This is a genomic window from Metabacillus lacus, from assembly GCF_009674805.1.
Lineage (GTDB): Bacteria > Bacillota > Bacilli > Bacillales > Bacillaceae > Metabacillus_C > Metabacillus_C lacus.
The window spans coordinates 115,343-173,013 of record NZ_WKKI01000003.1; the positions used below are offsets into that span (position 1 = coordinate 115,343).

45 protein-coding genes (1 of these 45 cut by a window edge) are annotated in these 57,671 nt (G+C 43.6%); 15 read left to right on the forward strand and 30 right to left on the reverse strand.

Going from position 1 to position 57,671, the window contains the following annotated elements; all coding sequences use genetic code 11:
- A protein-coding gene (qoxB, locus tag GJU40_RS03210) for a cytochrome aa3 quinol oxidase subunit I (protein WP_343031375.1) crosses the window boundary here: on the reverse strand, window positions 1-1,650 show its 5' portion. The gene continues 288 nt to the left of window position 1, outside the view; 1,650 of the gene's 1,938 nt are visible here — the first part of the coding sequence; the start codon lies at window positions 1,648-1,650; its stop codon lies off the left edge, out of view.
- A 35-nt stretch (window positions 1,651-1,685) separates the two neighbouring features.
- Window positions 1,686-2,675, reverse strand: coding sequence for a cytochrome aa3 quinol oxidase subunit II (gene qoxA, locus GJU40_RS03215; protein WP_343031365.1), 990 nt, complete (start codon window positions 2,673-2,675; stop codon window positions 1,686-1,688).
- A gap of 492 nt (window positions 2,676-3,167) precedes the next feature.
- On the opposite strand from qoxA, the gene GJU40_RS03220 reads away from it, so the two are divergent.
- The 3 genes from GJU40_RS03220 (at window position 3,168) to GJU40_RS03230 (ending at window position 7,159) form a co-directional block, all read left to right on the forward strand.
- On the forward strand, window positions 3,168-4,502 hold the full coding sequence (locus GJU40_RS03220; protein WP_154306307.1) for an FAD-dependent oxidoreductase: 1,335 nt from the start codon (window positions 3,168-3,170) through the stop codon (window positions 4,500-4,502).
- A gap of 227 nt (window positions 4,503-4,729) precedes the next feature.
- The gene (locus GJU40_RS03225; protein WP_154306308.1) at window positions 4,730-6,364 is read left to right on the forward strand and encodes a PTS transporter subunit IIBC; all 1,635 of its coding nucleotides are present in this window, start codon (window positions 4,730-4,732) and stop codon (window positions 6,362-6,364) included.
- A 3-nt stretch (window positions 6,365-6,367) separates the two neighbouring features.
- On the forward strand, window positions 6,368-7,159 hold the full coding sequence (locus tag GJU40_RS03230) for an endonuclease/exonuclease/phosphatase family protein (RefSeq protein WP_154306309.1): 792 nt from the start codon (window positions 6,368-6,370) through the stop codon (window positions 7,157-7,159).
- Between the two features lie 49 nt (window positions 7,160-7,208).
- Here the strand turns inward: GJU40_RS03230 and GJU40_RS03235 are convergent, their stop codons facing one another.
- The 6 genes from GJU40_RS03235 to GJU40_RS03260 form a co-directional block, all read right to left on the reverse strand.
- Window positions 7,209-8,315 carry a PRK06851 family protein gene (locus tag GJU40_RS03235; RefSeq protein ID WP_154306310.1) on the reverse strand — a complete coding sequence of 369 codons (1,107 nt, stop codon included), beginning with the start codon at window positions 8,313-8,315 and terminating at the stop codon, window positions 7,209-7,211.
- Window positions 8,316-8,474: 159 nt separating this feature from the next.
- Complete coding sequence (locus GJU40_RS03240) at window positions 8,475-9,107, reverse strand: response regulator transcription factor (RefSeq protein ID WP_154306311.1); 633 nt, start codon at window positions 9,105-9,107, stop codon at window positions 8,475-8,477.
- 13 nt (window positions 9,108-9,120) lie between these two features.
- A complete protein-coding gene (locus tag GJU40_RS03245) occupies window positions 9,121-10,143 on the reverse strand; it encodes a sensor histidine kinase (protein ID WP_154306312.1) in 1,023 nt (340 codons plus the stop codon).
- Window positions 10,140-10,874 (reverse strand): cell wall-active antibiotics response protein LiaF, encoded by a 735-nt coding sequence (gene liaF / locus GJU40_RS03250; RefSeq protein WP_154306313.1) that lies wholly within the window; start codon window positions 10,872-10,874, stop codon window positions 10,140-10,142. Before liaF ends, GJU40_RS03245 begins: the two co-directional genes overlap by 4 nt.
- A 513-nt stretch (window positions 10,875-11,387) precedes the next feature.
- Window positions 11,388-12,020: a PspA/IM30 family protein gene (locus GJU40_RS03255; RefSeq protein WP_154306314.1), complete on the reverse strand. Its 633-nt coding sequence runs from the start codon at window positions 12,018-12,020 to the stop codon at window positions 11,388-11,390.
- A 21-nt stretch (window positions 12,021-12,041) separates the two neighbouring features.
- A complete protein-coding gene (locus GJU40_RS03260; RefSeq protein ID WP_154306315.1) occupies window positions 12,042-12,389 on the reverse strand; it encodes a lmo0954 family membrane protein in 348 nt (115 codons plus the stop codon).
- A 638-nt stretch (window positions 12,390-13,027) separates the two neighbouring features.
- On the opposite strand from GJU40_RS03260, the gene GJU40_RS03265 reads away from it, so the two are divergent.
- A complete protein-coding gene (locus GJU40_RS03265; RefSeq protein ID WP_154306316.1) occupies window positions 13,028-13,258 on the forward strand; it encodes a hypothetical protein in 231 nt (76 codons plus the stop codon).
- Window positions 13,259-14,250: 992 nt separating this feature from the next.
- Here GJU40_RS03265 and GJU40_RS03275 read toward each other — a convergent pair.
- Entirely contained in the window at window positions 14,251-14,628 is a 378-nt protein-coding gene (locus GJU40_RS03275; RefSeq protein ID WP_154306318.1) for a PH domain-containing protein, read from the reverse strand.
- 16 nt (window positions 14,629-14,644) lie between these two features.
- Window positions 14,645-16,837: a DNA topoisomerase III gene (locus tag GJU40_RS03280; RefSeq protein ID WP_154306319.1), complete on the reverse strand. Its 2,193-nt coding sequence runs from the start codon at window positions 16,835-16,837 to the stop codon at window positions 14,645-14,647.
- Between the two features lie 270 nt (window positions 16,838-17,107).
- On the opposite strand from GJU40_RS03280, the gene GJU40_RS03285 reads away from it, so the two are divergent.
- Window positions 17,108-18,658 (forward strand): ABC-F family ATP-binding cassette domain-containing protein, encoded by a 1,551-nt coding sequence (locus tag GJU40_RS03285; protein WP_154306320.1) that lies wholly within the window; start codon window positions 17,108-17,110, stop codon window positions 18,656-18,658.
- 277 nt (window positions 18,659-18,935) lie between these two features.
- On the opposite strand, the gene GJU40_RS03295 is transcribed toward GJU40_RS03285, so the two are convergent.
- A complete protein-coding gene (locus GJU40_RS03295) occupies window positions 18,936-20,225 on the reverse strand; it encodes a DEAD/DEAH box helicase (RefSeq protein ID WP_343031367.1) in 1,290 nt (429 codons plus the stop codon).
- Window positions 20,226-20,343: 118 nt separating this feature from the next.
- Between GJU40_RS03295 and GJU40_RS03300 the strand changes: the two genes are divergently transcribed.
- Window positions 20,344-20,508, forward strand: coding sequence for a hypothetical protein (locus tag GJU40_RS03300; protein ID WP_154306322.1), 165 nt, complete (start codon window positions 20,344-20,346; stop codon window positions 20,506-20,508).
- An 84-nt stretch (window positions 20,509-20,592) separates the two neighbouring features.
- Here GJU40_RS03300 and GJU40_RS03305 read toward each other — a convergent pair whose 3' ends face one another.
- The 5 genes from GJU40_RS03305 to GJU40_RS03325 form a co-directional block, all read right to left on the reverse strand.
- Window positions 20,593-22,494: an ABC-F family ATP-binding cassette domain-containing protein gene (locus tag GJU40_RS03305; RefSeq protein WP_154306323.1), complete on the reverse strand. Its 1,902-nt coding sequence runs from the start codon at window positions 22,492-22,494 to the stop codon at window positions 20,593-20,595.
- Between the two features lie 190 nt (window positions 22,495-22,684).
- Window positions 22,685-22,945, reverse strand: a complete 261-nt coding sequence (locus GJU40_RS03310) for a DUF4190 domain-containing protein (protein WP_154306324.1) — start codon at window positions 22,943-22,945, stop codon at window positions 22,685-22,687.
- Between the two features lie 118 nt (window positions 22,946-23,063).
- Window positions 23,064-24,338, reverse strand: a complete 1,275-nt coding sequence (locus GJU40_RS03315) for an ATP-binding protein (protein WP_154306325.1) — start codon at window positions 24,336-24,338, stop codon at window positions 23,064-23,066.
- An 82-nt stretch (window positions 24,339-24,420) separates the two neighbouring features.
- Window positions 24,421-25,104 (reverse strand): pseudouridine synthase, encoded by a 684-nt coding sequence (locus GJU40_RS03320; protein WP_154306326.1) that lies wholly within the window; start codon window positions 25,102-25,104, stop codon window positions 24,421-24,423.
- Window positions 25,094-25,732: a class I SAM-dependent methyltransferase gene (locus tag GJU40_RS03325; protein WP_154306327.1), complete on the reverse strand. Its 639-nt coding sequence runs from the start codon at window positions 25,730-25,732 to the stop codon at window positions 25,094-25,096. Before GJU40_RS03325 ends, GJU40_RS03320 begins: the two co-directional genes overlap by 11 nt.
- A gap of 198 nt (window positions 25,733-25,930) precedes the next feature.
- Between GJU40_RS03325 and GJU40_RS03330 the strand changes: the two genes are divergently transcribed.
- Window positions 25,931-26,542 (forward strand): YczE/YyaS/YitT family protein, encoded by a 612-nt coding sequence (locus GJU40_RS03330; protein WP_154306328.1) that lies wholly within the window; start codon window positions 25,931-25,933, stop codon window positions 26,540-26,542.
- A 43-nt stretch (window positions 26,543-26,585) separates the two neighbouring features.
- On the opposite strand, the gene GJU40_RS03335 is transcribed toward GJU40_RS03330, so the two are convergent.
- On the reverse strand, window positions 26,586-28,793 hold the full coding sequence (locus tag GJU40_RS03335; protein WP_154306329.1) for a sensor histidine kinase: 2,208 nt from the start codon (window positions 28,791-28,793) through the stop codon (window positions 26,586-26,588).
- The gene (locus GJU40_RS03340) at window positions 28,771-29,463 is read right to left on the reverse strand and encodes a response regulator transcription factor (protein ID WP_154306330.1); all 693 of its coding nucleotides are present in this window, start codon (window positions 29,461-29,463) and stop codon (window positions 28,771-28,773) included. The genes GJU40_RS03335 and GJU40_RS03340 overlap by 23 nt, the downstream gene beginning before the upstream one ends.
- Before the next feature lie 167 nt (window positions 29,464-29,630).
- Here GJU40_RS03340 and GJU40_RS03345 point away from each other — a divergent pair, with 167 nt between their 5' ends.
- The 4 genes from GJU40_RS03345 to pepT all read left to right on the forward strand — a co-directional run bounded on the left by GJU40_RS03345 (window position 29,631) and on the right by pepT (window position 39,048).
- A complete protein-coding gene (locus GJU40_RS03345) occupies window positions 29,631-31,286 on the forward strand; it encodes a glycosyl hydrolase family 28-related protein (RefSeq protein ID WP_246188258.1) in 1,656 nt (551 codons plus the stop codon).
- 263 nt (window positions 31,287-31,549) lie between these two features.
- Window positions 31,550-34,606 (forward strand): efflux RND transporter permease subunit, encoded by a 3,057-nt coding sequence (locus tag GJU40_RS03350; protein ID WP_154306331.1) that lies wholly within the window; start codon window positions 31,550-31,552, stop codon window positions 34,604-34,606.
- Between the two features lie 1,478 nt (window positions 34,607-36,084).
- On the forward strand, window positions 36,085-37,734 hold the full coding sequence (locus tag GJU40_RS03355) for a M20/M25/M40 family metallo-hydrolase (RefSeq protein ID WP_154306332.1): 1,650 nt from the start codon (window positions 36,085-36,087) through the stop codon (window positions 37,732-37,734).
- A gap of 81 nt (window positions 37,735-37,815) precedes the next feature.
- Complete coding sequence (gene pepT / locus GJU40_RS03360; RefSeq protein WP_154306333.1) at window positions 37,816-39,048, forward strand: peptidase T; 1,233 nt, start codon at window positions 37,816-37,818, stop codon at window positions 39,046-39,048.
- A gap of 252 nt (window positions 39,049-39,300) precedes the next feature.
- On the opposite strand, the gene GJU40_RS03365 is transcribed toward pepT, so the two are convergent.
- The 12 genes from GJU40_RS03365 to GJU40_RS21470 form a co-directional block, all read right to left on the reverse strand.
- Window positions 39,301-41,343, reverse strand: a complete 2,043-nt coding sequence (locus GJU40_RS03365; RefSeq protein WP_154306334.1) for a catalase — start codon at window positions 41,341-41,343, stop codon at window positions 39,301-39,303.
- Between the two features lie 160 nt (window positions 41,344-41,503).
- Window positions 41,504-43,057 carry a BCCT family transporter gene (locus tag GJU40_RS03375; protein ID WP_154306336.1) on the reverse strand — a complete coding sequence of 518 codons (1,554 nt, stop codon included), beginning with the start codon at window positions 43,055-43,057 and terminating at the stop codon, window positions 41,504-41,506.
- 263 nt (window positions 43,058-43,320) lie between these two features.
- The gene (locus GJU40_RS03380; protein WP_154306337.1) at window positions 43,321-44,760 is read right to left on the reverse strand and encodes a glycoside hydrolase family 32 protein; all 1,440 of its coding nucleotides are present in this window, start codon (window positions 44,758-44,760) and stop codon (window positions 43,321-43,323) included.
- A gap of 2 nt (window positions 44,761-44,762) precedes the next feature.
- Complete coding sequence (locus tag GJU40_RS03385) at window positions 44,763-45,719, reverse strand: aminoimidazole riboside kinase (protein WP_154306338.1); 957 nt, start codon at window positions 45,717-45,719, stop codon at window positions 44,763-44,765.
- A 154-nt stretch (window positions 45,720-45,873) separates the two neighbouring features.
- On the reverse strand, window positions 45,874-47,244 hold the full coding sequence (locus GJU40_RS03390; protein ID WP_154306339.1) for a sucrose-specific PTS transporter subunit IIBC: 1,371 nt from the start codon (window positions 47,242-47,244) through the stop codon (window positions 45,874-45,876).
- A 257-nt stretch (window positions 47,245-47,501) separates the two neighbouring features.
- On the reverse strand, window positions 47,502-48,329 hold the full coding sequence (locus tag GJU40_RS03395) for a PRD domain-containing protein (protein ID WP_154306340.1): 828 nt from the start codon (window positions 48,327-48,329) through the stop codon (window positions 47,502-47,504).
- A 115-nt stretch (window positions 48,330-48,444) separates the two neighbouring features.
- Window positions 48,445-48,957, reverse strand: a complete 513-nt coding sequence (locus tag GJU40_RS03400; RefSeq protein WP_343031369.1) for a cupin domain-containing protein — start codon at window positions 48,955-48,957, stop codon at window positions 48,445-48,447.
- A gap of 46 nt (window positions 48,958-49,003) precedes the next feature.
- Window positions 49,004-49,843 carry a KPN_02809 family neutral zinc metallopeptidase gene (gene ypfJ / locus GJU40_RS03405; RefSeq protein ID WP_154306341.1) on the reverse strand — a complete coding sequence of 280 codons (840 nt, stop codon included), beginning with the start codon at window positions 49,841-49,843 and terminating at the stop codon, window positions 49,004-49,006.
- 106 nt (window positions 49,844-49,949) lie between these two features.
- The gene (locus GJU40_RS03410; RefSeq protein ID WP_154306342.1) at window positions 49,950-51,092 is read right to left on the reverse strand and encodes an NAD(P)/FAD-dependent oxidoreductase; all 1,143 of its coding nucleotides are present in this window, start codon (window positions 51,090-51,092) and stop codon (window positions 49,950-49,952) included.
- Window positions 51,093-51,205: 113 nt separating this feature from the next.
- Window positions 51,206-51,406, reverse strand: a complete 201-nt coding sequence (cspC, locus tag GJU40_RS03415) for a cold shock protein CspC (RefSeq protein WP_154306343.1) — start codon at window positions 51,404-51,406, stop codon at window positions 51,206-51,208.
- 584 nt (window positions 51,407-51,990) lie between these two features.
- A complete protein-coding gene (locus GJU40_RS03425; protein ID WP_154306345.1) occupies window positions 51,991-52,146 on the reverse strand; it encodes a hypothetical protein in 156 nt (51 codons plus the stop codon).
- 48 nt (window positions 52,147-52,194) lie between these two features.
- The gene (locus tag GJU40_RS21470; protein ID WP_425481191.1) at window positions 52,195-52,395 is read right to left on the reverse strand and encodes an IS3 family transposase; all 201 of its coding nucleotides are present in this window, start codon (window positions 52,393-52,395) and stop codon (window positions 52,195-52,197) included.
- A 743-nt stretch (window positions 52,396-53,138) separates the two neighbouring features.
- Here GJU40_RS21470 and GJU40_RS03435 point away from each other — a divergent pair.
- The 4 genes from GJU40_RS03435 to GJU40_RS03450 all read left to right on the forward strand — a co-directional run bounded on the left by GJU40_RS03435 (window position 53,139) and on the right by GJU40_RS03450 (window position 57,621).
- Complete coding sequence (locus tag GJU40_RS03435) at window positions 53,139-53,825, forward strand: winged helix-turn-helix domain-containing protein (protein ID WP_343031370.1); 687 nt, start codon at window positions 53,139-53,141, stop codon at window positions 53,823-53,825.
- 2 nt (window positions 53,826-53,827) lie between these two features.
- Window positions 53,828-54,832 (forward strand): sensor histidine kinase, encoded by a 1,005-nt coding sequence (locus GJU40_RS03440; RefSeq protein ID WP_154306347.1) that lies wholly within the window; start codon window positions 53,828-53,830, stop codon window positions 54,830-54,832.
- A 97-nt stretch (window positions 54,833-54,929) separates the two neighbouring features.
- Complete coding sequence (locus GJU40_RS03445; protein WP_154306348.1) at window positions 54,930-55,691, forward strand: ABC transporter ATP-binding protein; 762 nt, start codon at window positions 54,930-54,932, stop codon at window positions 55,689-55,691.
- A complete protein-coding gene (locus GJU40_RS03450; RefSeq protein ID WP_154306349.1) occupies window positions 55,681-57,621 on the forward strand; it encodes an ABC transporter permease in 1,941 nt (646 codons plus the stop codon). The genes GJU40_RS03445 and GJU40_RS03450 overlap by 11 nt, the downstream gene beginning before the upstream one ends.
- The last annotated feature ends 50 nt before the right edge of the window (window positions 57,622-57,671 follow it).

Genomic DNA, 57,671 nt, shown 5'->3' on the forward strand with positions numbered 1-57,671 from the left:
TACTTCCGGCGTTACTGCAAAGTTATAGTGCGGCGGAATAGCTGATGTTGTCGCCCACTCAAGTGTGCGCCCATCCCAAGGATCTCCTGTTTGGTCGCGCTCCGCATAACGTGCACTCCAGTAGATGTTGTAAACAAATACAACAAATCCTACTGCCATTCCAACTGCTCCGATAGAAATAATGATGTTCATTGTTGTCCAGCCGTCTGTCTCTGCATACGTATGAATACGGCGAGGCATACCAGCAAGACCAAGGAAATACATCGGGAAGAAGCAGACGTTAAATCCAATTGTAAACAGCCAGAAGCTGATTTTTCCAAGTCTTTCGTTCAGGCGGTGTCCGAACATTTTCGGATACCAGTAAATCAAACCTGCGAAACATGCAAATACTGTCCCTGCAATCAGCACATAGTGGAAGTGAGATACCAGGAAGTATGTGTTGTGATACTGATAATCTGCCGCAGCCATTGCAAGCATAACCCCTGTAACCCCGCCAATTACGAAGTTCGGAATAAATGCCAATGCCCATAGCATCGCAGTTGTAAATCGTATCCGGCCCTTATATAAGGTGAAGAGCCAGTTGAATATTTTAACACCCGTAGGAATGGCAATGGCCATGGTTGTGATCGAGAAGACTGAGTTAACAGCTGCTCCCTGACCCATCGTAAAGAAGTGATGGACCCATACAACGAAGCTCAGTGCTGAAATCGCTACGATAGAGATAACCATCGCTTTGTATCCGAACAGTGATTTTCTCGCAAAGGTTGCAATGATCTCTGAGAAGATACCAAAAGCAGGAAGAATAACAATATAAACTTCAGGATGTCCCCAAATCCAGAACAAGTTGACCCAGAGCATCGGCATACCGCCGTCTGCCAGGGTAAAGAAGTTGGCTCCAAACAATCGGTCAAAAGTCATAAGTGCTAATGCAACAGTTAATACAGGGAAAGCGAAAATAATAATCAAGCAAGTGATCAGCGTAGTCCATGTAAACATAGGCATACGCAGCATTGTCATACCCGGTGCTCTCATTTTCAAAATGGTTACAAGGAAGTTAATCCCTGTTAAAAGCGTACCAATACCTGAAAGCTGAAGTCCAAGCAGATAATAGTTTTGTCCCGGACCAGGGCTCAGTTCATTACCGGCAAGCGGCATATAGCTGGACCAGCCTGCTGAAGGCGATCCGCCGAATACGAATGAAATGTTGAACAGCATTGCCCCGAAAAAGAAAGTCCAGAAGCTCAGGGAGTTAATAAACGGATACGCTACGTCCCTCGCACCTATCTGCAGAGGAACAACAACGTTCATTAATCCAATCAGGAACGGCATCGCCATAAAGATAATCATGATGGTTCCGTGAGTGGTGAAAATTTCGTTGTAATGCTGGGAATTCAGAAACTCAGCTTCGGGCAATGTCAGCTGAACACGCATCAGCATGGCATCTACACCGCCGCGGAAAAGCATCAAAATCGCAGCAATAATGTACATGACACCTAGTTTTTTATGGTCAACAGTTGTGAGCCATTCTGTCCACAGCCATTTCCACTTTTTAAAATATGTGAGCACAAAGATAAGCCCGATGGTTGTCAGCGCAATAGAAACTTGCGCACCAAGGATAAGCGGGTCATCTAGGATGAGGTTATCTTTGATAAAATCAAATAATGCCACTGGGTTTCCCCCCTTTTTTAGTGAGAATGTTCATGATCTCCCTCTTCGGAGTTTTCATGTCTGTCATGTTCTTCTCTTGTTTTTATGTCGTCCATATCTGTGCGGTCCTCATCCTTGCCTTTTCCATGAGGATCCACATGAACACCATGCTTGTCACGCGCGTTCATTGCATATTCAGCATCATGCGCATGATCCACAAAGTCTAAGTGTGTGGAAGAGAATGTATGAAGTCCTGTCTCGCCCGGAAGCATAAACAGTTCATATTGATCTTCAGTCAGTTCAGGCGCAGTTGCCTGTGTTTCTTCTACCCATGCCTCGAATTCATCCTCAGGCTTTGCGGTTACTTCAAAGCGCTGACCGGAGAATCCCTGGCCGGTAAAGTTAGCATTTCGGCCCTGATAGACACCAGGCTCATCTGCTTGAAGATACAGCTGAGTTTCCATTCCTGACATGTTGTATTTTTGCCCGCCAAGCTGAGGAATCCATAAAGCAGCCATGGCATCAGCTGATGTTAAACGGAACAGAATTGGTCTTTCCGTCGGGATATTCAGGTAATTCACAGTTTCAATGTTTTCTTCAGGATAGCTGAAGACCCATTTCCAATCGACAGAAGTGGCATGGACTACTAACGGCTCTTTGTGGGCTGTCTCTTTAGGTGGTCCTTCCAAACTGTATATAACCTGTACAGTTGGTATTGATAAAGCGATAACAATGATAACAGGTATCACTGTCCAGACAATCTCAAGAATCTTGCTGCCTTCCATTTCAGGCGGCTCATATGCCATATTGTCGGGACGCTCGCGGTATTTGAAAACAATAAATGTAAAGAGAACAAAAACCACAATGACAATAAACAGCATAAAATAAATGGACAGCATAATTAAATCTTTCTGCTGTGCTGCAACTGGCCCCTTTGGATCAAGCACAGCCATGCTGCTGCATCCTCCAAGCAGAAATACTGAAAGCACCATGCTCAGCATGATAAATTTCCTATATAACTTATACACGAAGGTTCACCATCCTTCCCGGATTTTCTCCAAAAAAATTAAGTAGATTCATAGCAGTAAAAAATGTAAAAAAGACACAGTTAACCACTAAGAGCATTTACCCTCACTTTACCAAAATAAACATGAACATAGAATGCCGAAAAAGAGTTGTCAAAAGTATTTCATAGATTAGTCACCTTTCGGACAAAATTTGTTCATATTATTGTCAATAGATAGCATTACTGGAATATAAAGCGTTTAAGCTATCTCAAAATAATAAAGATGAAAATAAAAGCGATGCGGCTTTCTTACAAAAGTACTTGCAGAACCTTACTTATAATATACCGTAAACTCACGCACTTGTCATGTGAAATAATTCACAATTTAGTCATTGTTTTTTTACGCAGATTATCATATACTAAGTTTATCAACTAAATGTGAATTGTTTCACAAGTTTATGTGAAGTTCTTCACAAATTTAATTTACTATTAGAAAACAGGAGGTTTTATATAGATGAAAGTAGCAGTTGTAGGTTGTACGCACGCAGGAACAGCAGCCATTATGAATACGGTGAAATTGTATCCGCAAGCAGAGATTACAGTATATGAAAAGAATGACAATGTCTCATTCCTGTCTTGCGGAATTGCTTTGTATGTTGGCGGAGTCGTAAAAGATCCACACGGCCTCTTTTATTCTTCTCCTGAACAGTTAGAAAGTCTTGGGGTTAACATGAAAATGCAACATGAAGTTTCTTCTATTGATACTGATCAAAAAACACTTTCTGCGAAAAATCTTCAAACAGATGAAGAAACGACGGATACCTTCGATAAACTGATTGTGACAACAGGCTCATGGCCAATCATGCCGAGAATTGAAGGAAGCTCTTTGAACAACATTGTGCTTTGCAAAAATTATGCTCACTCCCTTCATATTATCGAACGCGCCAAATCAGCCCGCCATATTACGGTTGTCGGTGCAGGCTATATTGGAATTGAGCTGGTGGAAGCATTTGAAATGAGCGGCAAAAAAGTGACTCTGATAGACAGCTCAGAGAGAATTCTAAACAAATACCTTGATGAAGAATTTACAGCACAAATTGAGAAGGATTTTACTGATAAGGGTGTGCAGCTTGCCCTGGGCCAGACAGTTACAAGCTTCAGCGGGAATGATTCTGGTTCTGTGAAAACAGTTGTCACTACTGCCGGAACATACGAAACAGATTTAGTTATTCTCTGCATCGGCTTCCGCCCGAACACCGGGCTGCTGAAAGGCCAGGTTGATATGCTGCCGAACGGTGCGATTATCGTTGACGAATATATGCAGACCAGCAAAAAAGACGTATTTGCGGCCGGAGACAGCTGTGCTGTATTGTTTAATCCAACCGGCAAGCATGCCTACATTCCGCTTGCAACAAATGCAGTCAGAATGGGCACACTTACAGCAAGAAACCTTGTCGCTCCTACTACAAAGTATTTAGGAACGCAGGGAACGTCCGGTATTAAAATATTCGATTTTAACATTGCTTCTACAGGTCTGACCGAACTTGCTGCTGCTGATGCAGGTATAATTGCAGAGTCCGTTATGATTGAAGATTCTTATCGTCCGGACTTTATGCCTGATAATGAGGATGTAAAATTGAAGGTTGTGTTTGAAAAGGACAGCCGCAGGGTGATTGGTGCCCAGGTGATGTCAAAAGCAGATCTGACTCAATCTATCAACACATTGTCTGTGTGCATACAAAACAAAATGACTGTGGAAGATCTAGGATTTGTAGATTTCTTCTTTCAGCCGCATTATAACAAGCCATGGAATCTCCTCAATCAGGCAGGCTTGCATGCAATGCAATAACAATCACAACCAAAGCACCCGCTTCTTCGGGTGCTTTTTTGTATGCTGTGTATGCTGTATAACTGCTGCTCCACTTCTCTTCTGTTTATCTGTGAAAAATTTTTACTTGCATTATGAAAACCCTTTTATTAGAATATAGTAGATTCAAATATGCAAACGGTTGCACTTGCAGCCTCTTTTTTTACTAGTTTATGAAATCGATTCCATATAAAGAAAGGAACATATTTATGAAAAACTTACTCTCATTTGATTTTTGGCAAAAGTTTGGAAAAGCCCTGCTGGTGGTTGTCGCAGTGATGCCTGCTGCAGGTATTATGATCTCGCTTGGCAAATTGATTGGAATGTCAGGCGGAGATTTAGCACTTGTGCAAACGATTGCGCGAGTGATGGAAGATATCGGCTGGGGTATTATCACGAATCTGCACATTCTGTTTGCTGTTGCAATTGGCGGTTCGTGGGCGAAGGAACGTGCCGGCGGAGCATTTGCAGCTTTGATTGCATTTATATTAATTAACAGAATTACCGGCGCTATTTTCGGCGTTAATAATGATATGCTTGCAGATTCTTCTGCAACCGTACAATCTCTATTCGGCCAGGAACTTGCCGTACAGGACTACTTTACTTCTGTGCTTGGCGCTCCCGCTTTGAACATGGGTGTATTTGTCGGAATTATAGCAGGTTTTCTCGGTGCCAACTTATTCAATAAATTCTATAACTATGATAAGCTTCCAGACTCACTGTCGTTCTTTAACGGAAAGCGCTTTGTGCCTTTCGTTGTTATTGGAGGAGCTGTTGTAACAGCTGTTGTACTCGCTCTGGTCTGGCCTTTTATCCAGGGTCTGCTGAATGATTTTGGCCGCTGGATTGCTACTTCACGCAATACTGCACCTGTTATTGCACCGTTTATTTTTGGTGCATTGGAAAGGCTGCTTCTGCCTTTTGGACTTCATCACATGCTCACCGTGCCGATGAACTATACAAACCTTGGAGGAACCTACACAATTCTGACAGGTTCAGGTGCAGGGCAGACAGTTGCCGGACAGGATCCTTTATGGCTCGCATGGATAGCGGACTTGAACAACTTCCTGGCTGCCGGTGACCTTAACAGCTATAATCAGCTGTTAAATGATGTAACTCCTGCCCGTTTCAAGGTGGGACAGATGATTCTTTCTACGGCATCATTGCTGGGCCTTGCCTACGCAATGTATAGAAATGTAGACATTGATAAACGTAAAAAATACAAGTCTATGTTTTTCTCTGCAGGTCTTGCTGTATTTCTGACAGGTGTAACAGAGCCGATTGAATTTATGTTTATGTTTGCTGCCCCGGTTCTTTATGTGATTTATGCAGTCACTACCGGACTGGCATTCGCCATTGTGGATATTGTAGATATCCGCGTTCACTCTTTTGGCATCATAGAGCTGTTAACTAGAACACCAATGATTATAAAAGCAGGGTTGTGGCTAGATCTTCTGAACTTTGTTCTTGCTTGTCTCGTGTTTTTCGGATTGAACTTTGCCATTGCCAACTTTATGATTAAGAAATTCAATTTCCCGACTCCTGGGCGCAATGGAAATTATATTGAAGAAACTGAAGGCAATGGTAAAGCTGAGGTGAAAGCAGGCTCACAGGCTCCGGCTATTATTGAACTTCTGGGCGGCGCAGAAAACATTGTGGAAGTTGATGCGTGCATGACCCGACTGCGTGTCACTGTTAAAGATCCTGCCAATGTCGCTGGAGAAAAACAGTGGAAGGAAAACGGTGCACTCGGCCTTATTACGAAAGACAAAGGTGTTCAAGCAATCTACGGACCTAAGGCTGATGTTCTGAAATCAGATATACAGGATATTCTGGGGAATTAACAGATGAAGCTGTTAACTTTAAACTGTCACTCCTGGCAAGAGGACGATCAGCTCAGCAAAATCAAGATTCTTGCGGAAAGTATTAAGGATCATGATTATGATGTAATCGCCCTCCAGGAAGTCAGCCAGCATATTGAAGAGCCATTTTATGATAAACATATTCGAAAAAATAATTATGCTCTTGTCCTCCTAGAAGAGCTGCAGAACCTTGGCATTCATGACTATCAGCTCTCATGGGATGTTTCCCACATCGGATATGATGTGTATGAAGAAGGATCTGCTATTATTACAAAGCACCCCATCGTCCGGCAGGGTTCCTTCTTTGTTTCAAAAAACGAGAATATCTCTTACTGGAAAACACGCAAAGTCGTTTTTGCGGAAGTCGAGATTGAGAATCAGCTCATGATGTTTTATTCGTGCCACCTCGGCTGGTGGAAGGATGATGAGGAACCTTTCCGCTATCAGGCTGACAGCCTGTTAAGGATGACGGATACCGGGCAGCGCGCTTTTCTGATGGGCGACTTTAACAATAATGCATTTATCCGCGGTGAAGGGTACGATTATCTTATTCAAAAGGGCTTAACAGACACTTATACTGCCGCTGAAGACAAGGATGCAGGCATCACCGTAAAAGGCGAAATTGCAGGCTGGGATAGGAATAAGTCCAACCTGCGCCTGGATCTGATTCTTACGAATATGCCTGCAGCAGTCTCCTACTCAAAAGTCATCTTTAATGGCATCAACAGAGAAGTGGTCTCAGATCATTACGGCGTTGAAACAAACATCATCTTATAAATGCACGTGCAAAGCAGCCTCTTCCACATCCGGAAGAGGCTGCTTTCAATTAGTATATGATTTGTTCCGCTGCCAGTCTTTCAAACTCTGAAGATATCTCTTCAGCAGCTTCATTCACACTTAAAAAATTCATTGAAGAGGTATAAATAGCTTCCACCTGATCATGAAGAGCTTTTGCCTCTGCCAGATAAAAAGTTCCCTGTTTCATTCTTTCAGCATATCTGCTGGAGATTTCCTTCAGCTGTACTGCAAATTTTTCATCTGTTCCCGGCAGGATCGCGAGGGCATACATATCGAGAATTTCATCTCCCTCTCTTTCGGGGAAATACTCATGAGGAGCGGTACTGTCAAAAATGGCGATTCCCGCTTCCCTCAAGATCACCATGTCAAGGCTGTCAGGATCAAATCCGCAATGGTACACTTCCGTATCATAGCCTCTTTTTTCTGCCTCTGCTGCAATTTTCTTTAACATCGTAGACTTCCCGGATCCAGGGCGCCCTTTGATGAATATCCTTCTCTGCACATCTTCAGTCAGATTAGGCACATAATCCACCGCTCCTCTTGAAGTAGCCGCTCCTAAAAAGCGATGAATCACCTTCGCCTTCTTGTTCAAATTTTCTTCCTGAAAAAATTCTGATAGAAGCTTTTGTGTAAGAAGATTTGCCTTTTTAAAATTCATATTTTCTATAAAAATCTTTTCCCAATCATCATGTATTCTTAAAGCCTGTGAAAACTCATGATATGCACTTTGATATGAGGATTGAATATTTTCTCTCAGCGCAAGAAGCTCCTTCTTGTGCTTTCTCAATTCAGAAGAATTCCAGCCTGCTCCCAGATTGATATATTCCTCAATAGCTCCAGGAACTCTTGGCTCAATAATGTGAGGAGCTGTACCGTCTGCAACACCCGCCTGCAGCTGAGGAAGAAGAATGCCGTCAATAGATTCGTGATCAGATGAACAATGGATATATTCTACGTCAAAGCCTTTTTTACTCCAAGTTTCTCCCAGCTTTTTCATTAATGTAGACTTCCCAGTACCCGGACCTCCTTTTAAAATATACAGCCGCTGCAAAGGGTCCAAAGAAGAAGCATATAAACTGTGAAACCCCTTGGCTGTGTTACCGCTCGCAAAATAATGTCTGATTTTACCAGGCAATATAAGCACCCCTTCTGTTTTGTAAGATAATCTACAGTATGCAGCAGGGGGCGATGGGTGAATGCCCAAGATACCATAAGGAAGCCTGTATCTGGAAGTCTAGGAATTATTTCCTCATCCACTCTGTTTTGGCGCAAAATAAAAAGCCCCTGCGGAGCTCTATTCTACCAACGTATGTTTAAATGCATAAATAACTGCCTGAGTACGATCCTGTACCTGCAGCTTGCTGAGGATATTGCTGACATGCGTCTTGGCTGTTTTCAGCGCAATAAACAGTTCATCCGCAATTTCCTGATTTGTTTTTCCCTGTGCCATCAGCAGGAGTATTTCCATTTCCCTGCTTGTCAGCTGATCATGAAGGTGACTTTGCTCCTTTTGGCGCATTTTCAACATCATCTTGCCAGTCACTTCCGGTTCAAGGACTGTCTGGCCCTGATAGGTGGCACGAATTGCATCCGCAATCTCACTCGCCCTGGAGGTTTTCAGCATATAGCTTGATGCTCCTGCCTCCAAAGCCGGATACACCTTTTCGTCATCAATGAAGCTCGTCACAATAATCACTTTCGCTTCCGGCCATTCTTTCATAATGTTTCTTGTCGCTTCAACTCCATCCATTTTTTCCATGACGAGATCCATCAGAATAATATCAGGCCGAAGTTTCAGGGCAAGTTCCACCCCGCTCGCTCCGTTGTCAGCTTCCCCGATGACCTCTATATCAGGCTGAGCTGATAAGTAGGAAGAGACCCCGATTCGTACCATTTCATGATCATCAACAAAAAGAACCTTAATCATTGTTTTCACCTGCTTAAAGAATAATTGGCACCTTTACTTCAAGGCGTGTGCCTTTGTCTTTTAAACTGACAATCTTCGTTGTTCCGCCTATTTCTACCGCTCTTTCGTACATGTTTTGCAGACCGTATGAGCCTGCTTTTGTTTCTTCCACATTAAAGCCGATGCCGTTGTCAACCACTCTCATGATAATCAGTCCGTCCCTGTGAATCAGCAGTACCTCAAGCTTTGTGGCCTTTGCGTGCCTTAAAGTATTAGATACAGATTCCTGCAGAATCCGGAACAGATGGTCCTCGACTCCTTTATCAAGCTCCATATCCTCCACTTTCCATTCAATCTCTAAAGGAACCTTTTGAGTAAGTTCGATTAGCAGTTCCTTCATTCCTTCTTGCAGGGTTTTTCCTTTCAGCGGAACGGGCCGCAAATGCAGAAGAAGTGCCCTCATTTCAAGCTGAGATTGATGAATCATTGACTCCACCATTTTCAGCTGCCTGTCATCCTGCCTGCCTTCTGCCCTGCCCTCTGTGACAGCGGACATCATCATAGATGCTGCAAAAAGCTGCTGGCTGACTGAATCATGCAGCTCCCTGGCGAGTCTGTTTCTTTCCTGTTCTACAATTTCCTGAATTCTTACTTCCTGATTCGTTGCTTTTTCCGTAGCCATTTTTTGAAAAAGCTTCGCCTGTTCTGCCTGCTGCTTCTGAATTTTTAATAGAGAGCCTGCAATCATGTCTCTTTCAGGAAGTGAGGCTAGTTTTTCTTCCTGAACAGGTTTTCCCTGCTCAATATGAAAAAGCTCGCCGCTCAGGGATTGAAACTGATTTCTCCAATGCATGCCGGTAAAAATGCCTGTGAAAAATCCTGCAGCACTGCTCAAGCATCCGATAAAGACGATAAACGGCATGTCATAAACTTCTGCCTCCCATAGGGAAGAAAGCGTAACGGAAGGAAATACCCAAAGGAAGGCCGATGATAGCACAGCGGCTATACCGAGAGAGAGCAGCACATGCAGAAGCACCTGGCGCAGTATTGTCTTCATATGCGGCTCACCTCAATTTCTCCAGTGAACATAGAAGTGACAATTTTAATCTTCTGCTTTGCTGTGTCGTAATTCTCTGTCTGATAGGAAACAGAAGCATTCAGCAAATTTTGCTCCTGCTGCTGAAAAATAACGGTAGATCCGTACAAAACAGAATGCCTGACACTTACTTCAACCTCATAGGGAACAAGTACTTTCACATTTCCAATCAGGCTTCTAATCATGATAACAGCTTCTCCGTCCGGCAGAACCGTGTTGCTCAAGTCAATGATCGTGTCACTGATGCCGGCCTGGAACACTACATCGCTCCACTCGTAGGCCTGCTCCGGTGTCTGCTGCCTGCCTGCGAGCACATTTTTAAAAAGAGGCTCTTTTTTCAAAAGCGGCTCTGACAGCGGCTCTGCAGTAGAAGGTTGGATACTGGGGATTATGACTGCTGGCTTCTGCTTTGACTGGGTATACTGAACGAAAAAATAGATACAGCCTGCCAGCAGAAGAAAACGAAATGTCATCATATTTATGATGGTAAAAAAAGAGGTAACCACGCCGATCCAAAAAAGAATTTTCCCTGCAGATCCGGTCAGTTTTTTCTTTCCGATATAAATCATAGCAAGGGAAACGAGAAGGGAGAAAATCAGCCCGCTGTCAAAAAACAGCAGTTCAAGAAGCAGCAGAAAAAAAGCTGCGTATAGTATCCACTGTGCGGCATTTCTTTGCTTTGTCCTTTCCATGGCCTTTCATCCCCCTTCCTTCATCGTATGCAGCATGCGAGCTTCCATGTATTAAAAGATTCGGTGCTTTATCTATCTCTTAGGTATCGCCAAAAAATAATTATGTGCAAATTCAATATTTGCGTGATCATCATGAAAAAGCTGGGCTCTATCTGGTTTGATGAACCGGGGATTGAAAATAAACGGAGCTTTTCCGGTTAATTGCAAAAAACAGTTTTTTTCAGAGTAAATAAGAGGAGCTTTTCCGGTTATGCTGATAAAAAGCCCCCATTACAGGCTGTTTTAGGTCAATAGACGGAATGTCTCCGCTTATATGAGGCTTTTTGGATGCTATTTTATAAATAGTCGGAAATGTTCCGTCTATCTATCAGTTGAATGCTTATCTCGCAAAATCAATGGTGTATACAGTGGGCAATAAGTGCAAGCGAAACAACTGTCCGCTGTATCTCAAAGCCTTAGGAAAAAAGGCGCAGCATGTAAAAGTGTGCGCCCCTTTTAGAATAGCAGTTTGCCTTAAGAAAGAGAATTACTTTCTTTCTGTTCAAGCTCTTTTTTCAGCTCTTCAATTCTGGCATCCACTGATTGATGTTTCCAGTTCTTCGGCTCCTGCTTATCCAGGCAGGAACCCATTTGCTCAGATTTTGCTTCAGAAGCAGCGGAGTCTGCTTTCTCCAACTTATTCAAGTTGTACTGAGCTCTTGCCATGTTCTCTTTTCCCATGAGCTCCATTCGTTTCAGATACATATCCTTCAGCTTATGATTCATTTCTTCATATTTACTTTCCAGATTTCTTAGTTGCTGCGCAGCTTCCTCCATAGAGGATTGTATTCTTTTCGCGCGATTTTCATAGATTGACCGCTCGTGCACAACAAAGTCATACAGCTCCAGCTCACCCGCCCGGCTGGCCACTTCAGCCTGCTGTTTTCGTTTTTCAGCCATCGCGGCAGCCTCTTGGTACTCTTTGGAGAATTCGTCTTTTAGAATATGCTGCCTCTCAATGAGCTTTCTGACTTTCTCTGTTTCATATTCACTATCTCTCAGATATTTGTTGAGCATACTGATGGGGCTTTTTTGATCCTTTTCATCCAATAACTCATTCAAATCGGCTGTGATGGTATCTGTTAATCTTTGAAAAAAGTTCATCATCTCTGTTCTCTCCCCTGATCATTATTTTGTTTGTTTCAAATTACGCCATTCTTTTTCAAAAGACGTAAAAGGGTCGCCGCTCTCTTGTTTGCCATGGCCGTCCGAACGCCAGCTTTTCACGACAAGATACAGTACATACGCTGCCACAAGGCCCAGAAGTGCTGGAATGTTGGCGAGTGTGGCACTTGCAATGATGATGCCCGCAATCCCCCAGAGAACCTTCGCTGATGTCGACTTCGCTTTCATAAATTCTCGGAAAACGAAATACAGAAGCACCAGAGTGACAGCAAGTGCAAGCATAGAGCCGACGTTTGCCAGCAGAATCAGAGCTGCAATTCCACCTGCTGCAAATAAGCCAAATTTCTTCATCTTTGTTTCCTCCTTTCTTCATGTCTCTATCTTACCTGTCAGGCAAAAAGTTCATAACGAGCCTGCGCTTTATTTTCAGCTAGGTCCTGAGCCGTAGGGGAGAGTAAGTCCTTATGGAGTGCTGCCTTCCTGTTTCTGCAATGTGTGGCTGGCGCTTGCTTCTTATGAAGAGTGCTGAACTCCTTTTCAGCACTGGTGTTAAACACAAAAAAATCCGGCATCGGCCGGATTCAGATGGTAGACAAACTGGAGAATTCCCAGTTTGCCTGCGGTCTTTTTTAAATATAGATAGAGAATCAATGTGGTTAGATTTCCACTCCGGTTGGACGCTTTCCACGGGCGGGCTTCGTAATAGCGTTTACGTGCAGCCTTCCGCTTCATATATGGCACCATCATATTATAATCGTAATCGCATTCCATATCATATGGACCGCAATTCCGGTGTACACATTGTTGTCTTTTAATCTTACATACAAAAATCCAGCGGCCAGTATGCCGTAGCTACGTTCCCAAACCGACTGCAAAAATGATGCTACCACTTTTTAATAAATTTCAATAAACTAATTTCTAAAAATTTACAATATTAATTTGCGAGTTTTCTGACTTTTTTATATGATATTAAAATGGGGGTGTATATCATGCTAGAAGCGCAAAATAAAAAACAAAATCCACAAGGTATCATCATCGGACTTATGGTCTTTATACCATTAGTGCTCGCCGCTTTTATGCCGCATATCGCATGGGTATATTTTACAGGCGTTCTAATCTATGGCTATCACATCTATCTCACTAGAAAGTTGATTCTAAAAGATATAGGATCCTTTTTAGTATTTGTATTGTTCGTTTATCTTTTAGAGCGATTGCTGTAAATAGGATTAAACATATTGAGTCACACAGAAAAATAGGGGAGGAGCGGCTTACACCCTCACAAAAAGGGTCTGAGCTGTTCCTTTTTTTGCCCTTCCGGTGGCTACATGTTCCTTATACCCCTGAAAATTGTTCCTTTTTATGCGATGTCGCAGTCTACCTGACTCCCTCAAAGACACGGTCACGCCTTCTGATTTCAACAAACTCCTTTTCATGTTCCTTTTCTGTTCGAGATGTCCCTGCGATGTCCCTCTCTTTTCCCGCAAAAAGGAGCGGTTGAATCCTTTACTACCAAGGGCTCAAAGAATCGTGTTCCTTTGTTCCTTCTTTTTCTAAGTAAAGACTGTAAAAAAGAAATATATATATACGTGTTACACATATAAAGGTTTCCCGCAAAAACCAGGAACGGAGGGACGTATCTCGAATTCAAGATATTCCGGTGAGAGCAAGTGTTGCAAACTCCCGCAAAAGCAAATTATGTTTTTCTGATCAATCCTTTTTATCTAGAAGTGATGAACGATGATGATGTGTAGGACCAGTATGTTGGTTGCTATTGTGTAAATTGTACCGTACATGTTCTGCCTCTTTTAGTTAGCTTCCAAATATGATGCTGACTGAGCTTTTGATGGTTCCTACTGTAATAGAGACTTCCTTTGTTGTAGTTGTATACTTTAACTGCTGCCCTGCGGACACAAAAGACGCAAAGAGACCATTGTGTTTGCTGACATCAATGTAAAGCAATGGCAACTTTGAATTGGCAAGGTGCTTCTCTCTGAATCTTCATAAATTTTAAGTCAAAGTACTATGAATATAACTGCTGATTGGAGCGGAGGGTGCTTGACTCCTGGAGGCTTACCGCCTGACCCCCGGAAAGCAAGACCCGGAGCGGAAATGAGCCTTCTTCCCACCATTCCAAAAAAAATGACAAAAGGCAGCGAGATTGGCTGCTCACTACCTTTTGCCGGCAATCTGAAATCCGGCATCAGCCGGATTTTCATTGAAGTACATATTCTGCCAGTACACTTTGAAGTTCATAAATGTTCAGGCTTTTGTTAAAGGTTTTTTCAACAGGAAGCTCGCTTCCCGATATCCAGATTTTCAGCTCGGCATCCAAATCAAAATTACCTGCCGTTTCGATGCTGAAGTGAGTGATACTTCTATAGGGAATGGAATGAATCTCGACTTTTTTGCCTGTAATCCCCTGTTTATCAACAAGAATCAGACGCTTGTTTGTAAAGATAAAAAGATCCCGGATCAGCTTGTACGCTTTTTCAATACTTTCATTAGGAGCCAGCACCTGCGAAAACTGCTGGCGAACATCTCTGACACTCATCTCGGATGCATTTCCCATGATTCCGTCGAAAATCCCCATTTACAACTCTCCCCTTTTAATTATCCAGCTTCAGCTTTGCAAGAGCATCCGCTAAAGCAGTGTTGATCGGCTCATCACTTTGGCGGCCCTGCTTTTTCATATAACTCTGTACTTCTTTTTTCGACACGTTTTTATTTTTATCCTTTTTTCGCCGTTCATTAAAGGTGGAAAGCTTTTCTCGATGGCCGCAGACGCAGACAAAAATCTGACCTTCACCTTCTCCTCTCAGCTCCAGCTTTTTACGGCACTGCGGGCAGCGTGCATTGGTCACCTTTGCAACGTTTTTCCGGTATCCGCACTCACGGTCCTGGCAGACCAGCATCTTGCCCTTTTTGCCATTCACCTCCAGCAGCAGCTTGGAGCATTCCGGACATCGGCTGCCGGTCACATTATCATGCTTGAATTTCTTGTCGCTGCTTTTTATTTCATGAACTGCCTGTTTTGCATAGGCTCTCATTTCCTGTATAAATGCTTTTTTCGCAAGACCGCCCTTTGCAATTGCACCAAGCTTCTGCTCCCATTGAGCCGTTAAAGCAGGTGATTTTAAGTCTTCAGGCACGAGCTCCAGAAGCTGCTTTCCTTTGGACGTAATATGGATGTCCTTGCCTTTCTTTTCAATCAGAAAGCTTGAGAACAATTTTTCAATAATGTCTGCTCTTGTCGCAACTGTACCAAGACCGCCGGTTTCTCCAAGGGTCTTGATCAGCTCCTTTTTTTCTCCGCTCATAAACCGTCCGGGATTTTCCATCGCAGACAGCAGCGAACCTTCGTTAAAGCGAGCAGGAGGCTTTGTTTCCCCTTGCGTTTCTTTAATAGAAATCTCCCCAAGCTCTGCCCCCTTTTCCAGCTTCGGAAGGGTTTGATCAGCAAGATCATCGCTTTCGTCATCCCCATCCTGCTGTCCGTAAACAGCTTTCCAGCCTGGTGAAGTTACCACCTTGCCCTTGGCAATAAAGGTTTCACCGCCGATGCCCGCCTTAATTGTGGTCTGCTCATATTGAAACGGCTCTGATAAGACGCTCAAAAACCGTTTAATCACCAGGTCATAAATTTTTCTCTCTTTATCGCTCAAAGCACCAAGACGGAGGGGCTCTTCCGTTGGAATAATGGCATGGTGGTCAGAGACCTTGCTGTCATCTACAAAAGATTTGTTAGCTTTTATCCCTTTTGTTAAAAGCTTTCCTGCAATTTGTGCATATGGCTGCACCCTGCAAGCTGCGAGCCTTTCTTTTATCGTATCAACAATATCGCTTGAGATGTATCTGGAGTCCGTCCTCGGATATGTTAAAACCTTATGTGTCTCATAAAGGCCCTGCATAATAGACAGAGTTTCTTTGGCAGAGTAGCCGAATACTTTGTTGGCATCCCTTTGCAATTCTGTTAGATCATACAGCTGAGGAGAGTAAGATTTTTTGGCTGCCTTGTCGATGTCTACAATCTTTAGACGTTTGTTTTTGATAGAAGCTGCCGCATCTCTCGCCCTGTCAGCTGAAAATGTTCTGTATTCTTTTGTTTTCTGATCCTGCCAGGTAAATTGAACACCCTCAGCAGAAACTTTTACTCCGTAATACGGTTTGGGCTGAAAATTCTTAATTTCTTCTTCCCTTTGGGCAATCATGGACAAGGTAGGAGTCTGCACCCTGCCGCAGGAAAGCTGTGCATTGTACTTGGTGGTCAGCGCTCTCGTTGCATTGATGCCGACCAGCCAGTCCGCTTCTGACCTTGCCGCTGCAGAGGCATAAAGGTTTTCATACTCCCTGCCGTTCCTCAGCTTTTTAAAGCCTTCCTGAATTGCCTTGTCAGTGACTGAAGAAATCCAGAGCCGCTTAACAGGTTTGTTCATATGAGCCTTCTGGAGAATCCACCTTGCAACCAGCTCCCCTTCACGGCCCGCATCTGTGGCAATAATTACCTCTGTGACATCCTTCCGGTTCAGCTGTGCTTTTACTGCCTGAAACTGTTTTCCTGTCTGCTTAATGACGACCAGTTTTAAATCTCCCGGCATGATAGGCAGATCTTCAAGTTTCCATGTTTTGTACGTATCTCCGTATATTTCCGGATCTGCAAGAGTGACCAGATGACCCAGTGCCCACGTGACAATGTAGCGGTCTCCTTCTATATATCCGTTGCCTTTTTTTGTACAATTTAATACCCTTGCCAAATCTCTCCCCACTGAGGGCTTTTCGGCAAGCACTACTGTTTTGCCCATTTTCTACTTCCTCTCTGTTCCATCATATCCTCCATCATACCATTAATGCTTCTGTTGTTTAAGCTGGCTGTTTCGCGTCCTGCGGGTCTCATTTCCATGTTTTTTATCTTATATAAGGAAGAGCCATGTAAAACTTATATGCAGATCTCTATGTGCTGGAAATGATTTTCCTGACGTATTTGTGTGCCGGGGATAGCCACAGCCTCCGGAATTTAGTATGATTATGCAAGATAATTTTTTACATTTACCTTTGGGGGTTCAGTATATATTATGAGTTTACTATCAATCGATAAACTAAGTCACAGCTTTGGCGACCGCACTCTTTTTAAAGATGTATCCTTCCGCTTACTGGCAGGTGAGCACGTTGGCCTTGTCGGGGCTAACGGCGTCGGAAAATCAACACTGATGAACATTCTGACTGGAGAGCTTATCTATGATACAGGTCGGGTGGAATGGACACCCGGCGTAAAGTACGGCTATCTTGATCAGCATACGATTTTAACACCGGGGAAAACCATCCGCGACGTTCTAAGAGATGCCTTTCTCCCACTTTATGAGCAGGAAAATGCGCTGAATGAAGTAACTGAAAAAATGGGGACTGCTTCCCCTGAGGAGCTTGAAACGCTTCTGGAGCAAATGGCCGATATCCAGGACGCACTTGAAGCCGGGGGATTTTACTCCCTTGATATCAAGGTCGAGGATGCAGCACGCGGTTTGGGGCTGGATGCAATTGGACTTGACCGTGATGTAGCTGCTTTGAGCGGAGGGCAGCGGACAAAGGTTCTTTTGGCGAAGCTGCTTCTGGAACAACCGGAGGTGCTGCTGCTGGATGAGCCGACGAACTATCTGGATGTTGAGCATATCCGCTGGCTGAGCAGCTACTTAAAAGAATATCCTCATGCTTTCCTGCTCATCTCTCATGAAACCGAATTTATGAATGGTGTTGTGGACGTTATCTTTCAGCTGGAGTTTTCCAAGCTGACACGCTATACAGCTACCTACGAAAAATTCATTGAACTCGCGGAGATCAATAAAAACCAACATATTAATGCCTACGAAAAGCAGCAGGATTTTATTAAAAAGCAGGAAGATTTTATTGCAAAAAACAAAGCCCGCTATTCTACTACCGGCCGTGCAAAAAGCCGTCAGAAGCAGCTGGACCGAATGGACCGGATTGACAGGCCTGAGACATCAATGAAGCCCGTCTTTGATTTTAAAGAAGCAAGAGGCAGCAGCAGGCTCGTGTTTGAAGGCCAGGATCTCGAGATAGGCTACAGCTTCCCTCTCCTGCCAAAAATGAGCATGAAAATTGAGCGCGGCGAGAAGATCGCTATTGTAGGATGCAACGGCGTCGGGAAATCCACGCTGCTTAAAACCATTCTGGGGAAAATTCAGCCTCTTGGCGGGAAAGTCGAGCATGGTGATTTTCTTTACCCGGCTTATTTTGAGCAAGAGGTCAAGGCTGATAACCTGACACCAATCGATGATGTGTGGAATGCATTTCCGCATCTTGATCAGCATCAGGTTCGCGCCATCCTTGCCAGATGCGGGCTTAAAAACGAGCATATATCCCGTCCGCTTAGTCAGCTGAGCGGTGGAGAGCAGGCAAAAGTAAGGCTTTGCAAGCTTCTGCAAAACGAAAGCAACTGGCTGCTGTTTGACGAGCCAACAAACCACTTGGATATTTCAGCAAAAGAAGAATTGAAGCGTGCGTTAAAAGCCTACAAAGGCACCATTCTCCTCGTCAGCCATGAGCCTGATTTTTATCAGGATTGGGTGACGAATGTGTGGAACGTTGAAGAGTGGGCGCAGGAAAATTAATCTATGGCCATATTTAAAAAACTCGTTATTTTCAGCGAGTTACAGCCCGTAGTCAAACTCGAGGATTCCGAGTTTGATTACGGGCTATTTTAAATATAGATAAAATTCCAATGCGGATAGATACCCACTCCGGGAGGACGCTTTCCGCCCGCCCCCTGAAAGCAAGCACCCTGAGCGGAAATCACCCTTTTCCCCACCATTCCTAAACAAATAATGACAAAAGGCAGCGAGATTGGCTTCTCACTGCCTTTTGTCACAAATCTGAAACTCGCTATTTTCAACGAGTTTTTTTATTGCGTGTATTTTCCCCTCTTTTTTTTCCGAATCCCCTGTTACTGCCGCCATCCCCTGCTTTCTTTCTGGGAGAGAAGGATTTTCCGGATGAACGAGGCTTGTGCGCTCCCCTTTCTCTTTCAGGTTTTTCAGGGATCGTATCTCGAACAATTTTCTGAATGTGCTGCTTTGTTTCTTTTTCAATCTGTTCCAGATGCTGCTTGTCTTTTGGAGCTGCGAATGTGATTGCTACGCCCGTTCCTCCAGCTCTTCCTGTACGGCCGATGCGGTGAATATAGCTTTCTGTATCATGAGGAATATCATAATTGTAAACGTGTGTGACGCCTTCCACATCCAGCCCTCTCGCAGCAACATCCGTTGCCACCAAATACTGAAGCTTTGCCTCCCGGAAGCTCGCCATCACTCTTTCCCGCTTTGCCTGTGACAGGTCGCCATGAAGCTCGTCCGAAAGAAATCCCTGCTGCTGAAGTGCTTCATTTAGTATGCTTGCCCTTCTCTTGGTTCGGCAGAAGATGATGGCCAAAAATGGCTGATGCTCTCTCATCATATCTATCAGTGCCTGCTGTTTCCTCCGGTCGGTTGTTTCCACAACAGTCTGTTGAATCTCCCGCAATGTTACTTCCCGCTGATGCCTGACCTCAATGTTTACCGGATTCTGCAAATATTTTCTGGCAAGGCTTCTCACCTGATCTGAAATGGTTGCAGAGAACAGCATGGTCTGCCTTTCATAAGGCAGCTCCGCAATGATTCTTTCCACTTCGCCAAGAAAGCCGATATGCAGCATCTGATCTGCTTCATCCAGTACCAGCTTCCTGACTGATGACAGATCAATCGTTTCCCTTCTGACATGGTCAAGAATTCTTCCCGGTGTCCCGATCACAATGGAGATATTTCCTTTCAGCTTTTTCATTTGCCGTTCTACGTCCTGTCCGCCGTACACTGCAAGTGCAGAAATCTCGGGAACTGCTTCAATCAGCTTTTTCACCTCTGAAGTAATTTGAATAGCCAGCTCCCTTGTAGGTGTGACAATCAGTGCTTCAATTCCCTCTTTTGAAGGCTCCGCTTTTTCAAGAATGGGAAGCAAAAATGCGAGTGTCTTGCCCGTACCTGTCTGTGCTTTTGCAATAATATCTTTGTTCTCCAGAATGGGAGGAATTGATTTTTCCTGAATGGGTGTCGGCTCGTGGATACCGTTTTGAGCCAATTTTTCTCCCAGCGCTTTCTGTATCCCCAGTTCTACAAATGTTTTCAAACTTTTTCCTACTTTCTTCACTAAGTGTTATCCTTCATAGCATATACAAAAATACATAAAAATCACAGCAAAACAGAGGGAATGAACCCTACCGGAGCGGGAAGATTAAAAAGGAACTCTTTCATAACAGGAGGCTGCAATGGATAACCAGGACCTCACTCTGCTGGACCTCATGACAGACACAGAACGAAAGCATCTCGCACAGCTCAGGCATAACATGCTCGCTGCCCAAACACTAAAGGATGTATCTTATTATGCAAGGTGCATTCACCACTATCTCGATGAAATTGAGTGTAAGGAATAGAAAAGGCAGCAAACTGTCATTGTCCTTGCCCGTATCTATTCCTCATCACTGCCAAAAAATAAAAGCTGCTGTATTCAGCAGCCGTTATTTATTTTCTTCTATTTCTTCCATCAAAAGAGATAGCTCAGTCCAGCGCTCCATGGATTCCTCGAGCTTATCTTCTACATCCCGCTGCTCGGACATCAGCTTATTGATTTTTTCGTAGTCGCTTCCGCTGGCGTCAATTCCTGCCTGCAGTTTCTCCAGCTTCTCTTCTAGACCTGAGATTTTATCTTCAATTCCATCCCACTCCAGCTGATCTTTATAGGATAGCTTTTTTCTCGTTTTAGGGGCTTCCGGCGCAGTATCTGCAGGCTTCTTCTGTGTCTCTCCTGCTTGTGGAACACTTCCCTGTTTTTTTTGTTCCATGTATTCCGTATAGCTTCCCTGAAAACGCTCAATCATACCGCCGCCTTCAAACGCAAGCAAGTGGTCCACCACTCTGTCCAGGAAATACCTGTCATGGGATACGGTGATGACCACGCCGGGAAATTGATCAAGATAATCTTCCAGCACTGAGAGTGTCTGGGTATCAAGGTCATTTGTCGGCTCATCCAGAAACAGCACATTCGGTTCTGCCATCAATACTCTCAGTAAATAAAGCCGTCTCTTTTCACCGCCCGACAGCTTTCCGATATAGGTCCACTGCATCGGCCGGGAAAAAAGAAATCTTTCCAGCATTTGTTCGGCTGTCACAGTCTGGCCGTCAGCAGTGTGAACAATCTCGGCCACTTCTTTTATATATTCAATCACCCGGAGATTTGGATTAATCTCTAAATGATCCTGCGTGTAATAGCCGATTTTAACCGTGTCGCCCCTTACTACTTCCCCAGTGTCCGGGTTGATCCTGCCCGCCAGGATGTTCAGCAGCGTTGATTTTCCGCTCCCGTTCGGGCCGATAATGCCAATTCTGTCTCCGGGAATAATCAATGTGTTAAAGTTAGAAATCAGCGTTTTGTCTTCAAAGGATTTTGTAACATCTATCACCTCAAGCACCTTTTTTCCAAGGCGTGTTGAGCCGATCGCAAAGTCCAGATCTCCAGCCTGTGAAGGTCCCTTCTGATCCTGCAGGTTCTCCACTCTTTGTATTCTGGCTTTCTGTTTCGTGGTACGTGCCTTCGCTCCTCTTCGCAGCCAGGCAAGCTCTCTCCGCAAAAGATTTTGCCGCTTTGTTTCCGACTGGGTCTCCTGTAGTTCGCGTTCGGCTCTCTTCTCCAGGAACACTTCATAATTCCCTTCATAAATATATAGTTTTCCTTTATCCAGCTCAAAAATCTTATTGGTGACTTTGTTTAAAAAATATCTGTCATGCGTGACCAGGATGAGTGCTCCTTTATATGAAGCGAGAAACATTTCCAGCCACTCTATCGTGTCATTATCCAGATGGTTTGTCGGTTCATCCAAAATCAGAATGTCCGCAGGCTGAATCAGTGCCTTTGCGATGGCCACACGCTTCTTCTGCCCGCCGGACAGCTCACTTACCCTCTTGTGATAAGACGTAATGCCTAATTTAGATAAAATGGTTTTTGCTTGCGTACCTGCCTCCCATGCATCATGCTCATCCATTTTTTGCTGAACTTTTATCAGCTCTTCCTGCTTACTGCTGCTGTTCGGATCAGCCTCAAGCTCACTTAAAGATTGTTCGTACTCTCTCAGTACTTTCATGATGGTGGAATCACCATAATAAATCTGCTCCAGCACCGTTTTTTCTTCTTCCATTTCCGGCTGCTGCGGAAGATATTCAATGTGAAGATCATTGCTGTGCACAAGCTTTCCTTCCTCCACACTCTCCATTCCTGCCAGAAACTTGAGCAGGGTCGATTTGCCGGTTCCATTTGTACCGATCAGTCCGATCCGCTGTTTATCCGAAATGGTAAAAGAAATATGGTCAAAAAGCGTCTTTTCGCCGTATGTTTTATATAAATTTTCTGCAGATAATATACTCATTGCTCAACCAGCCTTTATGTCCAATATCGTTATGTTTATATTGTATAGGAAAATCCGCAGAAATAACATGAAAGCTTCCTGAAAGGTGACGACTGTCGTGACAGCTTTTCCTTTCGCTGTATACAAAAAGCTTAGAGTACGAAGGGACCTCTAAGCCTGCTGTATTCTTTGAGCCATGCTCAACAAAAATCTAACTGTATGAATAAAATGAGAGAATGCCAACAATAATTAAAAACAGATGTATGACCACGCCTGCTATACTGCAGCCCAATCCTGCTGCCGCCAGCCCTCTGCCATCTCCATTACCTAGCTTTAATTCCTTATTTGCCAGCCTTGAGAAAATGATTCCGATAATGCCAATAGGAAGTCCCAGTCCTGGAATGAAAATAGATAGTATGCCGAGCGTCAGTGCTGTAATAGCTTTGCTGTTTAGTCCTGCTTTGTCTGCCAAGAAAACCCCACCTTTATCATTAGTTGTTAACTACTGTCATTTTTCATATCCCGGTGACCTTTCTCAGGTTACATAGAGCAGTGCGATGCTAAAATCTTTGAATCAACAGGACATTTCATTAAACGTTTGTTTGAAACTTTGCTGTCTCAGCCGGAAGAGTCACTGTCACTTCAGTTCCTTTGTTGGGCTCGCTCTGATACTCAATTTTACCATTCATCGTTTCAATAATGCGCAGGGAGACCATTGTGCCAAGACCTGTTCCTTTATCTTTCGTTGTATAAAAAAGCGTTCCGATTCTGCCAAGCTGTTCAGGGGTCATGCCTTTCCCCGTATCTTGGACTGTTAGACAGGCAGAAGATTCCTTCGCTTGTAATGTGATAGAAACGGTTCCTGCTGGGGGAGTTGCTTCAACTGCATTTTTGATAATATTCACAAGAGCCTGCTTCAGCTGATTTTTGTCTGTTGAAAGCCTGCAGTCAGAAGCCACCTGAAAATAGAGTGACACTCCCTGCTTCAGCGCATAGGGCTGCAGGAGCAAGTAAACGTCCCTAATGGCTTCTGAATATTGAAAGCTTTCTATTTTTTTAAATTCAGGCTTCGCAAAATTCAGATAGTCGTTTATAATCGCTTCAGCTCTTCCCAGCTCGCTTAGTACAAGTGTTAAATATTGATAATTTTCTCCTTTTTCCTGCCTTTGCATCAGCTGCAGAAATCCCTTAACCACAGTGAGAGGATTTCTGATTTCATGTGCAATTGATGCAGCCAGCTCCCCAAGAGTATTCAATTTTTCTGCTCTCCTGATTTCCTGCTTCATCAGCACTCGTTCAATCATCGATTCGTTCAGATTGGCTGCCAGCCCGGCAGCAAGGAGCTGAATAATGGAAAAGAGAGAAATGACGAGCACCAGAGAGTGGGCCTCTGCCCTGAGGGTGCCTTCATAAAGCAGAAAAGTTATCAAAATCCCCAGTTGAATTACACCTGGCCATAGGACAGTCAGCATGGTAAGAAGAATTCTTTTTCTGGGAACAGTGACAGAAGAAAAGTATGTTTGCAGAAAGTATGGGAGAGGAGCGACCAATGCCACACTCACATAGCCAAATACGAGGGCATCTCCGCCCATATACGTTCTTGCTGATACGATAAACAGGAGCACAATGAAGCCTGCTGTTCTTCCGCCATAAAGAAATGCAAGTACTAACGGCACATATCTCAAGTCCCAGAATAGACCGAAGCTTTCATAGGAAAAAATCAAGCATAGAGCAGCTGCAATTCCCTGGATAATACCGCAAACATACTGAGAATGCTTAATATGTTTGTTTTCAAAAAAGACAATATGCAGAAAAATGGGAGCCAGAATAATGAGTACGTGAAGCAGCAGCTTTTCTGTCAGCATGTGTTTTCCCCGCTTTATACAGTTTCAAGATACTGTATAAATACGACAAAAAAGACCTGTCTCCTTCCCATATATAGATTTTCTACTTCTTTTTCAGCATGTCTATTTCGTCCTTTGTCAGTTCCCTGATGCTGCCTTCCCCAAGATTGCCAAGGTTAATATGCATAATTCGGATTCTTTCAAGACTTATGACATTGTACCCAAATTCTTTGCACATTCTCCTGATTTGCCGGTTCAGTCCCTGTGTCAAAATGATTCTGAATTCTCTTTCCCCTTCCCGAAATACCTTGCACGGCTTTGTCCTTGTATTCAGTATATCCACTCCTATTGACAGTTCCTGCAGAAAAAAATCGTCAAACTCTCTGTCAGTCCTAACGAGATATTCCTTTTCATGCCCGTATTCCGATTTTAAAATTCTATTCACAATGTCTCCATCATTGGTTAGAAGAATCAGCCCCTGAGATGCTTTATCCAGCCGGCCGACAGGAAACACCCGCTGGGGCAGATTCAAATAATCTATGATGTTTCCTTCTACATCCTGCGCTGAAGTACAAACGATTCCCGGGGGCTTATGAAATGCATAGTAGTAGTCCCGTTTTTTCCTTTCCGGAACTAGGCCGTCCACAAGCACCTCGTCTTCAGGATCAATCTCCGTATTCAGTGAACATACTTTTCCACCTGCTGTAACTCTGCCTTCTTCCAGCAGCCTTTTAGCAGTTCTTCTTGATATGGATCCTGTCAGGCTCAAATATTTGTCAATCCTCATTACAATTTTCAACCTTGTTTTTTCTGCAAACACCCACTCCGATGAAGTAGCGCACGTCCTCACGCGGCTTTTCGAATGTTGGCCCTCTCTGATAGTACATTTCTATATCCCCAAACTGTTCAGAAAGCAGCTCGTTAAATTCGTCCCGCGTTAATTGATGTATATGATAGGGCTCGTTCGTAGGTATCCCTCTTCCTCTCCCAAACGGAGTCGAAATCACGAGCGTCCCCCCCGGCTTCAGCATTTTGTACAAATTTTCGAGAACAAGCCTGTCATCCTCAACATGTTCAATCGTTTCAAAGCATAATATTGTATCAAACTGCCCAAGCCTTTCGGGCAGCTGGGGATCCATGGCGTTGCCTTCCAAAAAGGTGATTTTTTGATGATGATACTGCCGGTTTGCATATGTGACTGCTTCCGGATCTATGTCTACTCCAATCAGTTCCTTTATTTCTCTTTTACAGTGCTTTGCCACCATATGGCTGCCATAGCCTGTTCCGCATGCTATATCCAACACTCTTTCCCCAGCATAGGGAGTGGCAAAATAATAGCGCGCCACATGCTCAAGCAGCATCCCGTTTGTTGGCTTTAACATTTCAGGAATCAGTCGCTCTCCTGTCCATTCCATTACTTTCACCCGCTTTATTGAATTATTCCTATTATAGCCTTGTTGAATTCTATATAGCTATGGGAGAAAAGATAAGAAGAGAGAGGGTGATAAGCAGCGGGCTCATTTGACCTTGATTTTCAAGCTTGTTTTAGCATAAAATAAAGTTCTGTCCTTTGAACGGATATTATGGACATAACATGTGAAAAGAGGACGACTATGAAGGTAAGAACACTGTTTTATACAATCGGCTTATTGATATTAACGATGGGCGTATCCCTCATTATAAAAGCGGGGCTGGGCGCTTCGGCCTGGGATGCCCTCGCTGTCGGCCAGTCAGAAACATTTCAGCTGACTGTTGGAACGTTTGTCTTTATTAACGGTATGATTTTGATATTCCTAAACAGCCTGCTCATGAAAAAAAAGCCCGAGCTATTGGCAGCAGGATCTATTTTTCTCATTGGGCTTTTGATTGATTTCTGGCTGCTCATTGCTTTGCCAAACCTGGTTCCAGCCAATACCGCCGTTCAATATCTATGGCTGCTTGCAGGAATTCTTGCAGTAGGTATTGGAGTTTCTGTTTATCTGCAGGCTAAGTTTCCGGCGAGCCCGATGGATACGCTGATGGTCGCCATTCAGCAGCGGTTCGGCCTGTCTCTCCGAACGTCCAGAATTATGAGCGAGAGCTTTGCCCTGCTGCTGGCATTTCTGTTTCGCGGACCGATTGGAATAGGGACAATCCTCGTAACCTTTTCTCTTGGTTTCGTTGTCCAATACTTTTATCCAAAGTCTGAAGCATTGCTGCAGTACTTTCAGAAAAAACCAAATTAAAAAGCGCTCCGGATTTGCGTTCCGGAGCGTTTTTCTTTTCCGCCTATTTCAGAGCGACTGTTACTTTAAACAGATCGCCGTCAATTTCAATATCCATGCTGCCCTGATGAAGATCTACAATCGATTTCGCAATGGCAAGCCCGAGACCTGATCCTTCTGTGTTGCGCGATGTGTCTCCTCTTTTAAATCTTTCAAAAAATTCGTCTGTATTTTCACTGAGCTCATATTTCGAAACATTCTTAAAAATGACAAGAGCCTGATCACCTTCATTTTTAAGAGAAATATATACCCTTGTGTGCTCCAGAGAATATTTCAATATATTGGAGATCAGGTTATCAAATACTCTCCACATCTTCTGGCCGTCCACTTCTGCATAAACCGGCGGGTCAGGATCTATTACTCTGAATTGCAGGGTTGATGATTCAATGGCTTCATTGTATTCTCCAAGTGCCTGCTGAAGCAGCTGTGAAAGATCTACCTTTTCCTTTGTTAAAGCAATGCTCCCGCTCGCCATTTTGCTAGCTTCAAATAAATCATCAATCAGCACCTTTAGTCTTTTAGACTTTCGGTCAATAATTTCAACATATACACCATGTTCTTCAGCATCCAGTCCTTGCGATTTGAGCAGTTCGGTGTACGTAATAATTGATGTAAGAGGCGTGCGGAGATCATGGCTGACATTTGTAATCAATTCCGTTTTCAACCGCTCGCTTTTTGCCTGCTCCTTGTGTGAAAGCTTTAATTCCTGCTTTAACGTATTCAAGTTTTGTGCCAGCTCTGCCAAGGCAGATTTTCCTTTTACAGTGACATCCCCGCTATAGCTTCCCGCTGCCAATTGAGTTGCAGCAGCAGAAATTCTATTAAATCTGCCCAGATTTTTCAGCATCAGAAAAAGTGCAGGGAGTGTGACAATCACAAACAGCGGTGCATACACAAGAATCAGAACAGGCTGGAGGAATACTCCTGCCAGGCCCAGACCTGAAAGGAACATAATGATCAGCAGCATACCGGCCTTTATTCCAAGTGAAAGATTGGCAAATGCCTCTCTGATTGTTTCACTGCCCCTCTTCAGGAAAGAATTTCTCCATTCTTTCGTCCCATCAATATCTGTCATTCGTCTGCGGAGTAAAACAACCTGAGCTGCGCCTGCACTGAGAAAGAAGGCTGTCAGCAGCCCTTCTCTTACTATCGTGCTCCAATACCAGTCTGGTCTGTACGGCGTTCCATCCGCAATCTGAATGAAAGCCATGAAGACAGAAAACAGCAGCAATATGACCGCAGCATCAATAGGCAGACGGCTGTAGGTGCGGTCCCACTTTTTCAAGGAGTACAGATTCTTGAGCCCTGATTTTTTGAAAAGAAAGTATGCAGCAGCTGCGGAAAGAAGCCCTATAGCAGAGAAGATAAGATACAGCATTCTCTCCTGCTGATAATTCTTCATACCGTCTTCCAGTACAGTATTTTCCGCTGACGACATATGAACGCCGATGTTTCCTTCGTAGGAGCCATTTCTGCTGTATGGAATTTCAGCAGCTGCCCATTCTCCATTATTGATATAAAAAGCTGCTTCAGAAGTATAGTAGCTGCCCTCTCTTCTGTCTCCGGTGTATGTTTCTGAATACAGTATTTCCTTGCTGTTGAATATTTGATTGGCCGAAGCTCTGTTATCTGCATTTTTCAGATTGGTAAATGCCTCTCCTGTTTCTGTATTCACCAAATAGTAGATGAAAGCATTTTTTAAATGAGAGTATCTCTGCTTCTGTTCGTTAAGTTGCTGAAAGCTTTGACTCAACTGCACTTCTTTTTCCTGGACAATCTTTTCTTTCACATATTCGTCGCTTTTAAAATTCTCAGTGATGTCCTGTATTTTTTTATCTCTTTCTTCTTTCAGGAAACTCTCAATCTCTTTGTTTTCAGCTTGTAAAGCATCCAGGATCCGAGATTCATACTGATCGTGTATAGAATTTACCTGCTGCTGCAGATCACCGTGTCGATAGCGGTACTCCATAATTTCTTCATCTGTCACAACTATGTTCTTTTTTGCTTGTTCTTCTGTAACGGTATCCAGCTCGTACAGGCTGAGATACTCCTTGTATTCCGATAGGTGCATATGGAAGTCTTCTGAAGCAAAATAATCAACTTCAGCGTAACGGCCGAAATCCTTTATTGCAGTTACAATCCCGGTTGTCCCCAGTACCAGGAGAAAAATCCAGCTTCCGAGCAGCAGCCTATTTTTCAATTTTGTATCCAATTCCCCATACCACCTTCAAATACCTTGGATTTTTCGGATCTATTTCAATCTTTTCTCTAATCTTTCTAATATGGACAGCTACCGTATTTTCCGCATTGAAGCCAGGCTCTTTCCACACACGTTCATAAATTTCATCAATGGAGAACACACGGCCGGCATTCATCATGAGGAGCTCCAGCATTCTGTATTCAATGGGTGTAAGCCTCACAGGATCTCCGTTTACCGCAGCCTCCTTGGCAGCTCTGTCCAATGTTAATCCGTTCAGATCCAGCACCTTCTGCAAACCCTCATAGGTGCCGAGCGCCACATAGCGTCTCAGCTGGGATTTCACCCTGGCAATGAGCTCAAGCGGATCAAATGGCTTGGTCACATAATCGTCCGCTCCAACCTGAAGTCCCAGCACCTTGTCATAGTTCTCACTTTTCGCACTGAGAATAATAATTGGAATGTTTCTTTTCTCCCTAATTTTAAAAGTAGCTGTAATTCCGTCCATCCGCGGCATCATCACATCAAGTATAATAAGATGTACAGGGTGGTGCTGCAGCAGCTCGATGGCTTCAATGCCGTCACTTGCTTTTAACACAGACATTCCTTCATTTTTTAAATATATTTCAATACCGTCCCTGATTTCCTTATCATCATCAACTACAAGTATATTGGCTTCATTCAACTCTCTCACTCTCCTTTCTGAAGTATACCACGGTGTTTTTTGCCACAAGACAAGAATAAATGATAAATCTTAATAACTGGTCAGCATAAATCTTAAGAATTTCTTAAGATGACTAGTTTTTCCCCAAAAGGGAATATAAGGTAACCAAAAAGACTGGAGGCTGCTTTATGATTTATCTGGACAGCCGGCACGATCCGGCACGCAATGCCAAGCTGCTTGCTTCTCTCTGGAACAACAAAATAAGCCTGAAAGAAGCCGTACAGGAAACCAACGAGCTGTTCTTTCAGCATCGAATACAGCCCCCGCTGTTACAGGGCGGTAAAAAGACATACGCACAGCATAAAAGGGCAGTTTTCAGCGGACTGTTACATGCTGCTGAAGAATTTCTATTTGCAGAAAAAGCGGGAAGTTATTCGTTCGACGAATCGGAACTGAAGTGGAGAAAAAACGGTGACTGCTTTCCAATGTGGAAAGAAAAGCTCGATAATGAATATACAGCCCTTTCAAACGGCATTCGAAAAGAAGTGAATATCACTGATTTCGGGGCTGTTGGAGACGGTGTCACAGACTGTACCAAGGCTTTTGAAGAAGCTCTGAACGGCGGGTACGTGAAAGTAATCATTCCCGAAGGAACGTTTATCACCAGAGGCATTCGTCTGCCTTCACACTCCATGCTCCGCGGACAGGGAAAAGGCAGAACAATCTTAAAACTTCATGATGAAGCATCAAGAAGCGCAAGGCTGATTACCAACTCCCAGCATGTAAAAGGCAACTCTCATATTCTTGTGGAACATATGACGCTGAACTGGAATGTGGAAAGACTGAAAGATATCGAGATTACGAGTGCGGGAGGACATTATTCCAGCTGCCTTACATATGCCAATGTTCAATTCGGCTGGGTAAACAGTGTGGAAGCAGTAAACCCCGGTTTGCACTGTTTTGATATATCGTCGGCTCTTTATAATTACTCTGGAGACGGTTTCCGCGCCAAAAGGGGAAGCAGATATATCTGGCTTAACCACCTGACAGGAAGCGGCTTCGGTGATGACGGAATCACCACACATCACAGCGATTATATTTTTATTTCCAATTCACATATGGCAGACCCGAGCGGACGCGCCCATAAGGAAGGTTTTTCAAACAGCAATGGAATTGAAGTGGACGACGGTTCCAGGCATGTAGTGCTGATGAACAACTCGACTGCAAGATGCTTTGGAGGAGTCGAAATCAAAGCGCACCACAATTCCTCCGCAGCAGCAAATACGCAGATAATCGGACACTTATCTGTGCATGATAACCGCTCTTACAACTTCAGGCACATTGGACATCATCAAAAGGAGGATCCAGAATCTCTCACAGCCTGCGATATCAGAGCCACACAACTTGTTGCCATTGAACCTGTTTTTACAAGTCTGTACAAGGATTCTTCTCCAAGGGCACTGGTTGTGTCTGCATATCGGAATGTGGTTGTGAATCATTTTCTGGCCATCGGCGATCCGCTCTATGACTATCAAAAAAATCCTGTTTTTGCCCTGCAGTATCGATCAAGAAATATCACTTTAAAAAATGTAATCGGGAGATACTTCAAAAGAGCAGGAACAGATATCCGTCTTTACGGAGGCGGCAACAGGACAGATAACGTCCGCATAGTTGACTCGTCCTTTTTTAAGTCAGCTGGTGTAACGGTCACAGTCGGAGCCGGACTTACCCATGTGGAGATATCAAACCTGAAAGCTGTGCTGGAGCACAACGGCAAGTGCCTTGATCTCTCGCCAACGGCTAATGTGGACACACACTCGGTTAGGGTCCAGCAAAGCCGATGATGTAACAGGACTTTTCCTGAAAAAATTTGTGACTGCAGCTGCCGGCGATGCCCGGCAGCTTTTGCTTTTTGTTAGAACGCAGGTGCTTTAGCAGCCGGTCTTCATCATCCCCATTTACTTTCCAGTTAAAAAGGCTGGGAAATGTAATCAACATGAAAATTTTACATTTCAGAGCACGTTGAGAGAGGACTTTTTTTTGGTCTTCATGATATAGTTTAGATAGTCAAATTTGACCATATTAGATTCTTTAGGGGGACATTTGTATGTTCGAGGGCTTTCTGAAAAGAGGAAGATTAATGGTACTCCTCTTCTTTGTCATTTTTCTTGTAGGAAGCTACCTGTTTTATCAGCTGCCAAAACGGGAGATTCCGGAGTTCACAGCAAATATTGTTACCGTATCAACTGTCTATCCAGGTGCAGAAGCAGCTGTTGTAGAATCAGATATCACTGATGTACTTGAAAACGCCTTGGATCAAACAAAAGGAATTGAAAATATCAATTCCGTGTCAACACAGGAGTTCTCTAACATCATTATTGAAATAAATGATGGTGCTGATTTCAGGCGCACTGCAGACGAAGTAAAGCAGAAAATTTCTGATGCGGCTTCTTCTCTGCCCGAGGAGGCTTTTGATCCTGTGGTTGAAGATGAATTGGGAGGTGCCCCAGTTGCTTCCTATATGTTCACAGCAGATTCTTTCGATACTCTCCTTGATTATCAGGAAAACATGGAGAAGCTGAAACAAAAAATCGAGAATTTAAATGGTGTATCTACTGTTACAATTAAGGGCTATTCAGAAAAACAAGCCGTCCTAAAGCTGGACAGCGAATCATTGGCAGATAACGGCCTGAATGCAGGTGCAGTCATAGAGGCTGTCAACAATGAATATAAAACTACTCCGCTAGGCGAAACAGCTCAGGATGGGACAAATGTCCGCCTGTCGCTGAATAACTTTACCGATATCAGTGAGGTAACCAATCTGACTCTTTTGTCTCCCGTTACTAATAACACAGTAGAAATTGGTGATCTAGGTGAATTCGCAATTGAGGAAAAAAAGCAGGAAGATATTGTTACATATAATGGAAAACCAGCCTATTCCTTTACTGTGCATATAGAATCCGGCTTGGATATTCCATCCATATTTGAAGATGTGGATTCTTCTCTTAAGGAAAATCTGTCTCTTCCTGACGGCATTGAGCTGCAGGATTATTATTCGCAAAAAGCAGATGTAGATCTGATTTTTGACGATTTAATCCGGGAAGCACTGATAGCCGTAATTGCTGTTATTATCATCACAACTCTTGGTTTGACGCTGAGCGGAGCCTTTATCGTATCGCTCGCCATTCCATTTTCCATCACGCTTGGATCGATTCCGCTTCCCTGGCTGGGAGTTGACTTAAATCAGATATCAATCATCGGCCTGATTATTGCTCTGGGAATTCTTGTTGATGATGCGATTGTGGTAAACGATAATATTCTGCGGCAATACAAACTGCAGCGGAACGGAAATGCTCTTCAGGCAACCCGTGACGGCGTCAAAGAGGTATGGGGGTCTATCGTCACTTCTACTCTGGCTGTTGTGTTCGCGTTTTCCCCGTTAGTTTTGCTTTCAGGTGCCAACGGCTCGTTCATCCGTTCCCTGCCGTCAGTATTAATACTGACGATCGTTGCCAGTATGATTATTTCGCTGACCCTTGTTCCTGTATATCAGTACTCTGTGAACAGGAAGAAAATACGGATTAGTGACAAGGAACCGGGCTTTCTCGGAAAGCCGCTCAAAAAGCTCGGGGACTACTATGCGGATACGCTGCTTGCTAAAATCGTCAAACGGCCCCTTCTAATCGGCATTGGCGGAATTGTTTTGACAACACTGATCTTTTTCCAGGCATTTTTTGTGCCTTTTGAATTCTTCCCTGCTGCCAATAAAAAAGAGATTACGGTTTCGGTTACATTGCCAACCGGCTATTCTCTTGAAGAAACACATGCTGCTCTGGAAGAAATAGAATCAGACTTACTAAATTTTCCTGAAACGGAGGAAACAGCGGTATTTACAGGCACCGGTGTTCCGCGTTTGTTCAGTGAAACAATTGATAATCCTGGTGAAAATACCGGGCAGATTGTAGCCAGAATAGACACAGGAGCCGTTTCCAGCGAAAGGTTCATCGAAAATCATACAAACGACATCCGTGAAAAGCATCCCGATGCGGATATTTTTCTCAATACCATTATTCAAGGTCCTCCGGCAGGCGCTCCTGTCACAGTGAAGCTCAGCGGAAATGATTTTACAAAGCTGAATTCCCTGAAAAATGAACTAACACAGCAAATCTCAAGTGTGGACACTGGAGTGATTACCGATGATGTAGGAGATCCTGTATCTTCTATACAATACAATCTTGATCGCACACAGCTGACAGAGAACAATGTAACGTCCAAGCTGGTGAGTGATGCAATCCGGCTTGCAGCTAACGGTGTTCCTTTGGGCACATTTAAAGAAAATGGCGAGAATATTGATTTTCTCATCAAGCAGGATGAAGACATACATGAAAATGGTATTCAGCTGTCTTCAATTGAAGTACCCGTTCAGGGAGAAGGGCCTGTTCCCGAAACAATCAGCATGAATGAATTAGTGAATGAAGAAACGGTGGCACAGTATCAGACCATTCCCCGGGAGAACGGCACCAGGACCATCACAGTCCGTGCATATCCCGGAGAGTCAGACACCTTTAAAGATGATGTGGAAAACATCGTCAACAGTATGAGGGATTCAGTGAATGAAGGATACACGCTCACCCTTGGCGGAGAAAACGAAGATCAAACACAGTTTTTTGTAGAAATCAGCTTGCTGTTTTTGGTGGTGATGGTTCTCATTTATATCACAATTGCCTTTCAGTTTAACTCTCTGCTGCTTCCGCTCCTCGTCCTTGGAACGGTGTACCTGGCAGTTGCCGGTGCTGTAGCCGGTCTGTTTGTTACTCAAACACCATTCAGCTTTATGGCCACAATGGGAATCGTCTCGCTCGCAGGAATTGTTGTGCGAAACTCTGTTGTTTTGTTTGAATTTATCGAGCAGCGCATGAGAGCAGGCTTGAGCCGGGCGGAAGCCGTTATCGAAGCAGGCCGGGCAAGAATTCGCCCGATTCTTCTGACGGCCTTTACAGCCATTGCCGCTCTCCTGCCAGTTGCAGCTAGTGACGACCCGCTCTTTAAGCCGCTTGCCATTTGTATCGTTTCAGGCGTGCTGTTCTCGACCATCCTTACACTGCTGATCGTTCCGGCGCTGTATATCCTTGTTGATAAGCTTCGTACGCGAAAGGAAGCATAGCAGTTAATAAGACGGGCATTTTTAAAGTGCATATAACAAAGAGCATGGGTATTCTCAACTGAATTCCATGCTCTTTTTATAACTCTATTGATATATATGTATAGTGGATCTTACAAGGGACCTCCCCACTCTACCTATCAAAGAAAAATAAGTGGAAGAATTCCGGTTAAATTCAAAATAGGTTGTTTTTTAGGGGAAATAAGGGAATGCATTCCGCTTAAGCTGCTGAAAATACTTCATTTAATAGTTTTGTAGCTGCATAGGCGGAAACCCTCCGTTTATTTCAGTCCAATTTGGTCGTTTTTTTTTGAATAGGCGGAATTCCTCCGTTTATATATGGATAGTGGGGAAATGTCCTTTATCGGGGCCGATGAAGGACAAAACTGAGTGGAACAGCTAGGGAAATGTCCTTCACAGGGGTGATGAAGGACAAAACTAAGTGGAATAGCATCTGAAATGTCCTTCATAAGGCCGATGATGGACAAAACTGCGTTAAATAGCTAGAGAAATGTCCTTCATAAGGCCGATGATGGACAAAACTGCGTGAAATAACATCGGAAATGTCCTTCATGGTGGCGATGAAGGACAAAACTGCGTAGAACAGCATCGAAAATGTCCTTCATAGAGACGATGAAGGACAAAACTGCGTTAAATAGTATCGAAAATGTCCTTCATAGGGCCAATGAAGGACAAAACTGCGTAAAATAGTATCGGAAATGTCCTTCATAGAGGCGATGAAGGACAAAACTGCGTGAAATAGTATCGGAAATGTCCTTCATAAGGCCGATGAAGGACAAAACTGCCTGAAATAACATCGAAAATGTCCTTCATAAGGCCGATGAAGGACAAAACTGCGTGAAATAACATCGGAAATGTCCTTCATAAGGCCGATGAAGGACAAAACTGCGTTAAATAGCTAGAGAAATGTCCTTCATAGAGGCGATGAAGGACAAAACTGCGTTAAATAGCTAGAGAAATGTCTTTCATAGAGGCGATGAAGGACAAAACTGCGTTAAATAACATCGGAAATGTCCTTCATAAGGCCAAATGAAGCACATTATTGAGCGGAACAGCAAGCACAAGCTGCCTCCTTACCCTCACAAAGAATAAATAAGCGTAAGAATTCCGGTTAAATCCAAATTAGGCGGTTTTTTAGAGAATATAAGGGAATGAATTCCGCTTAAGCTGCTGAAAATTCTCCATCTTGAGGTTTTTTAGGTGCATAGGCGGAAACCGTCCGTTTATTTCAGTACAATTTGGTCGTTTTTTTTAAATAGGCGGAATTCCTCCGCTTATATATTAAGGAATTTCAGTTAATCCTGAATTGGCCGTTTTTTTAGCAGCCTTTATCATTGATGTTTTTCGCTGCCGCTCAAAGCAGTGATGCTCTTTCTCACTTCTTCATTTATTTCTCCTTAAGGAATACTGTATAATCTTTGTAGTCTGTTACCATTTTAACAAAGTAAAGGAGATTTCCCATGCTGAATTGCCGTGATGAGATAATGGCGTTAACAAAACAGCTCGTTTCAGTTGAAAGTGTTGTGAATACGGGCGGAGAAAAAATGATTGCCCAGTTTATATACGGCAAGCTTTCTGCCTTTCCATATTTTCAGGAGAATCAAAGTCAGCTTGTCATTGAACAAACTTTTGCAGATGAGGTAGAGCGGCATAACGTCCTTGCCTATGTAAAGGGAAAGAAGGGAAACAGCAATAAAACCTTAATCCTGATGGGCCACATGGATACGGTTGGAATAGAAGATTATACACAGTTGAAGGACAAAGCCTGCCATCCTGACGAACTAATGGAGGCATTAAAACAAGAAAGCTTGCCGGAGGATGTTGAACGGCATTTGAATTCCGGCGAATGGCTTTTTGGCAGGGGCATCTTGGATATGAAAAGCGGCCTTGCAAGCCATATCTATCTACTAAAATATTATTCTGAACATCCAGAAGAACTGGATGGCAACCTTGTATTCCTGGCAGAATGTGATGAAGAGGACGGATCACGCGGAATTTTGTCTGCACTGCATACGTTGAAAGACTGGAAGGAACAACTGGGTTTTCATTACATTGGCGCCATTAACGCAGACTTTGTTTCGCCTCGCTTTGAGGGAGACAGCAACCGGTATATTTATAAAGGAACGGTTGGAAAGCTCCTTCCTTCCTTTTTCATTACAGGAGCTGAAACACATGTCGGATCATGCTTTGAAGGATTGGATCCGAACTTTGTCGCAGCAGAACTGACAAAACAGATTAATTATAACCCCGAATTGTCCAATGAGGCTTTTGGGGAAAGCACTGTACCTCCTGTTTCTCTCAAGCTTACCGACCTGAAGCCTGGCTATACTGTCCAAACGGCACTGGCTTCTTATGTTTATTTTAATTTCTTTATCCATTCCTGGTCACCTAAGGAAGCAATGGAAAAACTGAGGGAGCAGGCTGTTATTGCCTTTCAGCGCTCACTTTCTATCTATAGGGAACGGGCGAAGCAGTTTTCGGCTTTAAGCGGAGAACCGCTGCAGAACCACCCATGGCAGGCAAGGGTCATGACTTATGAGGAAATGGACAGCCTGCTGGTTCAGGAGCATGGGGAGTCCTACCAGCTCTCTATGAATGCTTTTAAAGAATCTTTGCTGCTTGATACCTCTCTTGATACCAGAATGTTTGCAGCAAGAACAGTGGAAGAAGCATGGAAATGGATGAAGGATAAAAGCCCTGCTATCATTATGTTTTACTCTTCTCTCTATTCCCCGAGAATAGAGCTGACAGAAAAAAACAGAGAGGAACAGGCGCTTCTGGAGGCGTTGGATACAGCTGTTGATATTGTCCAGCCCCATTATCAGCATAGCATTGTCACCCGCAATTTCTTCCCTTATATCTCTGATATGAGCTTTGTGGCTATCAGCGATGATGATGCAGGCCTGCAGGCTGTCATTCGCAACAATCCAGGCTGGGGATCAAAACATTTCGTAGACTATGAGGCAGTCCGCGACATTAATGTGCCCGTCATTAATGTAGGTCCATACGGTGTAGATGCCCATAAAAAGTATGAGAGAATGGAATTGAAATATTCACTGGAGATCGCACCAAACCTGACAAATACAATGATCAGGCAGCTGCTGGCTTAAGAGTTTTTCTGCTGCAGAAATTCTTTTTCTGCAGCTTTTTTGATACAATTATTTACATACTTTGAGGGAGATGAAACAGATATGAAACAGGAGATACTTGAGAGATTTACAGCTTATGCCAAGATTGACACACAGGCTGATGAAAACAGCACATCCTGCCCTTCCACCCCCGGCCAGCTGACATTGGCACATGTACTGGTTGAAGAGCTGAAGGCAATTGGAATGGAAGAAGTGGAGATGGATGAGAATGGATATGTAATGGCTTCCCTTCCATCCAATACAGAAAAAGATGTTCCGGTGATTGGCTTTCTTGCTCACATTGATACTGCTACAGATTTCACTGGAAAGGGGGTAAATCCGCAGATAGTTAAAGACTATAACGGCGGTGATATCTTATTGAACGAAGCTCTGAAGGTAACACTGTCTCCGAAGGATTTTCCCAATCTCCAAAACTACCATGGACATACACTGATTACAACAGATGGAACTACTCTGCTCGGCGCTGACAATAAAGCAGGGATTACGGAGATTATGACGGCCATGAATTATCTGCTGCAGCATCCGGACATACAGCATGGAAAAGTCCGTGTTGCGTTTACACCGGATGAAGAAATTGGGAGAGGCCCTCATAGATTTGATGTAGCCCGCTTTCAAGCTGCTTATGCCTACACAGTAGACGGCGGACCAATCGGTGAGCTGGAGTATGAGAGTTTTAATGCTGCCGCTGCCAAGATTACTGTTAAAGGCTCAAATGTTCATCCCGGAACAGCGAAGGATAAAATGATACATTCTGCCAAAATTGCCATGGATCTTCACAGCCGCCTGCCGGAAACAGAAGCTCCGGAATACACGGAAGGCTACGAGGGATTTTATCATCTTATCTCCTTTCAGGGAGATGTGGAACAAACAAAGCTCAGCTATATTATCAGAGATTTTGACAAGAACGCCTTTCAAGACAGAAAGCAGACGCTGTTATCCATCGTAGATGAAATGCAGCAGCTTTACGGAAAAGAAGCCATCTTGATAGAGATGCAGGATCAATATTTTAACATGAAAGAAAAAATTGAACCTGTGATTGAGATTGTGGAAATAGCCCATGAAGCAATGGTGAAACACGGTATTCAGCCGATCGTGAAACCCATCCGGGGCGGAACAGACGGCTCTCAGCTCTCCTATATGGGGCTGCCTACTCCCAACATTTTTACAGGCGGCGAAAACTTTCATGGTAAATATGAGTTTATCTCGGTTGATAATATGGTTAAAGCAGTAGGAGTCATTACAGAAATTATTTCTTTAACAGAACAGAAAGCGTAGCTCTTTGAGAGATAAAAACAGTAAAGAAGACGCCCTGCCCAAAAGCAGAGGCGTCTTTCTATTACGCTTTTTGCAGATTTCAAGCATTCACTCTCAGTTGATAGTCCATTCTCCTGCATACATCCCTACTATCACCCTGCATCTTATCATATTTTTGCTAACCTACCTTTTTTACTTTGGCAAAGCCTCAAAACCAAAAAGCCGTTCCGTAAGATCCGCTATCAAACGGACTTCCGAAACGGCTCTCAATGGTTACACTACTTGGCGGTCCCAATGTCTGTGTGCAGTAATTGCTTCGATAAAACTCTCTGCAAAAGATGACCCATCCTCTTGAATCACAACACCAGGGCTTAAAATCATAGTATCTTCAAGGAGCTTTTTCCCTTCCTGTGTTGCACCGATTGCCTTATAATGCATAAAGGCTTCATTTACGAAGTTAGAAGCTTCTGTTTTAAATTGCTTGTTTTCCCCTTTGCCTCCAACCGCGTAAAGGGCATCAAACAGAACAGCATGGCTTGTTGAAAACGTAAAGTCAACTTGTAGTTCAGTACCGTCAGCTGCCGTGACATTTCCGAGCTGCGTGCTGACAATCGCAGTTTGAATTCCTTTGCTGTTCAGCTCAGACAATACCTGCTGCACTTCATCAGCTGAAAAGTCCTTATCAATCAGTACCCCGACTTTTCGTGTCTCAGGTTTTTTCACTTTATTTTCCTGACTGAGAGCAGGTGAGGATTTTGTTACCCCGCTTCCACCGGAAGTCGGAGGCACTGCCCCAATATTTTGAGCAAATGCGGCTGCTAGCTCAACATTTACGTTTGCGAACATATCAACAACCTGCTGTCGGACTGATTCGTTCATAACCTTTCCAAGCTCAAAGCTGAACGCTTCAATAATATGCTTCTTTTCAGGCTCACTCATGCTGTTCCAGAACAGGGCAGCCTGGGAAAAGTGATCCTTGAAGCTGTCGCTTCTTGCCCTGACTTTTCTTCCCTCTACCTTTTCCTGATAATGCTGATACCCGCCCTGAGCAGGGCTTGCCGGAGCTGGTGTATTATTTGCAAGCGAATTTCTATGATAAGCCACCTGGCTCGTATTGATAGTCTGCCTGCTGTAGCCGTCACGCTGGTTATTATGAAACGGGCAGACAGGACGGTTAATCGGGAGCTCGTGAAAATTAGGACCGCCCAGTCGGATCAACTGTGTATCTGTGTAAGAAAACAATCTGCCCTGAAGCAGCGGATCATTGGAGAAATCAATGCCCGGCACAACATGGCCAGGATGAAAGGCCACTTGCTCTGTTTCAGCAAACACATTCCCCACATTTCGGTTCAGTGTCATCTTCCCTATTATTTTCAACGGTATCTCTTCTTCAGGCCATAGCTTTGTTGCGTCTAATATATCAAAATCAAAGTTAAATTCATCTTCCTCTTCTATGATCTGAACACCCAGCTCGTACTCCGGATAGTCACCGTTCTCAATGGCTTCCCACAAATCTCTTCTATGAAAATCAGGGTCTTTTCCAGCTATTTTCTGAGCTTCATCCCAGACAAGCGAGTGAGTACCGAGAAGCGGCTTCCAGGTGAACTTCACAAATCTTGCTTTTCCTTCTTCATTTACAAATCTGAAGGCATGGACACCAAATCCCTCCATCATTCTTAAGCTTCTGGGAATGGCCCTGTCGGACATCGCCCACATCACCATATGAGCAGTTTCCTGGTTGTTTGCTACAAAATCCCAAAAAGTGTCGTGAGCTGCTGAAGCCTGAGGCATTTCATTATGAGGCTCGGGTTTTATGGAGTGAACAAGATCTGGAAATTTGATGGCATCCTGTATAAAGAAAACTGGAATGTTGTTGCCAACGAGGTCATAATTTCCTTCCTCTGTATAAAACTTGGTGGCAAAACCGCGTGCATCGCGTACAGTTTCCGCTGATCCCCGCGATCCGACAACCGTGGAAAAGCGCACAAATACCGGTGTCTTTACTGCAGGATCCTGGAGAAACTTCGCTTTTGTATATTCCTTCATGGACTCATACACTTGAAACTCGCCATGTGCTGCAAACCCTCTGGCATGCACAACTCGTTCCGGAATTCTTTCATGGTCAAAATGCGTCATTTTTTCTCTAAAGTGAAAATCTTCCATCAAGGTAGGCCCTCTTACGCCGGCTTTCAGCGAAAATTCATCTTCAGAAACCTTTACACCTTGATTGGTTGTCAGATGTTTGCCGGTATCGTCTGTACGGTACTGTTCAAGCTGTTCATTTTTACTGTTTTCATTCACAGGTTTTCCACTCATGCATGTTCACTCCCATACTGAATATGTATCTTCCCTGCCATACCCCTTTAGAAGTTCATTGAAACTTGAAATACAGCATGCAGTCTCTTCCCATTCAAAAGTAAAAGCCGGACAAAGAGCTGCTGCAAAAACAGACTCTAATCCGGCTTTCATGCGTTCCTTATTCAGTTTTCTCCTTGTTCGCTGCTTTTTCAAGCCGCTGAAAACGCCTTAAATCTGCTTTACGGATTGGCAGAGGTTCCTTGGCGAGCAGCTTAATGATGGCAATCGTCAACAGCAAAAGAAGCAGCGTAAATGGCAGAGCTGCAACCAAAGATGCTGTCTGCAGTGCTTCCAGTCCGCCTGCATACAGTAGAACTGCTGCAATTGCAGACATGAGGACACCCCAGACAATTTTAGCCAGCTGCGGCGGATGCATGCTGCCCCCGCTGGTCATGCTCGAAAGGATATAGGTTGCAGAATCTGCTGATGTAACCAGGAAGGTAAAGATCAGCAAAATCGATAGGATGGAGAGCAGTCCTGACATAGGCAGATGCTGATATGTCTGGAATAAGGCAGATGTTAAATCTGCATTTACCGCCTCTGCGATACCTGTATTGCGGTTCAGGTCATTCCAAAGCGCGGTACCGCCAAATGCGGCAATCCATATACAAGCGATCAGCGGCGGTATCACCATAACACCCATAATATATTCCCGGATTGTACGCCCCCTGGAAACACGCGCTACGAATGCACCGACGAACGGCGACCAGGCAATCGCCCATGCCCAATAAAAGATGGTCCAGTCCCTGACCCATGAAGAACCGGAGTATGGCTGAAGCCTTAAGCTGTACTGAATAAAGTTTGTAAAGTAATCCCCAAGAGCCAATGTGAACGTTTCAAGAATAAACACCGTCGGCCCTGTAACAAAGACAAAAAGCAGCAATCCAAGCGCCAGTCCCAGGTTAAGGTTGCTCAGATAACGGATTCCCTTTGTCAGCCCTGTGGAAGATGAAATCATATAGGCAATAAAAACAACGAGAATAATCAGCATTTGAATACCTATTGAGTTACCAGTACCAAACACAACATTCAAGCCGCCGTTCATTTGGAGAACACCGAGCCCAAGAGAAGTTGCAATCCCCATAACTGTTGCAATCACAGAAAGAGAATCTATTGTATGTTTGACAACGGGTCTTTTTCCGACTACAGGTTCAAGAGCAGTCGATACAAGCCCATTTTTATTTTTTCGAAATTGAAGAAAGCCGATTACCAGTCCGACAATAGCGAACACAGACCACTGGCTGACTCCCCAGTGAAAGAAGGAATAGCCCATTGCTGTCCGCGCTGCCTGCTGGCTTTCAGGTTCTATCGTTGAATAAGGTGTGGAGAAGAAGTGGCTCATTGGTTCTGCAACTCCCCAGAAAACCAATCCTGCTCCAAACCCTGCCGAAAACAGCATGCCTATCCAAGTGAAAAATGGAAATTCAGGACGCTCATTTTCTCCGCCAAGCCTGATTGCTCCATACTTGCTTACCGCAAGACCTACAAGGAAAATAATTAATATAAATACCGCCAATAAGTAAAACCAGCCAAAATTCACAGTAGTAAAACCAAACAACTCGCCAGCTACGACACCAAATTGTTGAGGAGCAGCCGCCCCTAACAGCACCAAAAGCACAATGACCGCAGCTGACACAATAAATACTGGATTTTTCAAAATATCTTTTTTCATGTCAGCCCCCTAGAGTTTTTGTACCTCTTACCATACCCATAAGTAATAATTATTAAACTCGTCTTAAGTCGTGAAGCATTGCTGCTGCAGATTTTCTCCGTAAAAAGAGACAGCACAGGCTGTCTCAATTTGGAAAACAAACTCAATGAAAAATGAGCTTGTTAAAGGTTTTTCAGTATAGTTTGACTTAATAATCGGGTTGTATTTTCATTTCAACCGCTTCGCTTTCCGGAAGACCGCCGCTGTGGTACATGCCGCCCCTTTTAAGCCAGATTCCATTTTAACAAACGAAACTCCGCTGACGTTTCTGCACCGAAATAGATGGTGTCATTATCGGGATGAGGATAAAATCGCGCCGTAAAGGTATGTTCTCCTCCGTTTACAAAAATCTCTACAGATGATGTATCAAGATACACATGGAGGGAAGATAGGTTGTCCACTTTACACTGGCGGTTTTCTGTTATCCCGCTCACATAGCTTTCCCTCTCCAGTGTGAGCAGCTTTTGTTCAGGAGAGTATACGAGCCGCGCAGCTCCCCCAAAACAAATGTCAAACCATCCTTCAGTCTCCACATTTTCCAGCAGCAATTCAACAGACTTTCCTGAAACCCCTGAAATTTTCACATCTTTTTCAGTCAGCTTGACCTGCTGTACAGACGCATCCCCAGTCCGAAGAAGCTTAAGCTCCTCAACAGGCAGCTGATACACCTTAGAATCAATCATCTTTAACTCCCGGGGAATGGTCATATTATGAAGCCATTTGTGCTTGATAGTCGGGTGCTCCTGTTCATCCTGATCTGGAACACTCATCCAGGCAAACATCAGCCGTCTCCCCTTGGAGTCCAAGGTTGTTTGCGGCGCATAAAAATCAAAGCCCCGGTCAAGCTCTTCAAAATCACCATGATCGTAAGTTCCGGATTCACTGTGGAAGGTTCCGGTTACATAGCCGGCCTGATACACATTTTGATAGTGTATTCCCTGCGGCTCCAGGCCTTGCGGAGAGAAAACAAGCACATCGCTGCCGTCAAGGCTGAACAGGTCAGGACATTCAAACATGTACCCGAAGTCACTCAGTTTTCCACTTCCGCCTCCTGCCAGTATGCCTTTATGGTTCCATTCCAGCAGGTTGTCCGATTCCAGCAGGGCAACAGCACCTTTTAAGTCTTCTGTCTGGGCGCCGACCACCATAAGATATTTATCTCCGTCCTTCCACACCTTAGGATCTCTAAAGTGAGGGGTATAGCCATCCGGCAGCTTCACGACGGGACCCCTTTTCTCAAAGTGAATACCGTCTTCTGATACAGCCAGACACTGATATGTCTCACGATTTCCCTGATCATCTTTCACATTGCCTGTATAAAAAGCAAATAGATTTCCTTCATGCTCAATGGCACTTCCGGAATAGCAGCCGTTCTTTTCATATTCTTCTGACGGTGTCAGCGCGATCTCTTCGTGCGTCCAGTTCACAAGATCCACTGATGAGTAGTGGCCCCAGAACTTTGCTCCATGATCTGTTTTAAACGGCATCCATTGGTAAAATAAATGATACTTGCCGCCCCATTCGATAAAACCGTTGGGATCATTGAGGAGCCCGACCGGGGGCATAATGTGATACTGCAGCCGGTAAGGATCCTGCTCCACAATACTCTTATTCTTTTCTTCTTCTTGTTTGGCCTGCATTCTGAGCTGTTGGTCTTTAGACATGGCTATTCCCCTTTTTCCCGAAGTCTTTCCTGCACTTCTTCAAGCGTCGGCAATGCAGTCATGGCCCCTTTTGTAGAGGCTGCAAGCGCTCCGGAAACCGCTGCAAAGGCAGCCATCTCAGCTGCTTGAGCAGTATCAAGCTCTCCGATAGGCCCCTCATGCTTGTCCAGAGAGTAGAGCATACCTGAAACAAACGCATCGCCTGCCCCAGTCGTATCGACCGCATCCACCTTCATTGCAGGAACATGCCTGCTTCCTGCTGAAGTGTACACATAGCTGCCTTTTGCTCCCAGAGTAACAACAATCAATGGAATGTTATAGCTGCGAAGTATGTTCACGCCGCTTTCAATATCACTTTCTCCTGTAAGAAATTCCAGCTCTTCTTCAGAGATTTTCAGGAAGTCAGCAGCACTCATCATCGACAGGATTGTTTTCTTGGCAGTTTCTTTACTGTCCCACAGACCCAACCGGAGATTAGGGTCATAGGAGATGAGCATTCCGTTCTTTTTAGCCAGCTCAACCGCCCTTTGCGTAGCCTCTTTTGCCGGGCTGGAGATCATAGAAATTGATCCAATATGCAATATTTTATGCTGTGACAGGCGTTTTTCATTAATTTCATCACTGTGCAGAAAGCGGTCTGCACTGGGATCTATATAAAAATCAAAGCTTCTTTCTCCTTCGGCGCCATTTGTAACAAAAACCACTCCTGTACGAATGTCTTCTGCCAAAAACATCTGGTCAGTATCAACACCATATTCAGTCAGAGTCTTCTTCAAAAATGTGCCCAGCACATCCTTTCCTACCTTGCCGATAAAAGAAGACTGTGTTCCAAGCCGGGCCAGCCCCACCGCTACATTGGCGGGAGCACCGCCGGGACTTTTTTGGTATGAGGTATTCTCCTCATCTAAAGGGATAAAGTCTATTAATGCTTCTCCCAAAGAAATGACACCTTTTTTCAATATCTTCTCCTCCAGTCCTGTTTATATCAAAAACTATACAGCTCCTAACAGCAAATTGAAAGCTCACTTTCGCTGACAGCAGCTGCATTCCCTTATAACTACTCGTGAAAAGGGAAAAGCTCCGCCAGCCCAAGACTGGCAGAGCCAAATATCTTTACTTTTCTTCTTTCCAGCCAAGTGCCAGCGTTGCAATAAAAGCAGCTGAGAGTGCAATCAGAAAGCCAATACCATAATGAAGCGGATTATTGGCAATTGCGAATAATGGAATTCCTGTCAGACCGATTCCATTTGCCATAACCTGAGCAAACACAACATAAGCTCCGCCAAGTGCTCCGCCGATTGCAGCTCCAATGAATGGACGGCGGTATTTAAGATTTACCCCAAAGATAGCCGGCTCTGTAATCCCCAGGAATGCAGAGAACGCAGCAGGGAATGCAATTTCTTTTGTTTTGCTGTTTTTTGTTCTGAAAAATACTGCCAATGTTGCTCCCCCTTGAGCCACGTTGGCCATCGCCCAGATTGGGAGAAGGTAATTTCCGCCAATATTTACGAGAAGCTCTGCTTCAATCGCATGGAAGCTGTGGTGAACACCTGTTAGGACAATCGTAGAATATAAGCCGCCAAAAATCAGACCTGCAAGCGGACCCGCAGTATTGTACACCACATCAAGAGCGGTAGTAATACCGTTTCCTAAAATACGCCCAAGCGGACCAATGATTAACAATGCAAAAAAGCCTGTTGAAATAATCGTTAAGAACGGAGTCAGAAGAAGATCTACCACATTCGGTACAATCTTTCTGAACATTTTCTCAAGCTTGGACATCACATACACTGTCAGCAAGACTGGAATAACAGTTCCTTGATATCCAAGCATTTCAACTCCAAAACCAAAGAAATCCAGAGTTTCAGGCTCTGCACCTGAAAGGCCCCAAGGATTCAGGAGCGCAGGATGCGTCATGATTCCTCCAATCACCGCTCCCAGGTACGAGTTTCCGCCAAATTCTTTTGCAGCACTGAATCCTATAAGAATAGGGAGAATGATGAAGGATGCTGAAGAAAACATATCAAGCAGGGTAAACAATCCGCCCTCAGGATCTACCCAGTTGTAGGTATTCATGAGTCCCAGCAGACCCATCAGCATACCCGCAGCTACAATCGCAGGAATAATTGGGACAAAAATATTTGATAAGCTTCTTGCAAATCTTGCAAGCGGGTTCATTTTGCCTCTTGCAGCATCATTGTGTGAAGGTGCGGACCCAGATTCATCTGACATCGATGCTCCCACCATAGGGCCAAAATGTTCGTATACTTTATTAACAGTACCTGTTCCAAAAATAATCTGAAACTGTCCCGAGCTGCTGAATGCACCTTTTACGCCTTCCAGGTTTTCAATCTGCTCTTTTTCAATTTTGCTCTCGTCATCTATAACAAGCCGAAGCCTAGTTGCACAGTGAGCTGCACTGATCACGTTTTCTTTTCCGCCAAGAAGCTTTACAAGCTGTTCTGATACTTCAAGGTAATTCATGAGTGTTTCCTCCTTTTTTGGCAAAGGCCCCAACTTCCGCCTGCCATGATCTTCTAAAATGAACGCAAAAAAGACCTAAAATAGCTGGCTTTGTAGATGGAAGCACAAAAAAACAAGAGGGCTCCATCCTCACCAACATTTTAGGTCTTGCCTGTTATAAAACAGTAACAATCCTGCCTGATTCACTTTAGTTTTATTATCATACGACGTTAGAATGTAAACGTCAACATCTTTGTATCAATTTATTATCTGGAAATTTACTCCTTCAGTAAACGCTGAATGTGGAGGGCGATATAAGCAATTTCGGATGCCGGAAATGCAATGCTGTATTCGACCTTGAGAAATTCCGTTAATTCACTGGAATATTTGTACGCTTTTTCATATTTGGTTTCAATCAAGCTCAGCATATCATCATCGATCGGGGAGAAATCCTCACCTTCCCCAATACGATTTAAAGCAAAGCGCAGATGAGTCACCAGTCTTTGATAATTGATGCTGTTATCCTCAATCTTAATTCCCGCCTTTTTCTCGAGCTCTTCAATAAAGTCCCGAAGAATAGTGGCCTGTTTTAATGATGCCTGCATGGACGGCGCATCCATTTTGGCTGTATGTATATGCAAAGCGATGTGTGCAGCCTCATCATCAGGAATTTCAATTCCCAGTTCTTTTTTTATTTCTTCCTTTGCCCACTGGCCCACTTCATATTCCTTTTTATACAATGTCCTGATTTCATTCAGCAGTTTGTTGTGGATGGTGACTCCCTGATCAAGCCTCTCCAGCGCAAAAGACAAATGATCAGTCAGCGCAATATGTATATGGTCATTCAACGGGGCATTCAAATGAACTTCCGCAAAGCTGATGATTTTTTCAGCAAGTTCAATATGCTTTTCGGGAAGCGTGCTAAGAAGCTGCTGAAATTTTTCTGATGCTCCTTCATGAAGGACAAAGATTTTTTCAATACGGTCTTTGGGTATGATATCATTTCTCCTTTTTTGAAAAGCAATTCCATTTCCCATGACAATTTTCTCTTGCGGTCCATCTATGACGACAACAGCGTTGTTATTCAGTATTCTAAAAATCCGCATATATTCCTCCGGTCATAATAATCGAATTCATTCTAACATGGATAAGCAGAAACTCCTATGTTTATACTTGGCAATTCCAGAAAAAAAGAACCCCTGGAGGTTCTTTTTAACCGTATTATCGCTGATCCTGATTCTGCCACTTTCGGAGCAGCGGTCCCTCATTCCCATAAACCGGATCGGTTGCCGGCATCGGTACATCACGGATCTCAGCGAGAGATTGTGCACGGAGGCCTGGATCTTTTCTTCTCATATTATAAGTCGCTCCATCAGGGTATGCGCCTACGACTTCAAAATCCTCGCTGCTTTCAATCTTCATATGGCCTGTTCCTGCAGGAAGGACAATCACATCCCCTTCGTTCAGTGTCAGCCTTTCTCCAGCATCTCCGCCAACCTGAATGACTCCATTCCCTGACCGGACTCCAAGAACTTCGTGCGTATTGCTGTGATAGTGATGATAATCATGAACATCACCGCTCCAGCTTCCCTGCCAGCCATGCCTGTTAAACGTCCCTTCAATTTCATTAGGGTTATTATGGAATATTCCATGGTACACCAAAACCGGATAAGTTTGATTGTTTGGAATGTCCCCATCATCTCGCAGTTTAAATGACCTTACATTGTCTTGCACAGCGTTCCTCTCCTTTCGTTATTCAGCCGAATAAAAAGGTGCTACACTACAATTGTTTTGCTTTAAAGGTGTCGCCTTCTTTTAAATTACCCGTTTGAAACCCCTTATAAAACCACCGTTTTCTCTGCTCAGAGGTTCCGTGTGTAAAGCTTTCCGGTACAGAATAGCCTCTGGCTCTTTCTTGAAGCGTGTCGTCTCCCACTGCACTTGCAGCCGCCAGCGCTTCCTCCAGATCACCCTCTTCCAGCAGATCCATACCCTGAGCATGATGGGCCCATACTCCAGCCAGATAGTCAGCTTGAAGTTCAAATCTCACAAGATATTTGTTAAACTCCTCCTCACTCAGCTCCCTGCGAAGCGGCATAACTTTTTCTGTTGTGCCAAGAAGGGTCTGAACATGATGCCCCACCTCATGAGCAATCACATAAGCCATTGCAAAATCGCCTGGTGCCTGATATTTACGCTGCAATTCATCATAAAAGCTTAAATCAATGTAAAGTTTCTGATCTCCCGGACAATAAAATGGGCCGACTGAAGACCCAGCTGATCCGCATGCTGATTGAACACTGCCTGAGTACAAGACCAAAATCGGCTCTCTATAGGTCATACCCTGCTCCCGGAAAATCTTTGTCCATACTTCTTCAGTATCAGCTAGCACCACGGAGACAAACTCAGCTAACTCCGGATCATGCTCTGAACCGCTGTATGTACTGCTCTGCGTACCCGTTTGAGCCATTTCCGTCATCAGCTGGCCGGGATCTCCGCCGAGGAGCATCACAATCAGCAAAATGACAATGCCTCCCAATCCGCCGCCTGCTACTACTGCAGGGCCTGCCCCTCTCCGATCCTCAACATTGTTACTTGAACGCCTTCCCTTCCATTTCATCCCGTTTCCTCCGTATCTTCAAATGCCTTTTTACTGATATACCCATTTCAGCATTGTTTCAAGATAGAAGGAAAATAAAAAACCGCCACTCAGGCGGGGACATGGTTTAGCTGTTCTCTGCTTTAACATCTTCAGTAAATGCACCTTGTGGTGAATACGGGGAAAGATCAAAATCAACACTCACTCCCCTTGCCAGGCTTGCAAGCTGAGCTCCCAAGAAAGGTCCCGCCGTTAAGCCTGAGGCCCCCAGTCCATTGGCAATTAATATGCCTTTATATCCCGGCACTTCTCCAATAATCGGCAGAAATCCAGGAGTATGAGGGCGGTATCCGACACGAGCCTCTATCATTTCTGCTTCAGCCAGGCCGGGTGCTGCCGCAAGTCCCTTATGGAGTATTTCATATATTCCACCTGCAGTTACCCGCTGATCAAAAGCTTTATGATCTTCATGTGTTGCCCCAATAATCATCTTTCCGTCTTGAAATGGCACCATATACTGATTATTGGGAGGAATGACGACGGGCCAACAGCCGGTTTCTGGATTGTCAGGCAGCTGCAGATGAAGAATCTGCGCTTTTTGCGCACTGAGCTGCAGCCTTAAGCCCAGCGGAAGAAGCAATTGATCAGCCCAGGCTCCAGCTGTTACGATCACAGAGTCAGCAGGATAAATCGAGCCATCTATGCTTACTCCGTTCACCCTTTTCTCTTGATGCAGCAGTAGAGCTGACCCTTTCTTCACTTCTGCCCCGTACCTGCGGGCTGCACTCATGAGTGCATCACGCAGTGCCCTGCCGTTTACTCTAGCTGCTCCTGATACATACAGAGATTGAAACTCTTCGGAAACAAGGGGAAAGAGCTTTTTTGTATCTTCCTGAGAAAGCAGATAAACTTCTCCAATTTCAGGCGCGTCCTCTCTCCTTTTTAAGGCACGCTCCTTCATGGCCTTCAGCTTTTCTTCGTCAGTATGAAGGCTGATGGCACCCCTTCGGCTGTAGCCTGTTTCTGTTTCTCCATCTTCCTTAAGCATTCGGATCAGTGTCTGATAGTAAGCCGCTCCAGCCTTTGCCAGTGCATACCACGCCTTGTTTCTCCTTTGCGAAATCCATGGACAAATAATCCCCGCTGCTGCATCTGTTGCCTGGCCGGAATCTGCACGATCGACAACAGTCACATGCTCACCGAATCTTGCTAAATGATAGGCTGCCGAGGCGCCTGCAATTCCCGCTCCCACCACAATATGCTTTTTCATTCAATAACACCTTTTCCTGTACTTTGTTGTTCTTATTGTACACAATTTTTACTATAAAGAAAAAATGCAAAAAAAAAAAAAAAACAGACCCCGCAGGATCTGTTTTTGTAAAATTAGATTTTTTGAACGTTTGCAGCTTGAGGTCCACGAGCACCTTGCTCTACGTCAAAAGAAACTTTTTGACCTTCGTCAAGAGATTTGAAACCTTCACTTTGGATTGCAGAGAAATGTACGAATACGTCGTCTCCACCTTCACGCTCGATGAAACCAAAACCTTTTTCTGCGTTAAACCATTTTACTGTACCTTGTTCCATTTTTGTTGCCTCCTAGTGCATTTGCACATTTATTACTATCCTTGCCCAAAGTGATCATCAAGACGAAAGTCTATACTTAAACTTACCTTTTACACCGAACAAAAATAATTCTTCTTTATCATAACAGGCTTAAAGATTATTTGCAAATTTTTGGTGTGTTCTTTTTAAAAAAGGTTAAATTCTACTATTTAAACAATGGATTCACTCTATTTTTGCAACTATTTTCCCTGTTAGATGCAGCCGGTTATGTTGCATTTTGTCGGCTCACTGTATCAATAGCAGCATCTTTCCCTCTGCCTTCTGTGATATCCATGATTCTCGAAAGTACATCCTTATATTGTATATCAAAAAACAGATCCAAAGCTTTTTATATAGCTATGATTATGGGGGAAAGCTAAGACTATTTTCCCTGCTTCCTTTGCAAGCTGAATTGCAAACCCTCCTACTCCACCTGCTCCTGCATGAATAAGAACTGTATTCATTGTCTCTATCGGAAGCTTTCTATTACTTTTTACGTTTTTTGGTTATATAATTACCTATTTGTTCTGATATAAAGAAAATTGCTAATCCAACAAGTAATATATTTAAAAAGAACTATTTATTAAGGGTTTTTTTTGTATTATCTCAAAAAGTCCATTTATAAATAAAGTGATTCCCCAAAAAACGAATACACTTTGAAAAGCTATATTCATACTAGATTTATTTGCTTTCTCATCGTCTTTAAAAAATAGTTTAATCATATTAAAGCCCTCCTATAACTTTTGAATAATGAGTATATGAGCAACTTTTTAGAATATTAGTGTAGTCAAACATATGGACCTAGAAAAGCCAATACCGGAAACTGGCGTATTAAAATCACTCATTGAGGCTGGGACGCGAGGACAGATACTGAACTCTCCCCCACCTAATTGGCTGGTTTGGAGACGATATTGATTCGGACTCAAGCCCGCCAATTTTGGCTGTATTCGGTCGTTATTATAGTAATCTATATATTTCTATTTTCATGCTCAGCTCTTTAAACGAACACACTGCCTTTCCATGATCTCTTGTTTAAGTATGCCGGGTAAATTGTAATTATTAAATGCCTAAACCCTGTGCGATTACAACAGTCCAGAATGAACAGCTCAATTTTATTACATAAGAAATTGACTATAAAGATAATATCTTAGATTACCACATCCACAGTTCAGCATGTATTCCGATATGGAAATGACGTGGGGGATCCTCGAAAAAAACAACTCTGTCCCCTTATTTCCAGTGAGTAACACTTTCTCCAATCGGCAACATCCAGCCCTAAAATATGCGGATAATCACAGCTGTGATTTCATTTGGATGCGGTTTTATAGTCAACAGGTTCAATTCCGACGCATGCACTTTAACCACGGTTTCTCCATGACCAGCTCTGGGAGCCTCGCTCTCCTCGACTCTCATCTCTTTCCATTCTCCTTACTCTCGCAAAAGCAATGCTTTTATTACCTCTATCCCCTCCTAATATGATTGATAAGCTAGAATATAAATGACTTGTCACTCATTTTTTCAAATGGAAACCTTCTTCAAAGGTTTCACGTGGAACAATTTTAAATTGGGAGCAGTTCTCATGGGGAATATTAATATCAATCGCTATCTATTCTGTTCAAATCTAGCACGTGCAGATGGAGCTGTTTTTCTATAAACTAAACTTAAAGTACCAGCAGCTGCTGGAAAAAGAAAACTTGAAGCAAGGGTGATGTATGTGTTTAAGGTTCTGCTAATTGAAGATGATTTCAGCTTGTTCAGCGAAATTGAAACCCGCTTAACTCAATGGTCACTTGAAGTTGAAGGGATAAAGGATTTCGGTTCTGTCCTTACAGAGTTTACGGCCTATCAGCCAGATCTTGTCATCATAGATATACAACTTCCCAAGTACGATGGATTTCATTGGTGCAGGCTGATCCGCTCTCATTCAAATGTTCCTATTTTGTTTTTATCCAGCCGGGATCATCCAACTGATATGGTCATGTCTATGCAGCTTGGCGGTGATGATTTTATTCAAAAACCCTTTCACTTTGATGTCCTCATAGCAAAAATTCAGGCAATCCTTCGACGGGTATACAATTACAACAGCAGTATAACAGAAGTTAAATCATGGTGCGGAGCCGTTGTGAAAAACGAAAAAAATCTAGTGACAAATCAGCATGGAACAATAGAGCTCACTAAAAATGAAATGTTTATCTTAAAGTGTTTAATTAATAAAAAAAACACAATTGTTACTCGTGAAGAACTGATTAAAAATCTTTGGAATGATGAAAGATTTGTCAGTGATAATACCTTAACAGTCAATGTTAACCGGCTGAGAAAAAAACTGGATGATATTCAGCTGGGCCGCTTCATTGAAACAAAGGTCGGGCAGGGCTATATCGCTGTGGAAGAGGTAGAATAACAATGGTAAGAGTATTTATCAGGGAAAGAGCCAGCTGGATCATCATGTTCGGGCTTTCAATGGGTCTGCTTTTATTTATTTCCTACCTGGATCCCTCTATTGCACCTTCTTCTGCGTTTTACATTGTGTTTTTACAATCCCTGTTGTTTCTCTTTTTCCTGTTTTACAGATACCTAAAAGAAACAGCTTATTATAAAAGTCTACAGGAGTGGGATGAAAGCTCTGATCCTGCCGGCATGAAAGCTGCTGAAAGGCCGTTTGAAAAGATGTTTCAGCAAAAGCTGCAGGAACAAACACTTTATGCAAAGAAAACTGTCAGACAGAATCTGCATTCGCTGGAGCAGGAAAAAGACGAACTTCTCTCCTGGGTTCATGAGATGAAAACTCCCTTAACAGCTATGCATCTTATTCTGGACAGGCTGGAAGATACTCATGCTCAGTCTCAGTTAAAATACGAATGGCTGAGAGTGCATATGCTGCTTGATCAGCAGCTGTACAGCAAAAGGCTGAAATTTATTGAAAATGATTTATATGTAGAAGTGACTGACTTGAAGTCAGCTGTATTTACAGAAATAAAGGATCTGCAAGCATGGTGTCTTCAAAGAGATCTTGGCTTTAATGTGCATCTTAAGGATGAAAAAGTACTTACGGATGCAAAATGGCTTGGTTTTATTCTTCGGCAGATTTTGACAAATGCTGTCAAATACAGCCGATCATCTGATATTGAAATCACAAGCAGTGTAAAAGCCGGCAGTACAGTGCTTAAAATAAAAGATTATGGGCGAGGGATTGATCCTAAAGATCTTCCGAGAATCTTTGAAAAGGGCTTCACTTCGGCCGCATCACATGGAGAGAATTCCGCAACGGGTATGGGCCTTTACCTGGCTAAAAAGGCTGCCGATGCGCTTTTAATCAACCTGTCCATACAGTCATATCCGGGAAAAGGAACGACTGTCACACTCCTGTTTCCTGCAGAAAATGAATTTACCCGGATTTCAGGCATGTGACAATCATGTCACATGCTTGTTGGTTTTGTTCGGATAAACGAAGGAAGAGCCGCAAGGGAGGTACTACAATAGAGTTATCAATAAAGGAGTGTGACCTATGGCTATACTAGAAGCAGTATCTCTTCATAAAACTTATGGAAACAAGTTTAATAAACAGCCGGTATTAAAAGGGCTCAGCCTTTCTGTCCAGAAAGGTGAATTTGTCAGCATAATGGGCGCTTCAGGCTCAGGAAAAACAACATTGTTGAATGTGTTGTCTTCTATTGATAAAGCGAGTTCCGGAGACATTATTATTAACGGGGAAAATATTACGGCCATGAAAGAAAAGCAGCTTGCACAATTCCGGAAAAAGCACCTGGGGTTTATTTTTCAGGACTACAATCTGCTTGATACGCTTACTGTGAAAGAAAATATTCTCCTGCCGTTGTCTATTGCATCCATCCCTAAAGACGAGGCAGAGAAAAAATTTGCAGCTGTCGCCGGCGAGCTGAACATCGGGGATATTCAACATAAATACCCAAATGAGATCTCCGGCGGCCAAAAACAGCGGACCTCCGCAGCCAGGGCATTTATCCATGAACCCAGCATCATTTTTGCAGATGAACCAACAGGAGCACTAGATTCGAAATCCGCCTCCGATCTGTTGAACAAGCTCAGTTCATTAAACCAAAACCGAAAATCAACCATTGTGATGGTGACGCATGATCCTGTTGCAGCCAGCTATTGCGGAAGGGTTATTTTTATTAAAGACGGCCAAATTTACTCCCAAATTCAAAAAGGACAGGAATCCAGGCAGTCTTTTTTTAAAGACATCATGAAAGCACAAGGTGTACTGGGCGGTGTTCAGCATGACGCTTAGTCAGCTCCTACTCAAAAATTTAAAGAAAAACGCCAAAAACTACTATCTTTATATCTTTGCGCTTATCTTTAGTGTCTCGCTCTATTTTTCATTTGTCACATTGCAGTATGACCCTGCCCTGGATGAGACAAAAGGGTCTGTTAATGGCGGAGCTGCAATCGGAGCTGCATCTGTTTTGCTTATTGGAATCGTTATTATTTTTCTGCTGTATGCAAACCAGTTTTTTATCAGGAGACGCAGCAAGGAAATCGGACTGTTTCAGTTGATCGGAATGACAAAGAACAAAATTTTTAGGCTGTTGGCAATCGAAAATTTCATTCTCTATTTTAGTTCACTGGCTGCCGGCATTCTGGTCGGCTTCTCATTTTCCAAGCTAATATTAATGATTTTGTTTAAGATTACAAATGTTGACGCAGGGGCTGAACTGAACTTCTCCTCTTCTGCATTGTTTCAGACGGTTCTTGTATTTTTAACAATCTTTCTTGTGATCACCTTTACAAACTATTTATTTATTAAAAGACAAAGCATCTTATCACTCTTTAGAGTGACTTCATCCACTGAGGACAAAATCAGAAGGCTTTCTTTTTGGGAAGCAGCTGCAGGTGTTCTCGGCATCCTTATGATTGCAGCAGGATATTATGTTTCATCAAAGCTGTTTGACGGTGCATTTACCAGTTTCCCCTCCCTTCTGACCGCAATGCTGTTTATCCTTGGCTCGGTTATTATCGGCACCTATTTCTTTTACAAAGGGTCTGTTGGCTTTCTGATGAATATGGTGCGCAATAGAAAATCCGGTTACCTGCATATTAGAGAAGTCCTCTCCCTGGCAACGATTATGTACAGAATGAAGTCGATCGCCCTTCTTCTGACAATCATCACCACTCTTTCTGCGCTCGCGATTGGATTGCTTTCTTTAAGCTACATTTCTTACTATTCCGCTGAAAAAGCGGCTGAGCAGGCTGTCGCAGCTGATTTTGCGCTGATTCACGAGGAAGAAATGAGGAAGTATGGGGCAGCCCTGACAGCCAATGATATTGAATATAAGGAAAAAAGGATTGAAGTAGTCGTCTCTCAAGCAGATCTGTCAAATATCATGGGTGGAAATTTGACTGAGATGACAGTAAACTTTGAATCAACTGAAATTCCTGTGGTAAGCGACTCTTCTGTTGAAGGTGTGGATGTAAGTCCTGAGGAAACTTACTTCACAGGCTTTAGTGATATTATGCAGCGTTTTTTATCAATCGCAGACAGCGGGAATATTGAATTAATGGGCAAGAATACAGTCATTTCGCAGCACTATCTTGGTCTGAGAAGAGAATACATTCTTTCTTCGTATTTTACAGATGGGGGGCCGGTTGCCATAGTAGACGATTCTATTTTTCAACAGCTGAAAGAGGATCAAGTTCCTGACATTCAAAAAGCGCCGTTTTATATTGGAGTGAATCTGGTAAACCCGGAAGACATCCAGAAGGCGGATGATATTTTTCAATCATTGCCTTTCAGCGAAGAACGATATAACGACAGCAAATATGCGGGGAGTCAATTTCAAAAGCAAAATATGGGCCTGATTATGTTTATAGTGGGCTTTCTCGGCCTTACCTTTCTGATTACCTCAGGCTGTATTCTCTACTTTAAGCAAATGGGTGAAGGAGAAGATGAAAAGCCAAACTACACTATTTTGAGAAAGCTTGGCTTTACAGAACGAGATTTGCTCGGGGGCATTATCATCAAGCAAGCCTTCAGCTTTGGAATACCGCTGATTCTTGGGCTGCTGCACAGCTACTTTGCTGTTCAATCCGGCTGGTTTCTCTTTGGAACTGAACTTTGGACACCGATGATTCTGGTGATGCTGATTTATACGGGGCTGTACTCTATCTTCGCTGTTCTCTCTACACTGTATTATAAGAGAATCATTAAAGAGGCGCTTTGAAGGGTGCTGCTTTTGATTACTGATGGAAAATGCGTTATTCTTATTAGTAC

What these genes read in the sequence shown, in the direction of transcription:
- GJU40_RS03345 (WP_246188258.1), top strand. Translation starts at nt 29,631, where the DNA reads ATGATTTATCTGGACAGCCGGCACGATCCGGCACGCAATGCCAAGCTG.
- GJU40_RS03230 (WP_154306309.1), top strand. Translation starts at nt 6,368, where the DNA reads ATGAAGCTGTTAACTTTAAACTGTCACTCCTGGCAAGAGGACGATCAG.
- GJU40_RS03395 (WP_154306340.1), bottom strand. Translation starts at nt 48,329, where the DNA reads ATGCGGATTTTTAGAATACTGAATAACAACGCTGTTGTCGTCATAGAT.
- GJU40_RS03365 (WP_154306334.1), bottom strand. Translation starts at nt 41,343, where the DNA reads ATGAGTGGAAAACCTGTGAATGAAAACAGTAAAAATGAACAGCTTGAA.
- GJU40_RS03240 (WP_154306311.1), bottom strand. Translation starts at nt 9,107, where the DNA reads ATGATTAAGGTTCTTTTTGTTGATGATCATGAAATGGTACGAATCGGG.
- GJU40_RS03260 (WP_154306315.1), bottom strand. Translation starts at nt 12,389, where the DNA reads ATGAAGAAATTTGGCTTATTTGCAGCAGGTGGAATTGCAGCTCTGATT.
- GJU40_RS03355 (WP_154306332.1), top strand. Translation starts at nt 36,085, where the DNA reads ATGCTGAATTGCCGTGATGAGATAATGGCGTTAACAAAACAGCTCGTT.
- GJU40_RS03375 (WP_154306336.1), bottom strand. Translation starts at nt 43,057, where the DNA reads ATGAAAAAAGATATTTTGAAAAATCCAGTATTTATTGTGTCAGCTGCG.
- GJU40_RS03275 (WP_154306318.1), bottom strand. Translation starts at nt 14,628, where the DNA reads ATGGGGATTTTCGACGGAATCATGGGAAATGCATCCGAGATGAGTGTC.
- GJU40_RS03305 (WP_154306323.1), bottom strand. Translation starts at nt 22,494, where the DNA reads ATGAGTATATTATCTGCAGAAAATTTATATAAAACATACGGCGAAAAG.
- GJU40_RS03450 (WP_154306349.1), top strand. Translation starts at nt 55,681, where the DNA reads ATGACGCTTAGTCAGCTCCTACTCAAAAATTTAAAGAAAAACGCCAAA.
- GJU40_RS03440 (WP_154306347.1), top strand. Translation starts at nt 53,828, where the DNA reads ATGGTAAGAGTATTTATCAGGGAAAGAGCCAGCTGGATCATCATGTTC.
- GJU40_RS03280 (WP_154306319.1), bottom strand. Translation starts at nt 16,837, where the DNA reads ATGGGCAAAACAGTAGTGCTTGCCGAAAAGCCCTCAGTGGGGAGAGAT.
- GJU40_RS03265 (WP_154306316.1), top strand. Translation starts at nt 13,028, where the DNA reads ATGCTAGAAGCGCAAAATAAAAAACAAAATCCACAAGGTATCATCATC.
- ypfJ (WP_154306341.1), bottom strand. Translation starts at nt 49,843, where the DNA reads ATGAAATGGAAGGGAAGGCGTTCAAGTAACAATGTTGAGGATCGGAGA.
- GJU40_RS03315 (WP_154306325.1), bottom strand. Translation starts at nt 24,338, where the DNA reads ATGCTGACAGAAAAGCTGCTGCTTCACGTACTCATTATTCTGGCTCCC.
- GJU40_RS03390 (WP_154306339.1), bottom strand. Translation starts at nt 47,244, where the DNA reads ATGAATTACCTTGAAGTATCAGAACAGCTTGTAAAGCTTCTTGGCGGA.
- GJU40_RS03255 (WP_154306314.1), bottom strand. Translation starts at nt 12,020, where the DNA reads ATGATGAACTTTTTTCAAAGATTAACAGATACCATCACAGCCGATTTG.
- GJU40_RS03350 (WP_154306331.1), top strand. Translation starts at nt 31,550, where the DNA reads ATGTTCGAGGGCTTTCTGAAAAGAGGAAGATTAATGGTACTCCTCTTC.
- GJU40_RS03225 (WP_154306308.1), top strand. Translation starts at nt 4,730, where the DNA reads ATGAAAAACTTACTCTCATTTGATTTTTGGCAAAAGTTTGGAAAAGCC.
- GJU40_RS03330 (WP_154306328.1), top strand. Translation starts at nt 25,931, where the DNA reads ATGAAGGTAAGAACACTGTTTTATACAATCGGCTTATTGATATTAACG.
- GJU40_RS03380 (WP_154306337.1), bottom strand. Translation starts at nt 44,760, where the DNA reads ATGTCTAAAGACCAACAGCTCAGAATGCAGGCCAAACAAGAAGAAGAA.
- GJU40_RS03445 (WP_154306348.1), top strand. Translation starts at nt 54,930, where the DNA reads ATGGCTATACTAGAAGCAGTATCTCTTCATAAAACTTATGGAAACAAG.
- pepT (WP_154306333.1), top strand. Translation starts at nt 37,816, where the DNA reads ATGAAACAGGAGATACTTGAGAGATTTACAGCTTATGCCAAGATTGAC.
- cspC (WP_154306343.1), bottom strand. Translation starts at nt 51,406, where the DNA reads ATGGAACAAGGTACAGTAAAATGGTTTAACGCAGAAAAAGGTTTTGGT.
- GJU40_RS03425 (WP_154306345.1), bottom strand. Translation starts at nt 52,146, where the DNA reads ATGATTAAACTATTTTTTAAAGACGATGAGAAAGCAAATAAATCTAGT.
- GJU40_RS03300 (WP_154306322.1), top strand. Translation starts at nt 20,344, where the DNA reads ATGGATAACCAGGACCTCACTCTGCTGGACCTCATGACAGACACAGAA.
- liaF (WP_154306313.1), bottom strand. Translation starts at nt 10,874, where the DNA reads ATGGAAAGGACAAAGCAAAGAAATGCCGCACAGTGGATACTATACGCA.
- GJU40_RS03220 (WP_154306307.1), top strand. Translation starts at nt 3,168, where the DNA reads ATGAAAGTAGCAGTTGTAGGTTGTACGCACGCAGGAACAGCAGCCATT.
- GJU40_RS03285 (WP_154306320.1), top strand. Translation starts at nt 17,108, where the DNA reads ATGAGTTTACTATCAATCGATAAACTAAGTCACAGCTTTGGCGACCGC.
- GJU40_RS03245 (WP_154306312.1), bottom strand. Translation starts at nt 10,143, where the DNA reads ATGAAGACAATACTGCGCCAGGTGCTTCTGCATGTGCTGCTCTCTCTC.
- GJU40_RS03325 (WP_154306327.1), bottom strand. Translation starts at nt 25,732, where the DNA reads ATGGAATGGACAGGAGAGCGACTGATTCCTGAAATGTTAAAGCCAACA.
- GJU40_RS03410 (WP_154306342.1), bottom strand. Translation starts at nt 51,092, where the DNA reads ATGAAAAAGCATATTGTGGTGGGAGCGGGAATTGCAGGCGCCTCGGCA.
- GJU40_RS03320 (WP_154306326.1), bottom strand. Translation starts at nt 25,104, where the DNA reads ATGAGGATTGACAAATATTTGAGCCTGACAGGATCCATATCAAGAAGA.